This is a genomic window from Nesterenkonia alba DSM 19423 (genome assembly GCF_000421745.1).
GTDB classification, from domain to species: domain Bacteria; phylum Actinomycetota; class Actinomycetes; order Actinomycetales; family Micrococcaceae; genus Nesterenkonia; species Nesterenkonia alba.
The window spans coordinates 1-57,671 of record NZ_ATXP01000001.1 but is presented as its reverse complement, the minus strand read 5'-3'; the positions used below and the strand labels follow the sequence as shown (position 1 = coordinate 57,671).

Below are 57,671 nucleotides of genomic sequence, written 5' to 3'. Positions count from 1 at the left end.
CGATCTTGGCCACCTGCGCCTCGTAGTTCTCCATCATCGACTGTTTGTCGAAGTCGGAGGTGATGTCAGAGATCGCCACGGTGACCCCGGAACGAGTGGACCAGTAGAAGCCGGCGTCTTTGAGGTTGTCCAGAGTCTGGGCGACCTGGACGGTGGAGTACCGCTCGGAGAGGTCGTTGATAAGCACCCCGAGCTGCTTCTTATCAGCCTGCTTGTCCTGCCAGGGGTAGTCCTCGGGCAGCAGTTCGTTGAAGATGACCTTGCCCAGGGTGGTGTCGATGAGCGCAGGCTCACCCTCAGTCCACCCCTCGGGTGCGGGCACCTGCTCCGAGGGCACGAAACCGTCGACGGCGATCTTCACCGGGGCGTTGAGGTGCAGCTCCTTCAGGTCGAAGGCCATGTAGGCCTCCCCCACAGAGGAGAACACCCGCCCGGCACCCGACTCGTCCTCGCGGACCGTGGTGAGGTGGTGCAGCCCAATAATCATGTCCTGGGTGGGCAGTGCCACCGGGCGACCGTCGGAGGGCTTGAGGATGTTGTTCGAGGAGAGCATCAGGATGCGCGCCTCGGCCTGTGCCTCCGGCCCCAGGGGCAGGTGCACAGCCATCTGGTCACCGTCGAAGTCGGCGTTGAAGGCGGTGCAGACCAGCGGGTGCAGCTGCAAGGCCTTCCCTTCGACCAGCTGCGGTTCGAAGGCCTGGATACCCAGACGGTGCAGGGTGGGAGCACGGTTGAGCAGCACCGGGTGCTCGGTGATGACTTCCTCCAGCACGTCCCACACCTGGGAACGCTGACGCTCCACCATCCGCTTGGCGGACTTGATGTTCTGAGCGTGGTTGAGGTCCACCAGCCGCTTCATTACAAACGGCTTGAACAGCTCCAGGGCCATCTGTTTAGGCAGGCCACATTCGTGCAGCTTCAGCTGCGGACCCACCACGATGACCGAACGGCCCGAGTAGTCCACACGCTTACCCAGCAGGTTCTGGCGGAAGCGGCCCTGCTTACCCTTGAGCATGTCGGACAGCGACTTCAGCGGACGGTTACCCGGTCCGGTGACCGGCCGACCGCGGCGACCGTTGTCAAACAGGGAGTCCACCGACTCCTGCAGCATGCGCTTCTCGTTGTTGATGATGATCTCGGGCGCGCCGAGGTCCAGCAGCCGCTTGAGCCGGTTGTTCCGGTTGATGACGCGGCGGTAAAGGTCGTTGAGGTCGCTGGTGGCGAAACGGCCACCGTCGAGCTGCACCATAGGCCGGATCTCCGGGGGGATCACCGGCACAGCCTCCAGCACCATCCCGGTGGGCGAGTTGCCGTTGACCAGGAAGGCATTGAGGACCTTCAACCGTTTCAGGGCGCGGGTCTTGCGCTGCCCCTTACCGGTGGCAATGGTCTCGCGCAGAGAGGCGGCCTCAGACTCCATGTCGAAGGTAGCCAGACGACGACGGATCGCCTCAGCACCCATGTGGCCCTCGAAGTACTCACCGTACTTGGCCCGCATCTCACGGAACAGGGTCTCATCACCCTCGAGGTCGCCCACCTTGATGTTCTTGAAACGGTCCCAGACGTTCTGGATCTGCTCGATCTCAGCGTCGGCGCGCTTACGCACCTGGGCCATCTGCTTCTCTTTGGTCTCGCGGAACTTCTTCTTCTCCGCAGCCTTGGCACCTTCGGACTCGAGTTCAGCCAGGCCGTCCTCGAGCTCCTTGGAGATCGCGGCGATGTCGGCGTCCCGCTGGGAGGTCAGGTGGTTGACCTCCTGGGTGACCTCGGCTTCGAGGTTCGGCAGATCCTCGTGCCGGCGGTCCTCGTCCACCTCGGTAATCATGTAGGCGGCGAAGTAGATGACCTTCTCCAGGTCCTTCGGCGCCAGGTCCAGCAGGTACCCCAGACGGGAGGGAACACCCTTGAAGTACCAGATGTGGGTCACCGGGGCGGCCAGTTCGATGTGGCCCATCCGTTCACGGCGAACCTTGGAACGGGTGACCTCCACACCGCAGCGCTCACAGGTGATGCCCTTGAAGCGCACGCGCTTGTACTTACCGCAGTAGCACTCCCAGTCACGGGAGGGGCCGAAGATCTTCTCGCAGAAGAGCCCGTCCTTCTCTGGCTTCAGGGTGCGGTAGTTGATGGTCTCGGGCTTCTTCACCTCGCCGTGGGACCACTTCAGGATCTCGTCGGTGGTGGCCAGGCCGATGCGCATCGTGCCGAATGAGGATTCAGTGGACATAGTCCGTATCTCTCTTTTCTCTAGCAAAAGTTCGTCAACGCAAGTTCTGTGTCTGCTTCACCGAGGGCGACGTCGTCGGATGGATCACGACGACGCCGCAGCCTCAAGCGAGCGGGTCAGAGGGGCTTCAGACCTCTTCGACCGAGCTGGGCTCGGCGCGGGAGAGGTCGATGCCGAGCTCTTCGGCGGCGGTGAAGCCGGAGTCCTCACTGTCGGCGTCGCGCATCTCGAAGGCCTTGCCCTCGGAGTTGAGGACCTCGACGTTCAGGCACAGCGACTGCATTTCCTTGATGAGCACCTTGAATGACTCGGGAACGCCCGGCTCGGGGATGTCCTCGCCCTTGACGATGGCCTCATAGACCTTCACACGGCCGTGGATGTCATCGGACTTGATGGTCAGCAGCTCCTGCAGGGTGTAAGCGGAGCCGTAAGCCTCCAGGGCCCAGACCTCCATCTCACCGAAGCGCTGACCGCCGAACTGTGCCTTACCACCCAGCGGCTGCTGGGTAATCATCGAGTACGGGCCGGTGGAGCGGGCGTGGATCTTGTCGTCCACCAGGTGGTGGAGCTTCAAGATGTACATGTAGCCGACCGAGACCGGGTCCGGGAACGGCTCGCCGGAGCGGCCGTCGAACAGGGTGGCCTTGCCGTCGGTGCCCACCAGTCGCTCACCGTCGCGGGTGGGGTTGACCGAACCGAGCAGGCCGGTGATCTCGTAGGTCTCAGCACCGTCGAAGACCGGGGTGGCCACCTTGGTGGGGCCGGTCTCCTTGGGCAGATGCGGCAGATTCTGCAGCCACTCGGGGTTGCCCTCGATGGTCCAGCCGTTAGCAGCAGCCCAGCCTAAGTGCAGCTCCATGACCTGTCCGATGTTCATACGACCGGGCACACCCATGGGGTTGAGCACGACGTCGACAGGGGTTCCATCCGGCAGGAACGGCATGTCTTCCACCGGCAGGATGCGGGAAATCACGCCCTTGTTACCGTGCCGTCCGGCGAGCTTGTCACCGTCGGTGATCTTACGCTTCTGGGCGACGTAGACCCGCACCACCTGGTTCACACCCGGGGGCAGCTCGTGGCCTTCCTCAGTGTCGAGGATGCGCACGCCGATGACCGTTCCGGCCTCACCGTGGGGCACCTTCAGGGAGGTGTCGCGGACTTCGCGGGACTTCTCACCGAAGATGGCACGCAGCAGGCGCTCCTCGGGGGTCAGCTCTGTCTCACCCTTGGGCGTGACGCGACCAACGAGAATGTCACCGGACTCCACCTCGGCGCCAACGTGGATGATGCCGCGTTCGTCGAGCTGGGCAAGCATCTCCTCGGAGACGTTGGGAATATCCCGGGTGATTTCCTCGGCACCGAGCTTGGTGTCCCGGGCGTCGACCTCGTGCTCCTCGATGTGGATGGAGGTGAGCACATCGTCCTGCACCAGACGCTGGGAGAGGATGATGGCGTCCTCGAAGTTGTGACCCTCCCAGGACATGAAGGCCACCAGCAGGTTCTTCCCCAGCGCCAGCTCACCGTATTCGGTGGAGGGACCATCGGCGATGACCGACTGGGGCTCCACCCGGTCACCTTCGGAGACCCGGACGCGCTGGTTGTAGGCGTTGCCCTGGTTGGAGCGCTGGAACTTCATGATCGGGTAGTGGGTGTGGGTGCCGTCGTCGTTGAGGACGGTGACCAGGTCGGCGGCCACCTTGGTGACCACACCCGCCTTGGCGGCAACCACAGAGTCGCCGGCGTCAATCGCGGCGTACTTCTCCATCCCGGTCCCGACCAGCGGGGACTCGGCCTGCAGCAGCGGCACGGCCTGACGCTGCATGTTGGCACCCATGAGCGCACGGTTGGCGTCGTCGTGCTCCAGGAACGGGATGAGCGCAGTGGCTACCGAGACCATCTGCCGCGGGGAGACATCCATGTAGTCGATGTCCTCGGGGGAGACCAACAGCGGCTCACCCTGCTCACCACCGGAGGCGTCAGCACGACCACGGCAGAGCACAGCGTCCTCGGCGAAGGAGCCATCCTCATTCAGCGGTGCATTGGCCTGGGCGATCTGGGCGACCAGTTCGTCGTCAGCGGTGAGGTACTCGATTTCATCGGTGACCTTGCCATCGACCACCTTGCGGTACGGGGTCTCGATGAATCCGAAGTTGTTGATCCGCCCGTAGGTGGCCAGCGAACCGATCAGCCCGATGTTCGGACCTTCCGGAGTCTCAATGGGACACATCCGGCCGTAGTGGGAGGGGTGGACGTCGCGGACTTCCATACCGGCACGGTCACGGGAGAGGCCCCCGGGACCCAGAGCGGAGAGCCGCCGCTTGTGGGTCAGACCGGCCAGCGGGTTGTTCTGGTCCATGAACTGGGACAGCTGGGAGGTTCCGAAGAACTCCTTGATGCTGGCCACCACTGGGCGGATGTTGATGAGCGTCTGCGGGGTGATCGCCTCGACGTCCTGGGTGGTCATCCGTTCGCGGACCACGCGCTCCATACGGGACAGACCGGTGCGGACCTGGTTCTCGATGAGCTCGCCCACCGCACGGATGCGCCGGTTGCCGAAGTGGTCGATGTCATCCACGGCCACCGGGATCTCGGTCTCTTCACCGTCACGCACACCCTTGATGCTGGTGCGGCCTGCGTGCAGGGCACACAGGTAGTGGATCATCGCGGTGATGTCCTCTTCGGTGAGCACGCTGGCGTCCGCTGCGGAGAAGTCCTTGTCCACACCGAGCTTGCGGTTCAGCTTGTACCGGCCCACCTTGGCCAGGTCGTAGCGCTTCCGGGTGAAGTACAGCGACTCCAGCAGCGAGCGGCCGGCCTCGACGGTCGGCGGCTCGCCCGGACGCAGCTTGCGGTAGATGTCCAGCAGGGCCTCGTCCTGGGACTCGAAAGTGTCCTTCTCCAGGGTTGCGCGGATGGAATCGTACTCACCGAACTCTTCGAGGATCTTCGAGTCAGTCCAGCCAAGGGCTTTCAGCAGCGCGGTGACCGGCTGCTTGCGCTTGCGGTCCAGCCGCACCCCGACCTGGTCGCGCTTGTCGATCTCGAGTTCGAACCAGGCACCGCGGGAAGGGATCACCTTCGCGGTGAAGATGTCCTTGTCGCTGGTCTTGTCCTGGGTCTTCTCGAAGTAAGCACCCGGGGAGCGGACCAGCTGGGAGACCACAACACGCTCAGTGCCGTTAATGATGAAGGTACCCCGCTCGGTCATCAGCGGGAAGTCACCCATGAACACCGTCTGCTGCTTGATCTCACCGGTGTTGTGGTTCATGAACTCGGCCTTGACGTACAGCGGGGCCGAGTAGGTGGTGTCGTGGTCCTTGCACTCTTCCACCGACATCTTCGGGTCGGCGAACTCCGGGTCGGAGAAGGAGAGACTCATGGTCTCCTGGAAATCCTCGATAGGCGACATCTCCTCGAAGATGTCCGCCAGTCCGGAAGTCTCGGAGACGCCCTTGATGCCCTTCTGCCGGGCTTCCTCCACCCGGGCGGCCCAGCGCTCGTTGCCCACGAGCCGGTCAAAGGACTCGATCTGCAGGGCAAGCAACTCGGGGACATCGAGGGGCTCGTGGATCTTTGCGAATGAGAGCCGGCCGGCGTAGTCAGCAGTACGGGCCGATGCAGCGGTATTGATAGAGGTGCTCGAGGCGACCAAGAGGGATCCTTCCACAGACCTTCGTAGCTTCCGTGTACAGCGTCACAGAGATATGCCCACCGCTATTTGAAGGCACAGGAAATGGAGACGACGCGAACCTTAAGGGTACACAGAAGATGAGGCCGGGTGCAACCGCACGGCAAAAGACGCCGGATTTCCGCTCGGCTGGCACACAGGCTAGCACTTCCGCCCGGCTGCACAACAGCTCACGCCCCAGCGCGTGTTGTCACCGACGATGACCGCACGACGCCGGCAGCGCACCTTCAGCAGCCCGGCACCTCACTAAAGACCGGGTCCCCTCTGGGCGGTCCCCTTCTCCGGGAATCGGTACACCCCAGAGACCCCCGCCGCCCAGCGCGCGTAGGCCAGCGCGGCCAGCAGAATGAGCACCACTGCGGCGAAGAGAGCCACCACTCCCCCGGGTACAGTCATCCCGGCAGCTAGCCGGACAGCTGTCCAGACGAGGATCACCGCTGCCATCACGCCTGCAGCGCGGATGAGATACCTCCGCCACACCGTGGAGGGGACCACCGCGGGAAGAGGCAGCACTGCCGCTAAGGCCGCGCACACATGAATGGTGAGCACCAGGGTGGCCACCAGCAGACTCCACGCCGTGGCGACGTCGTCGTTGGCCAACCACCAGCACCCCAGTACGTAGCTCAACAGTGCCAGCGGCGCAGGACCCTGCGGCACGAGCGCAGCCGCCACGCCCAGCAACAGACTCAGCCCCCCGGTCCAGAAGTCGAGCACCCCTCGGCCACTGACCAGCCCGGCGAGCACCCCGAAGATCACCGCGGAGACCACAATCGCGGCACGCAGGCTCAACTGCCCCCACGAGGCGTTGCGCAGTTCGCGGATCATCGCATGGCCCCCGTTCCTCGGCGAGCCAGTAACTGCAGCACCATGTCCATACTTCCGGGCCCCCGCCAGGGGACCACCGCGACTCCGGCCTGCTGGACCCGTCGGATCTCTAGTGCCCGCTCGAGCTGACGGATTCGCCAGGCCAGTTCATCGAGGCTCTCCCCCTTGCTGGTGGGGTTGAAAGACTCCCCGAGCACATCAATGGCGACCACTGTCAGTCCGCTGCGGGCCAAGGAGGCCGCTCGAGTGAGGATCGCCGGGGAGATCAGCGGGGAGACCATGACCACCAGGGTGCCCGGTGGTAAGCCGAGCCGGATCCGGTCGAAGTCCACGCGGTGCTCCGCCGAGGGGGTCGCCTTGGAGAGGACATCCAGCACTCGACGCGCGTGGCGGCGGCCGGTACCGGCCGGAAGTCGCTGCGGCATATGCCCGGAGACCACCTGCAGGCTCACTCGGTCGCCCTGTCGGGTGAAGTGCTCGCTGATCGCCGCAGCCGCCCGCACTGAGGTGTCGAGAGTGGTGGGCCCCTCCCCACCGGCGGGGGTGAGGTCCAGCTGTGCGTCAACGAGCAATGCGAGGTGGGTGTCCTGGTCCGCGTAGGAGGAGGTCACGTGTAACTCGCCGGTGCGCGCCGAGTGGGTCCAGTTGATCCGCTTGAGCTTGTCACCCCATTGGAAAGGGCGGATCGTGTTGAACTCGCTGCCGTCGCCGGGCCGGGTGGAGCGGTGCTGCCCGACGAGTCCGCGTGGATGCGGCGCCGGGGCGGAGGTGTCGAAGACCTCTGGGGCCGGCAACACACGCCGGGTGCGTTCGGCGAAGGTCTCCGGTCCCCACATGTAGGCCCCCCAGGATCCGGCCGCTGCGGCCCGCACTGGCCCTACCGGGTGTAAGCCCCAGCGCTGCGGATCGATCCCGGTACTGACCTCCACCGCTTCACCGGGATCTGCTGTGCTCAGGTCTACCGCCCGGGCGCCGTGCCGTGGCCGGCGCTCGATGTAGGGGGTGGGTGCCACCGAGGTGGCGAGGATCTCGGCGTCCTCAGTTCCTTCCGCGGTGACGATGACAGCATTGGACTGGCCTTCGGTGACGACGTCTCGGGCTGTGCGGAAGCGCAATCGCACCTGCCCGCGGGGGCGTTCGGCGATCGTCCACACTGCAATGATCGCCAGCGGCGCGGCGGCTACCAGCAGGTCCGGGCGCCCGGCCATCAGGGCCAGCACCGCGGTGAGTACGGCGAGGATCACCGCACGCAGACCAGCGTGGGTGAACAACCACTGAGGAGCCCGACGACGACGGGAGGCAGAGGATGCGTTCACAGTGCGGCCTCAGACCGCCTCGCGGGCCGAGGGCACTGGCACGTCCCCCAGGACGGAGGCCACCACCCGCTGCGGGGTCACCTCGGACATCCACAGCTCGGGTTTGAGCACGACGCGGTGATCGAGCACCGCGTGGGCGACTGCTTTAACGTCTTCGGGAGTGATGTAGCTGCGGCCGTGGATGACCGCATAGGCCCGGGCGGTGAGGACCAGGGCCAGGGATCCGCGCGGGGAGGCCCCGACCTGCACGGCGTTGTTGGTGCGGGTGGCGGCGGCCAGCTGCACGCAGTAGCGGGAAATGTCCTCTTCCACCGGGACGGATTCCACCGCCTGCTGCATGGCGATGAGCCCGGCGGCGTCGGTCACCGGTTCGAGCACAACCTCCTCGGCCCGGCGGTCCAAGCGACGGCGGAGCACGTCTTGTTCTTCGTCCTGTTCGGGGTAGCCGAAGGACAGCCGCAAGAGGAAACGGTCCAGCTGGGCTTCCGGCAGCGGGTAGGTGCCCTCGTACTCCACGGGGTTGGCTGTGGCCAGCACGTGGAAGGGCCTCGGCAGCGGGTAGGTGCGACCTTCGACGGTGACTTGCTTCTCCGCCATGGCTTCTAAGAGAGCGGACTGGGTCTTCGGTGGGGTGCGGTTGATCTCATCGGCCAGTAGGAGCCCGGTGAACAGCGGGCCCTGCCGGAATTCAAACTCCCCGCGGGACTGGTCGTAGACATAGGCGCCGGTGAGGTCGGCTGGCAGCAGGTCGGGGGTGAACTGCGCCCGGGAGAAGTCCAGCCCGAGGGTCTGGGCGAAGGAGCGAGCGGCCAGGGTTTTGCCGAGCCCGGGGAGGTCTTCGAGCAGCACGTGCCCACCGGCGAGGATGGCCGCCAGGGTCAGAGTGAGCGGTTCGCGTTTGCCGACCACGGCCTGGCTGATCTGGTCGAGCACCTCCTCGGCGCGGGCGGTGACGGCCTCGGCTGTCATGGTCTGCTCGGGTGTGCTCACAGTTCCTCGATTCGTGTGACGGCGTGGGTCAGGGTGCTTTCGCTCACCGGCTGGCCCGGTTCGGGTTCGGTGGCGAGGTAGTCGCTGAGTTCTTCCCCTAAGGCGGCGCGGGCGGCCTCGGGGTCGGTCTCGGGGTCAATGCCGCGGGCCCGCAGTGCGGCGGTGGCGAGTCGGGTGATGACCTCGTGGGTTTCGACCACGCCGTTTTCCCCGGCGACGGCGTCGCGCAGCAGGTAGCGCAGCCGGGCGAGGCGCAGGTCGGCTTCGGCGCGGTGGCGGTCCGGTTCCCGGGGATCCCCGCTGAACCATTCGGGTTCCACCACGGCCCGGCGGTGCTCCAGGACGGTGAAGACCACGACGACGCCGACACCGGCGGCTACCACAGCGAAGGCCACTCCTGCGCTCCAGGGGCCGGGGGCGAGATCGTTGGCCCACAGCACGATGAACAGCACCAGCCCGCAGCCCAGCGCGAGCAGTCCTGGCAGCACTGTGCGTTTCACTGGGCTCCCTCCGTGTGCTGTGCGCTCAGCCGCTGGGTGTCGAGACGTTGGGCTTCGGCGCGTTCGCGTTCGGCGGTCACAGCGGCCTGTTTGGCGGCGATATCCCGCCGGGTGGCTTCGAGTGCTTCGATGGCTCGGCGGCGGTGGTCTTCTGTCATGGGCAGCCGGGAGAACCGGGCGGTGCGGTAAAGCTCAGCCAGTTCGGCGATCGTGGCCGAATCGACGTCCCAGTGGGCCAGTACCCGGCGGGTGAATTCTTCGGCGGTCTCCGAGGGCGCCCGGGTGAGCCCGGCCTGGGCAGCACCGTCTTCTAGGGCCACCCAGCAGGCGACCACCGCGTTGCGGGGTTGACCTTCGGCCACGGCGCGTTCCCGAGCACGGCCGGCGGCGGCTTCAGCGACGGCGAGGTCTTCGACGATCTGCCCGGGCCCGGCGTCGTCGGCGTTGCGCCCGGCCCACCAACGGCGCAGGCGGCGGGCCACGACCACCGCAGTGCGGGCAAGGATGATCGCAGCGGCGATGCCCAGCAGGATCAGACCCAGCTCGATGAGTTGCCGCAGCCAGTTGGAGTCATCGAGGTCGCCGTCGTCAGCCAGGGGCAGTTCGTCTTCGCAGGCGGGCGGAATCTCTGCCCCGTCGGCGATCTCCGCGGGGGTGGGGCAGTCTTGGATGTCTTGTTCGATCGGGTCATCACCCTCGGGCTCCGGGGGTTCCCAGTCGATATCGGGGGCGGGGAGGTCTCCAGTGAAGCGGGGCACCTCCGCGGTAGAACCCCAGACGAGCACCAGCAGCCCCAGCGTGGTCAGGACCACGGCCCAGGCTGCCCGTGTTGTTCGCATCACTCCAACGTAGCGCACTGGGTCGCTCACGCGCGGCTGCTGGGGGAAGGTCCCGACGTCGGACCCCCTGCTGGAACGATCCAGTGGATTGGTCGCAGGATTTCCCTGTTTGTCATCTTCGGGTTCACCGCGAGGTCACCCGGGGTTCCTACTGTCGCTGAAAGTGGAACGGTCCAGGCCTCACCCCTGAGGTGCGGAGAGGGCCGGTTGCCGCGCACCACACGCACCGCTTGAGAACTCCTGGGAGAGGCTTCACCATGCGATACGCCGCACACACGATGACGGGATTGACCGTCGCGGCCCTTGTACTCACCGCCTGCGGAAACGGCGGCGACGGGCAGGGCAGCACCGCAGAGACCAACGGCGGGGCCACCACCGCCGGCAGCGTCGACACCGGGATGGACACCGGCGCCCCGGCCCTGTCTGAGGAACGCACGGCACCGACCGGCCAGGCCCCCGAGCTAGAGGAACTTGTCGAATCCGGGGACTTACCGCCGCTTGATGAGCGCATGCCGGAAGAGGCGGTGACCATCATCGGCGCCGACGGCGTGGGGCAGTACGGCGGTGAGCTGCAGATGGCCATGAACGGCAACGATGACGACTCCACGATCCGCCGCTACGCCGCCTATGAACCCTTGGTGCGGTGGGACGCTGACTGGTCGGATGAGTTGACCCCGGGTGTGGCCCGCGACTGGGAGGTCTCCGAGGATGCGACCACATTCACCTTCCACTTAGAGGAGGGCATCCGCTGGTCCGACGGGGAACCGTTCACCACCGATGACATCGTCTTCGCCTATGAGGATGTGCTCTCCCATGAGGAGCTGACCCCCGGTGGTCCCACCGACTACCTCACCGACCCGGAGGGCAATTTCCCGGACCTTCATGTCATCGATGACTACACCATTGAGCTGCAGTTCGAGGTGCCTCACGGGTTGTTTCTGATGAACCTGGCCCGGGCGGAGGAGGACGGGAAGTTCCACCGGTTCCCACGGCACTACCTGGAACAGTTCCACATCGATTACAACGACGACGCCGAACAGCTCGCCGAAGAGGAAGGCTACGAGGACTGGGCGGACATGTTCACCTCGAAGGGCTGGGTAACCCTGGGAACCGGCTTCGACTCCCGCTGGATGAACCCGGATCTGCCCCAGCTGAACCCCTACATCATCGAGACCCCCGCCTATGAAGGCACCCGGGTGACCCTGACCCGCAACCCCTACTACTGGAAGGTGGATGAAGAGGGTAACCAGCTGCCCTACACCGACCGGTTAGTCTTCGACATCTTCGACTCCGCGGAGGTCATTGCCTTCCGGGCCGCCGGCGGGAACATCTCTTACCAAGACCGGCACTTCGACCACGATTTCCGTCCCCTGCTGGCCGAATCTCAGCAGGAGCACGGGTACTCCCTGGTGGATGTGGTCTCCACCGATATGAACACCATCGTCTTCGGGTTCAACCATCACCACGAGGACGAGGCCACCGCGGAAATCTTCAACGATGTGAACTTCAAGGCCGGACTGTCCCATGCGTTGAACCGTGAGGAGATCATCGAGCTGGTCTACTTCGGTCAGGGTGAGCCCTCCCAGGTCAGCCCCCGGGAAGAGTCGGCGTACTACCACGAGGAGCTGGCCACCCAGTACCTGGAGTACGACGTCGACCTCGCCGGTGAGTACCTCGATGAGGTGCTTCCGGAGACCGACTCAGAGGGTCGGCGTCTGGGTCCCGATGGCGAGCCGTTCACGTTCTCGGTGGATGTCGCCACCGACCGTTCGGTAGAGCATGTCGATGCGATGCAATTCGTCCAGCAGTACTGGGCGGAGGTCGGCATCACCGTGGAGATCAACTCCATGGACCGGGATCTGCGCAACGAGCGCCGCGACTCTGGTGACTTCGATGTCATCGTCCGTGACGGCTCCGCCGGGCTCCAGGACGCGATCCTCCGTCCCCGGTGGTACATGCCCGAGGGCACTTCCTCCACCTTCGCTCCCCTGTGGGGTGAGTTCTGGGAGGACGGCGAGGGCTTGGAGCCTCCGGCCGACCACCCGGTGTGGGAGCAGTGGGAGCTCTACGAGCAGATCCTCGTCGAGGCCGATCCGGACCGCCAGACCGAACTGTTCGAGCAGGTGCTGGACCTCTCCGCGGAAATCTTCTGGGCTATCGGTGTCTCCACCAGCCCCAACCGTGCCGGGGTAAAGGCCGAGGGGCTGATGAACGCCCCCGACACGCTCTATGAAGCCTCCGCTTTCCAGAACCCTGGCCCGGCCTACCCGGCGGTGTGGTGGTGGGAGAACCCCGACGACGCCGTCGCCGATGAACAGGACGACGCCCAGGAGTTCGTCGACGAGTACGAAGGAGAACCACTCCCCTCTGACGAGGGGTAAGGACACCCGCTCATGCTGCAGTACACGATCCGGAGACTGGGCTGGTCACTGCTGACGATCTGGCTGATCTCCATCGTCTGTTTCTTCATCATCCAGGCGCCCCCAGGGGATTTCGTCTCGGTGTTGATCGCCCAGGCGGAGGAAGACGGCCGGCGGCTCTCAGCCGCCCAGATTGACGTACTGCGCGAGCGCTACGCCCTGGACCAGCCGTGGTACGCCCAGTACTTCACCTGGATCTGGGGCATCCTCACCGAGTTCGACTTCGGGTACTCGTTCCGATGGAACCGCCCGGCCACCGACGTCATCATGGAGTACTTGCCCTTCACCATCCTGCTGGCCGGCGGGGCGATGATCCTCACCTGGTTCATCGCCTTCGCCATCGGGATCTACACCGCGGTGAAGCGCTACAGCGCCGGGGACTACTTCTTCACGTTCTTAGGGTTTATCGGGCTCTCCGTACCGAACTTCGTGCTGGCCCTGGTGTTCATGTACATCGCTTTCGCCTTCTTCGGCATGACCGTGGGAGGGCTGTTCTCCCCGGAATACGTCGAGGCTGACTGGTCGGTGGCCCGGGTGCTGGATCTGGTGCAGAACCTGGCCGTGCCGGCGCTTATCATCGCCACCGCCGGCACGGCCGGGTTGATCCGCATCACCCGGGCCAACCTCTCCGACGAACTGGTCCAGCCCTATGTTGTCGCCGCCCGGGCGCGCGGTCAGCGCGAGAATGTGCTGCTGCTGCGCTACCCGGTGCGGGCGGCGATGAACCCGTTCATCTCCACTGTGGGTTATGCGATCCCCTCAGTCATCTCCGGGGAGGTCATCGTCTCCTCGGTGCTCTCCCTGCCCACGACCGGGCCGGTGCTGCTGGGTGCGCTGCGTAACCAGGACATGTACTTAGCCGGCAGCTTCCTGCTCATCCTCGGAGTCCTGACCGTCATCGGCACGGTGATCTCCGATCTGCTGTTGGCCTGGGCGGACCCACGGGTGCGCCGCCAGCACTCCGGAGCCACCGAGTGACCAAGGAGAGCGTATGACCACCATCGAAGGTCCCATCCCCGAAGAAGACCGCGGCAAAGACACCGGCCAGAAGTCCTCAGCGTCTCTGACCTGGCGGCGGTTCAAGCGGCACAAGCTGGCGCTGGTCTCCCTGTGGATCATCGTCGGTGTCTACCTCATCGCGATCTTCGCCGATGTGATCGCACCCCGGCCCGCCGGTGACTACAACCCCGACTACCCACTCATCCCGCCGCAGTCGGTGACCATCACCGACCCCGGCGACGGCCGCGGCATGGGGTTCTATGTACACGGCTACACCCAAGAGATCGACGAGGTCTCCTGGAACCGGTACTACACCGAGGACCCTGATGAGCTGCACAAAGTGGAGTTCTTCGCTTCCAGCGGGCACGATTACCAGTTCCTCGGACTCTTCACCACGGACCGGAAGCTCTTCGCCCCGGAGGATGCCGATGCCCCCTTCTTCCTCTTAGGCAGTGACTCCAATGGCCGTGACATCTTCTCCCGGGTGATCTACGGGACCCAAGTGTCGATGTCGATCGGATTAATCGGCGTCGTGCTCTCCTTAGTCATCGGAATCGCCTTGGGGGCTGCCGCCGGGTTCTTCCGCGGGGTGGTCGACACCGTCATCCAACGGATCACTGAACTGTTCATGTCGCTGCCGTCGATTCCGCTGTGGATGGCACTGGCCGCAGCGATTCCACGCGAGTGGGGCCCCTTGACCATCTACTTTGCGATCACGGTGCTGCTATCGCTGATCGGCTGGACCTCCCTCGCCCGGGAGGTCCGCGGACGGGTACTGACCCTGCGCAGTGAGGACTACGTGGTCGCCGCCCGGCTCGACGGGGCCAGCCGCTTCCGGGTCATCCGCCGGCACATCCTTCCCGGGCTCACTAGCCACATCATCGCCTCAGTGACCCTGGCAGTGCCGGCGATGATCCTGGCCGAGACGTCGTTGAGCTTTTTAGGACTGGGCCTGCAACCGCCGGTGGTCTCCTGGGGTGTGCTGCTGCAAGAGGCGCAGAACATCCGCAGTGTCATCACCGCGCCCTGGCTGCTCATCGTCCCTTCGACGGCAGTCGTTATCGCCACCCTGTCCCTGAACTTCCTCGGCGACGGGCTGCGCGACGCCGCCGACCCCTACGGAGGTGCTGTCAAGTGAGTGAAGCTGTGCTGACTGAAACGGGGGCAGATGCCGCAGTGCCGGCGTCGTCGTCCCCGCTGCTGGATATCCGCGGACTGACCGTGGAATTCCCCACCGAAGAGAAGCTCGTCACCGCCGTGGACACCGCCGATATGGCCATCTACCCGCAGCAGGTGCACTGCCTGGTGGGCGAATCCGGTTCCGGGAAATCCCAGACCGCCCGGGCCGCGCTCGGGCTGCTCGACCCGCCCGGGCGCATCGCCTCCGGGCAACTACTGTTCCACCAGTCAGACGGTCAGGTGCTGGATCTGGCCACCCTGAAACCTCGTGGCCGGCGGATGCGGCACATCCGGGGCGGAGAGATCGGCATGATCTTCCAGGAGCCGGCGCGCAGCCTCTCCCCCATGCACACCGTGGGGTTCCAGATCGCCGAGGCGATGCGCTTACACCGGGGACTCAGCCGCGCTGAGGCCTATGAAGCAGCCGTGGACGCCCTGGCCGATGTCAAGATCCCCCGCCCGGAGCTACGCGCCAAGGCCTACCCCTTTGAACTGTCCGGGGGGATGCGGCAGCGCGCGATGATCGCCATCGCCCTGGCGGGACGCCCCCGGCTGCTCATTGCCGATGAGCCCACCACCGCATTGGATGTCACCACCCAGGCGCAGATCCTGCAGCTGTTGCGGGACATCCAATCCGAACGGGAGATGGCGATCCTGTTCATCACCCACGATCTGGGTGTCGTCGCCGATATGGCCGATGAGGTCTCGGTGATGCGCAGCGGGCAGATCGTTGAACGCCAAGAGGTCCACCGGCTCTTCGCCGCCCCAGAGCACGACTACACGCGGATGCTCTTAGCCGCCACCCCCAAGCTGCGCATCAAGCCCACTGAGCCCCTCGCTGATCGCGCCACCGCGCCATCCACACCTGGGGCGCAGAGCGCCGATGCCGAGGGTGTCGACAAGCTGGCAACTGAGCAGCAGGCACCGAAGCAGCGGATACCCGAGCAACTGGCACCCGAGCAGCTGACCGGTGAACCCCTGATCTCTGTGCGCGGGCTGACCCGCAGCTTCACCCTGAAGTCTGGGCTGCTTGGCCGTACGCGGCACGTATTACATGCCGTCGATGACGTCGACCTCGACATCCTGCCCGGTGAGACGCTGGGACTGGTGGGGGAGTCCGGATGCGGGAAGTCCACCCTGGCCAAGTGTCTGCTGCGAGTGGAGAAACCGAGCTCTGGCACGGTAACCCAGCGGCTGACCGACCGAACGCCCACTGAGGTGGCCGCAGCCCCGGAGGCCTCGTTGCGGGCCTACCGTCAGCAACTGCGCATGGTGTTCCAGGACCCGTTCGGTTCGCTGAACCCGCGGATGACGGTGCGGGACATCCTCGCCGAGCCGCTGCGGCACCAGCAGGTGGCTGTACGGACCTCGGGCACCGGAGCACGGCGGCCCGAGGCACAGGGCACTTCCAGGCCGATCACCGACGAACGGCTCGTGGAGCTGCTCGAGCTGGTGGGTCTTCAGGCTGGGCACTTAGACCGGTACCCGCATGCCTTCTCCGGCGGGCAGCGGCAACGCATCGGCATTGCCCGGGCCATCGCCACCGACCCGCAGGTGCTGGTGGCCGATGAGGCAGTCTCCGCACTGGATGTCTCAGTGCGCGCCCAGGTATTGGACCTCATGGGTCAGCTGCAGGACACCCGGGGCTTAAGCTACCTGTTCATCTCCCACGACATGTCCACTGTTGAGCACCTCTCCGACCGGGTGGCAGTGATGTATCTGGGCAAGCTGGTGGAGACTGCTCCGACCGCCGCGTTGTTCGCTGAGCCGAAACACCCGTACACAGAGACATTGCTTTCGGCGGTGCCGATTGCCGACCCCGTGCGCCAGCGCAGCCGGCAGCGGGTGGAGATCTCCGGAGAGTTACCTGACCCCACCAAGAAGCCCTCGGGCTGCCCCTTCCGCAGCCGGTGTCGCTTCGCCGAAGAGATCTGCGCGACCGATACCCCAGCCCTACGGGATGTGGGCCCCGGGCGGGAGGCGGCCTGCCACTTCGCCGAGGAGTTGGACCTCACCGGCGTCGCCCGCTAGACAGCACCTGCGGGCAGCCCCGCTGCGGAACAAGCGGCACCCCCGCCGCCCCGGTGTGCCCCAGCCGGCCCCGGTGTGCCCACCGCCCCCGGTGTGCCCCAGCCGGCCCGGTCTGCCCGGTCTGCCCGGTCTGCCCGGTCTGCTCGGTCTGCCCGGTCTGCCCGGTGCACACTCCGCTAACCTCCGCGGCTTTGTCGAAACACCGCGGCATATATCCCGCTGAGCTTCGACAATCCCGCGGAGGGTATGAAAGAAACGGGGCCACCTCGGGCACGGCAGGCCTCACACACAGCCCCCGCACCCGCAAGCCGGACGGACCCGCAGGCTTAACGTTCCGGGATGTAGAACCCCTGGTCGGCGAGCATCGCCGCGGTGACCTCGGCATCGACGTGTTTGCCCACGGTGACCCCGCCGGGCAACGGCGCCACCGAATGCATCACGGTGTGCTCATAGACATGAACCAAGTGGAGCGCCTGGGCAGCGTCGCGCCCGCGGGTACCGCGTCCGGGGGTGAACAGGTCCTGGGTATAGCAGGTCGCCGCCGCCACCGAGACCGGAATCCCCGCAAAGGTTGCAGAGGTGCTGTAATGCAGGTGCCCGGCGAGGATGGCGCGCACATCAGTCCCGGCCAGCACCGGTGCCAGCCGCGACTGGTCCCGCAGCTCCACGGTGACTGCGAGGTCCTGCACACAGGGCACCGGGGGGTGATGCATCGCCAGGATGCTGCCCTCCGGGGCCGGTTCCGCCAGCACCTCCCGCAACCAGGCCAGTTGGCGATCCTCCAGCTCACCGTGGGCGTGACCGGGGACCGTGGAGTCAAGCACGATGATCCGCAACCCACCGAGCATGATGACTCGGTCGTCGGGGTCCTCGGTGCCGACGACGCCGAGCAGCTGCTCCTTCATCGTCGCCCGATGGTCATGGTTACCCATCACCCAGATCAGCTCCGCCCCCAGGTGCTCAGCGGCTGGTTCCAGCACCCCGCGCAGGTCCCGATAAGCGGCTTCCTCACCGCGGTCAGCCAGGTCCCCGGTGATGACCAGCGCCTCCGGAGCCACTCCGGTGTCGGTGAGTGCGGCCAGCAGTGACTCCAGCCGGGCTCGCGGGTCTCCGGTACCGTGCAGCCGCTGCCCCGGCGGCACAAAGTGCGTGTCCGAGATATGCACCAGGAAGTGATCTGCGCGGGGGTACTCGGCGGCTCGCAGCCCGGTGGTCTGGGGGTGCGTGGACTGGGCGCTACTGGTCGCTGTGCCGGTGGTGCTGGTCTGTGCGGTCACGGGGTCCTCTCAGGATCGAATCAGGGGTCAGTGGGCACGGTCTGCCCGGGTTGCCTCGACCCGGGTGGTGCGACCGTGCGCCCGGGCAGCAGCTCCCCTCGGACAACCTCACGGATGGGTTCCGCGGGTTCCTCGGCGAGCAGAGTTTTCATGTGCGCGACGGTGCGCTGGGCTAGGGTCTCGACCCCAATCCGGTAGGTCGCCAGCCCGAGCAGGTCCACTCCGGGGGTGACGCCGTCGTATCCGGTGACCGAGTAGTCCTGAGGAGCGTGCAGCCCGGCCTCGGCGAAGACTCGAATGAGGGCCAGCTGACGCATGTCATTGGGACACATCACCGCAGTGGCCTCGGCGCTGCAAACCAGGTGCAGGGCCTCGGCGATGCCGTCGGTCTCCGGGGTCACTTCGACTTCGACGGGTTCGATCCCCCGCTCGGTCAGCGCGTCGATCATGGCGGTGCCCCGGACATACTCCGGGTAGGAGACCTCCGGGACAGTGCGCAGCACCGCGACACGGCGGTGCCCGGCCTCCGCAACGAGCCGACCCAACTGCTCCCCGGCGTGCTGCTCGTCGTAGGAGACCGCGTGAATGTACCCGGTGGCCTCCGGACGCCCCGCCCGCAGGATGGGGATGCGTTCATGGAAGGGTTGCAGCTGCTCACTGAACACCCCACCGGTGGCCACGATGAGCCCGGAAACTCGCATCCCCATCAGCCAGTCCAGGGCAGCTACCTGCTCCTGGGATCGGCCCCCCGGTCCGGAGCCGATCGTGGTGGAGACCACGCGCAGCCCCGCCGCAGTGGCCTCCTGGTGCAACAGAGTAAACAGCAGTCCATAGGCGGGATTAGAGGCATCACGCAGCAACAGTCCGATGGTTCCGCCACTGTGCTGTGCCAACTCGGAAGCCATCACATTGGGCACATAACCTAAGTCCGCAGCGGCGGCGAGCACCTTCTGCCGTGTGGTCGCCGAGACCCGGCTCTGCTTTAACAACGCCCGGGAAACAGTGGATTTTGAGACCCCGGCGGCGGAGGCGACGTCGTCGATGGTCGGTGTGCGGCTGATCTCTGCAGACATGTTCACATGCTTCCAGCTGAGACCAGTGAAGCGTGCTCAGTGCGGACTAAACGTGCCGGCTCAGCTGCTGGGCCGGCGTCGTCGGCTGTGTCCTTTTTTCGCGGACGACGACGCCGTGGCCCCCCTGTGGCACGTCCGTACACCAGCCACATCACAGCGGTGGAAATGACCATGATGAGCACCGTGTAAACGAAGGTATTCGCCCGGGCGTTGAGGTCGGTCGTCGACTGGGTGTTCTGGTGGATGACCGGCCCTAACGGTTGGTAGAGCGGGTGAGCGAGGAAGACGGTGGTGTCGTAGTCATCCACCAGGGAGATGAAGTTCAACCCGAAGACCGCCGCGGCAACGGGAAGGACCGCCGGCAGCAGAATGCGGCGGAAAATTGTCCACGTGCCGGCACCCATGAGCACCGCAGCCTCCTCCAGGGAGTGATTGATGGAGGCGAAGGCCGCTTTCATCAGCCGCAGAGTGAAGGGAATCTTGATGATGACATAGGCCACCAGCAGGATCAGCGGGGTGCCGCTGAGCGCGTTGTTGAACAGCAGGGGACTCGGGGCGTCGAAGCTGAGGATGAGGCCCAAGGCAATCATCGCTCCGGGCAGCAGCCACGGCACGTGCAGCAGGTATTCAAACGCACTGGTCATCCCGTTGCGGTACTTCACCAGGATGCGCACCACCACCAGCATGCCCACCCCGACGACCCCGGCGGCCAAGGCGCTGTAGGTGATCGAGACGACAAACGGCCGCAGCGCGTTGGGCTGGGTCAGAACCCGTTCGTAGTTGTCCCAGGACATGTTCTGCACCGCGAAGGCGTTGGTCTGGATGCTGTGCGCATCGACGAAGGAATACAGCACGATGAGCACCGGCGGAGCCAGATAGATGACGAAAAGGGTGTACGCAGCCACGTGCACGACGACGTTAGCCACCGGGTTCGCGATCTTCTGCTTGGCCAGTGGGGTCGCCACTTTGGACAGGGAGAAGTAGGTGCCACCGGCCTCCATGCGCGTGAGGAAGACCAGCATTGCGATAGTGGCCAGACCAAGCACCAGGGCCATGAGTGCGGCCAGATCCCTGGACTGCGGTGAGCCGGCGAAGGAGAGGATCATCGGGGCGATGGTCTGGAAATCTCGCCCACCGAGCACGATGGGAGCCGAAAGTGCCCCGAGCCCGGTGAGGAAGCTGAGGATGGTGATCGCGAAGATCATCGGCTTCACCGTGGGTAGCACCACTCGGCGCAGGATGGTCCAGTCCCCGGCGCCCATATTCTTGGCGGCCTCAATGGTCTGCTGGTCCACTTTGGCAATGGCCGAGGAGAGGAAGAGCAGGTGGTTGGTCGTCGTCGCGAAGGTCATCACCACCAGGACTGCGAAGAACCCTTCGAACCAGTTCGGATCCATGCCGGGGAAGACTTCCAGCAGCAGTTCGGTGATGATGCCGTCGTGGCCATAGATGAACCGGTAGGCCGCAGCCACGATGATGCCGCCGTAGACCAGAGTGGTGGCGTAGCCCAGCCAGAGGATCCGGCCACCGCGGATGCGGAAGTACTTGGTGACCAGCACGATGAAGATGCCCACCACGTTGGTGGAGATCGACAGCGCCACCGCCAGCAGCACGGAGTTCCACAGCGAGCGCATGGCCCGGTCGGAGGAGAGGATGCGCTCCACTGCGCGCCCGGAGAATTCGCCGTCAGGGAAGAACGTCTCGAACAGCAGGTTGATATTGGGCCAGATCAAGAGTGCGACGACGAACCAGCTGAGCATCAGCAGACTCACCACTACGAAGGGGGAGCGCAGCATGGATTTCATCGAGGAGCTCATGCCGGGCCCTCCGCGTAGCTAAGCACGTGGGAGGGATGGATGCCGACCTCAGCGGGTTCACCGACCTGCGGGCGAGCCCCACCGTCTTCACGCTGGAGGATCTTCAGCTCGGCGCCGAGGACATCCACGGTGTAGATGGTGTGGGTGCCGTGGTAGGACTCAGCCAGGACGGTGCCGGTGAACCGGGCGTATTCGGCCGGCAGGGGTGCCCCGGCGGTCTCCAGGAGGGCTTTTTCCAGGCGCAGGTAGCTTAAGTGGCTTGTGCTGATGCCGAGCCGTTCGGTCAGTGCTGCTGAGAGGTGGGTGGCCGCGCCGATGAAGGTGCACACAAACTCGGTGGCGGAGCTGTCGTAGATCTCCCGCGGGGTTCCGACCTGTTCGACCCGGCCCCGGTTGAACACCGCGATGCGGTCGGACATGGTCAACGCTTCGTCCTGGTCGTGGGTGACATACAGCGTGGTGATGCCGAACTCGGATTGCAGGGCTTTAAGTTGACCGCGCAGCTGGCCACGGAGTTTGGCGTCCAGATTGGACAGTGGTTCGTCCAGCAGCAGGATCTTAGGCTGTAGCACCAGTGCTCGGGCGATGGCGACCCGCTGCTGCTGGCCCCCGGAGAGTTCGGAAGGGTTCTTCTGCAATTGGTCTTCAGTGAGGTCGACCCGACGGGCGACGTCGGCAACGAGGTCTTGGCGTTGGCTGCGGCTGTGCCGGCGTAGCTTCAGTCCGAAGGCGATGTTCTCCCAGACGTTCATCGAAGGGAAGAGCGCGTAGTTCTGGAAGACCATCCCCACCTGTCGTTTGTCACTGGGCAGGTGGGTCACGCGCCGGTCATCGACGTAGACCTCACCACAGGTGGGCTGGGCGAAGCCGGCCAGGGTCCGCAAAGCGGTGGTTTTGCCGCACCCGGAGGGGCCGAGGAGGGTGAAGAATTCCCCCTCGGCCACCTCGAGGCTGAGGTCCGGGATCGCGGTGAAGTCACCGAACCGGACCTCGATGTTTTCGTAGCGAATCACTGCAGGTACTCGAGCTCGATCGTTTCGATCCAGGCGGGAAGGTTCTCGGCGACGAAGTCCCAGTCGATGTCCTGGATCTGGAGGTTTTCGTGGAGTTCGACGATCTCGTCGTCGGCCTCATCGATGGCTCCCTGCACCGCGGGCATGGAGCCGAAGTTCTCGCTCCAGGCTGCCTGGGTCTCAGCGCTGCCGAACCAGTCGATGAAGTCCTGGACCTCGTCCTGGTAGTCGGTGCCGTTGACCATGGCGACCTGTTCCACCGCGAAGGGGATGCCGACTTCCGGCTCCATCATGCCGACCTCGATGCCGTATTCCTCTTGGCGGTTGTAGATCGAAGAGGTGCCCGGCTGCTGGGCCATGTCGATGGTGCCATCGGCCATGCGTACCCAGGCGTCGGTTTCCGGTTCGGCGGGGTTGCCGTGCTCAAAGTACAGCTCAACCTGCTCCCAGCCCTCCTCGGAGATGCCGAGGTCGCCGTCGGAGTCTTGGTAGCGGGTCAGGATCCCGGAGAAGACCATCTGTGTGGTGGCGCCGCCGAGGTCCGTGACCGACTCGTAGCGGCCGTGGAACTGCTCATCCTGCCAGAGGTCCATCCAGTCGCTGGGGGCTTCGTCCTCGCTGATTGCCTCAAGGTTGTACACCAGGGGGATGCCCTGCTGGACGATGGGGTGGAAGTAGCCCTCACCGGAGGGGTCGCCCAGGGCGGGGTCGGCGACGTCGTCAGCCCATTCGGGGGTGTAGGGCACCACGACGTCTTCAGCCACTAACTGGGAGAAGAACACACGTGGTTGAGCCCGAAGACGACGTCGGCCACCGGGTTGCCTGCCTCGGCGATGAGCCGGTTGGTCAGGTCTCCGCCTCCGATGCCGACGACTTCGATGTCGAAGCCTTCCTCGGCGGCCTGCTCAGTCAGCCAGTCGGCCGACTGCTGGCCCTCGGCGTTGCTGTGGGCATCGGAGTTCGTGTAAACGACCAGGGTGCCGTCGCTGACCTCGACGGGCTCGTCGCCGGTGGTGTCGGCGGCTGCTGTGTCGTTGCCGGCGTCGTCATTGTCATCGGTGCTGCCGTTGCCGTTGCCACACGCGGTCAGGGCCAGCAGGGCGGCCAGACCGGCGGCCGTGGTGACTGCGCCGGTGCGGGGAAATGGGTAGGTCATCAGGGAGTCCTTCTCTTCAGGTGGGTGCAAGCGGAACGCGGAGGTGACGCACTGTGCGGGAGCGCTCCCGCACGCGTCCACACTGGGATCAGCAGATGACGCCGAAGGAAGAAACAGGTGAACTGAACATGAACTCTGAGCGAAGAGTCCGACGTCGTCTGTTGACTCTCTGCCCAACCCTCCGCGGGATTGTCGAAGCTCAGCGGGATATATGCCGCGGTGTTTCGACAAAGCCGCGGAGGTTAGAAGAATGCAGGCGCGTTTAACTCAGGAGGAGCGGAGGGGGACCGGTCCAGACACGGTGGCCAGGAAGGGTCGGACGCGCTCAGCTGAGCAGCGCGGGGATCTGACCGGGGTGATCGACGACGTCGGTTACCCACCCCGTCTTCAACCCCTGGGTGATCTCATCCTCCTCACCCGAACCACCCCGGGTGATGATCCGCCGAGCCACCCCGACACCCTGGGCGCCGTAGGCGTCGTTGTAAGGCTTATCCCCGACCATCACCGCATGCTCGGCAGCGACCCCGGCGGCACGCAGGGCATAGTCGAAGATGCTGCGGTGGGGCTTCTTCCACCCAAACTCATCAGAGCAGACCCAGGCGTGGATGTGTTCTTCCAAGCCGTAGCCACGGATGATACTGCGCACCCCGAGCCCGCAGATCGTGTTGGAGACGATGACGACCCGTCGGGAGGTCTGCGTGCAGTACTCCAGCAGCTGACGGATCCCCGGACGTTCGGTCTTGACCGACTTTGACCGGTACAGCGCCAGCTGTAGCCGCCCGGCTTCGGCGCGCAGCGCTTGACGCTGCTGTTCGGTGACCTCCGCGGCTGTGAACTCGCCCCAGTACTGTCCGGCGGTAATCTCCCCGAACAGCTCAAGCTCGTCTTGGCGCTTCTTGTGCACCTTGTACTGCTGGTGTGCGCCGCGGATGATGCGCAGGCCCGCACCAGGGGCGACCGGGCATCCGGCCCGAGCCAGCACCGCCTCAACGGCCTCTGCGGCCTCAGCGAAGGGCTGCTGCGGTGCGGTTGTCGCGGAGACCACCCCGCCGTGATCGAGCAGGATCGCCCGGTGGGTGTGTTGCAGCAGGGCTGGTGAGTCCAAGGTGCCCCCGGGGTGCCGGGTGAGCTGAGGACTTGCTGCTTCGGCGTCGTCGGTGGTCCCTGGTTCTGCTTCCACCGGGGCATGGTCCACGGCGTCGCGCAGGATGGTGAGCAATTGGGCCGGGGTTTCAACGACCGCTTCAGGGGCGGAGTCCACCAGGAAAGGGGGCTCGTCAGTGTGCTGGGAGCGGGTCAACACCACGGCCCCCACTCCGGCCCGGCGCCCGGCCACCAGATCCCGGTCCAGGGTGTCACCGACGTACCAGCACTCAGCCAGCTCCACACCGAGTGCGGTGGACGCCCGCTGCAACATCTGCGGGTGTGGTTTGCGAATGCCGGCCTCATCGGAGTAGATCTGCACCCCGAACGCCGCATCGAGCCCGAGCTCAGCGAGGATCCGGCGGTGAGCCCGCCCGGCGTGAGCATTGGAGACGATACCCAGGGCGATCCCGGCGGTGCGAGCGTAGTCGATGAGTTCGGCGGCCCCTTCGCGCAGCAGGTGGTCGGTTAAGGCGGTGGACATCTCATCGAGCAGTTCGGCGCCCCAGCCGGTGAGCACAGCCCGCGCCGGGTCCGGCAGATCACCGAAGTAGAAGTCACCGAGGATTTCGGTGACATCCAGTTCGCGGGGCTCGCGGCGGCGGGAAGCAGCATGCTTCCAGTGTTTTAGCGCCGTGGCGCCGGCTGTGAGGCAGGCTTCGATCCGCTCGGCGGAGACCTTCACTCCCGTGGCGGCTAGCCGCTGGCTGAGGTCTGCGGCGAACTCTGCCCGCCCCTGGGTGCGTCGAGCGGTGCGCACGATCACTCCCCCAAAGTCCAGCAGCAGCGCCCGGGGTGCTCGGTGCAAGGCTGCCGGGGTCTTCAGAGTCATCGTCACAGGTGCGTCCTTCGCGTCGGTGGGGGTGGGGGTCTTCGGTGAGTACTGGGCGAAAGTACGAACACCCGGTGACGTTTTGGGGCACGCGAGGTTAACAGCTCTGGAACGTTCCATGACACTTCACTGGAACGGTTGAGCCGGAGCGGTTTTACCGCCTGCGCGCCTCTACTGTGGGCAATGAATCCCCAGCTCACCGCCCCTTAGACCGGAAGAACCGCCGCCTGATATGTCTGCCTCGTCAACCTCCGGAGTCGCCCGACGTCGGCGCCGCAGCGATCGAAGTCCCACGATCCACGACGTCGCCAAGGCCGCTGGAGTCTCCAAGTCCGCAGTCTCTTTGGCCATCCGCAACCAGAAAGGCGTCTCCGAGGCCACCCGGGAACACATCCTGGCGGTGGCCCAGGAGCTGGGGTACCGGTCCAATGTGTGGGCCCGATCCCTGGTGCAGGGGCGCACCGGGTTGGTCGGGGTGTTGCTGCAGGACCTAGGGAACAGCTACCACCGGGATGTCACCGCCGGGGTGGAAGACGCCGCGGCTGAGCACGACCTGCGCCTGGTCATCGGGCACGGCCGTCGGGACCAGAAGCGTCTGCAGGCGGAGCTTGATTCCTTGCTGGCCCTCGGTGTGGAGGGGGTGGTCATCATCAGTGCCTGGGTGCCGCCGGCTTACTTGGATCAGGTGGCCCGCCGGGTTCCGCTGGTGGTTGTGGGTCGGCTGCCTCAGCATGTGCCGGGACTGGACTCGGTGGCTAACCAGGATGAGATCGGTGCTCGGGCCGCAGTAGAGCATCTGGTGGAACTGGGGCACACCCGGATCGCGCATCTGACCGGGTCTACGGGTCCTGCTGCGATGCAGCGACGCCGGGCGTTCCGGCAGATGATGCGCAGCCTGTGGCCGGAGGTCGAGCCGCAGGTGGAGGGACCGGACCAGCTGCAGGCGGCCATTAAGTACCTGGTCTTCCAAGTGCGGCAGGAGGTGGCAGCCCCCACGGCGGTGTTCACCCAGAATGATCGGATCGCCGCAGAGCTGGTGGGTGCCTGCATCGACGCTGGTGTCCGGCTGCCGGAGCAGCTGAGCATCGTCGGCTATGATAACTCCAGTGTGTGCCGGATGTTGCGCCCGCAGCTGACCAGTGTGGATCAGCCTAGGGTGAAGATGGGCCACATGGCGCTGAATATGCTCTTCGAGCGGCTCGGTGGGCGCACCGAGGACAAGCACCTCACCGTGGCGCCGTCGTTGGTGGTGCGGGGGTCCACGACCAGCCCGGCGCTGCAGCACACCTAGCCGGTGCTGAGTTCCCGCCCGGCTAGATCATCTAGATGATCCGGCGTTGTTCGGCCCACCGGGTCAGTTCGTGCCGGGAGGAGAGCTGCAGTTTCCGCAGCACCTTGGAGACGTGGGTCTCCACCGTTTTGATGGAAATGAACAACTCGGAGGCGATCTCCCGGTAGGTGTAACCGCGGGCGATGAGCCGCATGACTTCCACTTCCCGGGCGGAGAGGCGGTCGAGTTCTTCATCGCGGACATCCTCAGCCACCGCTGAGGTCCCGAAGGCGTCAAGGACGAACCCGGCCAACCGCGGGGAGAAAACCGCATCCCCGGAGGCGACGGCGTCGATGGCTTGCAGCAGCTCTTCGGAACTGATCGTTTTGGTGACATAGCCCCGGGCGCCGGCACGAATGACGGAGACGACGTCGGAGGCCTCGTCGGAGACGCTGATCGCCAGAAACGTCACCTCCTGAAGCAGGTCCCGGCACCCGGTGACGACCTCGGCCCCTCCTCCACCGGTCCCACCGGGTAGATGCACATCGAGCAGCACAACCTCGGGGTTGTGTTCACGCACCGCGGCAATGGCAGATTCGACGTCGTGGGCTTCGGCGAGAACGTCGACCCGGTCGGCGAGCTCGGCCCGCAACCCGGCACGGAAGATCGCGTGGTCGTCAACGATGACCACACGGCGTCGTGCCGGCACAGTGTGCGGGGTGGGGACTGTGGTCATGCGGCGCGTTCCTCCGGTACGTCGTGGTCCTGCTCCGATCCTCCGCCCCCCGGTTCCGTAGCTCCCGGTTCCGTAGCTCCCGGTTCGGCACCACCTGACTCTCCCGTTGCCGACGACGTCGGCTCCTCCACTGGGAGGAAGAGCTGGACTTCGGTGCCGCGGCCTGTCGAGCGGATGTGCGCCCGGCCTCCGGCGCGGTGCATCCGGCCGATGATCGATTCGCGGACGCCGAGCCGGTCCTCGTCGATGGCCTCGACGTCGAATCCCTCCCCTCGGTCACGGACGAACACGGCGTCTTCACGGTCGTTAGATTCGACGTAGACCGAGGCCGGACCGGCGTGCTTGATGGCATTGAGAATGGCCTCGCGGGCTGCAGCCACCAGAGGTGTGTGGTCGCTGCGCTGCGATTCACCGACGGTGACTACTTCCACCGGGACCGCGTGCATCTCCTCTAATTCCGCCGCCGTAGCGAGCAACTGGTCTTTCAACGTGCCGGTGGCTTGGGCGTTCTGCCGGTACAGCCAGGTCCGCAGCTGGCGTTCCTGACTGCGAGCCAGCCGTTCCACCGCGGAGGGGTCAGCGCGCTGCTTCTGAATCATCGCTAGGGTCTGGAGCACCGAATCGTGCAGGTGCGCGGCGATATCAGCTCGTTCAGCTTCCGCGGCGGCACGGGCACGCTCGATCTGCGAGGTGCGGTAGAGCTTGATGAGCCACGGAGCAACCACCAAGGCAAGTCCGGCCAGCAGCATCGCCGCCACGGTCAGGCCCACAGCCAGGTCCGGGGTGTCAACGAGTCCGGAGGCGATGATGAGCACCGCCAGTAGGACCAGCCCTGCCCCGGCGGCGACCTGCCATAGCGCAGCGGTAGGGCGGCCGTCTTCACCGCGGCCGATGCGCTCCGGGCCTGCCCGGTCCAGTTGCGACCACGCTAACAGCACCCCGATGAGGATCACCACTGGGGTCAGCACCAGCCGCCAGTCGATGCCGACGCCGATGATCTGGGCGACCATCAACGCACTCACGGCCAATAACAGCCAGCCCAGGAGCACCTCAGGGGAGCTGGTCAGCGCATCAAGGAGGCTCTTGGCCCGCCCGGTGCCGGCGTCGTCGTCGGTTCCGGTCGGCTTCGGCGGGCCCACCGGCCCAACGGCGGGGCCGCTCAGCCCGCGCACAGCAGCTTCCGGAGTGGGCTCACGCTCGCTAGGTACAAAGATCCACAACCACAGGTAGAGCAGGATGCCCACCCCGCCGGCGAGAGTCAGCAGGATCATGGTGACCCGCACCAACGGAACGGAGACCCCCAGGTGCCGGGAGAGCCCCAGACAGACCCCGGCCACCGGCGCCGGTTGGCCACGCCGCAGCGGGGGACGCTGCACTCCAGCAGGCCCGGGGTGACCGGTGGGGGTGGTCTCCATGGCTCCATCCTGCCACGCGGGGTAGACCCTGACCGGTGTCTCAGGCGTGAACCAGGGCCTGCAGGGGCAGGTTCAGGGTGCCTCTCAGGGAGGTCCCTGATGGCGCCGGTTCACTGGGTGGAGCATCCTGGAAGGCATGAGCCACACCGATCACCCGCCACAGACCCCGGGCCCCGGAGAGGACCCGCCGAAAGGCGCCGACCACGCCATTTTTTCCTGGATGCGTTCGACCGGCCTGCGCCGCCCCGCTGACGGCTGGCTGGGCGGTGTGCTCTCCGGAGTGGCCGAGAAGCTCGGGTGGGATCCGATCCTGGTACGCGGGATCGGCGTCGTGCTCTTCATCCTCTTCTTCTCCCCTGCCGCCCTGATCTACGGGCTGGCCTGGCTGTTCTTACCGGATGCTCAGGGCCGGATCCACGCCCAGCGCGCCATCGGTGGGGACTACTCCAGCGGGTTCATCGGCGGGGCGATCCTCGCCGGTATCGGGGCGCTGAATATCTTCACCCCGAATGTGGCCGGCTGGTTTGCGATCTTCGTCAATCTGGCGATTCTGGCAGTGGTCGCGTGGATCATATGGTTGCTGGTACGCACGACGCCGAACACTGGCGCAGGTGCCTCCGGCGCCCGGGGTGCCGGCTCGGCTTCCCGCAGACGGGACTCTGGGGGGCCGGATTCTCCGCCCTCGCCGCAGGATGGGAAGCCGCCCTGGTACCCGAAAGAAGGCTCCACCAGTGGTCATCCTCCCTACGGTGGCTACTCTTCGGGCAGTGGCTATCCTTCAGGCGGTGGCTATCCTTCGGGTGACCCCGCCCAGGCGTCCACTGGCACCACTGTGGTGGCACCTGCGGAAACCCCACAGGAACGGGCGGCGAAACGGCGTCGTCGGATGGTGACGTTCGGACTGATCTTGCTATCGATCCCCGTGCTGGTCGCCACAGTCATGATGCTCTCCGCCCTGGGGGTCTCACTCTCGGCGGCGGTGCTGCTGGCGCTGGCCGGTGTGGTGACGATCCTGGCGGTGAGCCACATCATCTCCGGGTTGCGTGGTCGCCGGGGCCGGGGGTTCCTGCTGGTGGCGTTGACCACGCTAATGTTGATTCTCTTCGCCGGGCATTCCGGGGGGATCGGTGGTCCGACGCACGCCTTCGGCACCTTCGAGACGACCTCCACCGAGGAGGACGTCAACACCGCATTCTCCAATACGACCGTGGACCTCACGGAACTGCCGCAACGCCTGGCCCACGCGGAGGGTGTTGACGCCGATGACCCTGACTTTCATTACACCGAGTCGGTGGAGGTCAACGCCGCCTTCGGTAACACCGTGGTGATTGTTCCCGACGACGCCGCCGTGCTCCTCTCCGTGGATCAGGCCATGGGCAATATCCGCATCCGCACCCAGGACATGGACCACGCGGAACGGGGCCTGAGTTCAGAGGGTTTTGACTTCGGTCCGGAGGATTTCCGCGGCACCATCGAGCTGGAGGTCAATGCGGCTTTCGGCAATGTGACTATTTACGACGAAACCACCTACCGGGAGACACGATGACTCAGCCAACACACCCTAGCGACGGTCCTGACGCCACGCAGCGGGCGGCGGGGTCTTCGGTTCCACCCACAGTGCCGGAGCCGGAGGATGTGGACGCGCTGCTGTCGGAGTCGCTGCGGGCTGAAACCGAGGATGCGTTCTCCTGGAAGGAACCGCAGCGCCGACCCCGGTGGTGGGAGCGGGCGGAGCAGACCGGGACCCTGCACACCGCACCGGCGCCGTCCCCGGCCGCTCAGCAGAGCCGCGGTGTCCGGTTGGGGCCGCTCATCGTGGGTGGGGCCTGCTTGCTGTTGGCCTGGTGGGTGCTGGTCACCGTGGCGTTCGGGATCACCATTGACCCGCTGTTCATCGCGTTGGCGGTGTGCACCCTGGCGGGGGTGACGCTGGTGGCGGCGGGGCTGCGACCCAAACCGGGAGCCAGACTCTGACGCTGTGCGTCCCCCTGCGGGTGACCTGTCCCATTTCTGAGAGAACACAGAGAAGAGCCCCGGAGGGGATTTCCTCCGGGGCTCTTCTCTGTCAGAGCGTGATCGGCTCTTACTTCAGGGTGACGGAAGCGCCAGCACCTTCGAGGGCCTCCTTGGCCTTCTCGGCAGCTTCCTTGTCGACGCCTTCGAGAACCGGCTTCGGTGCGCCGTCGACCAGCTCCTTGGCTTCCTTCAGTCCGAGGGAGGTCAGGCCGCGCACCTCCTTGATGACGCCGATCTTCTTGTCACCGGCGGACTCGAGAATGACGTCGAACTCGGTCTGCTCTTCAGCAGCCTCGCCGCCGCCGTCACCGCCGGCAGCGGGGGCTGCAGCTGCGGCAACCGGGGCTGCAGCGGTCACGTCGAAGGTCTCCTCGAAGAGCTTCACGAACTCGGAGAGCTCGATCAGCGACATCTCTTTGAACTGCTCCAGCAGCTCTTCGTTGCTCAGCTTGGCCATTGGGGTGGCTCCTTTTCCTGGGTCTTACGTAGCAGCGCTGAACGTCTCAGCGCCCGCGGATCATGGTGTGTCGCCTGAAGCTCAGGCAGCCTCTTCCTGCTTGGCCCGCAGTGCCTCAACCGTGCGGACGGTCTTGGACAGCGGTGCCTGGAAGACAGCGGCAGCCTTGGACTGGGCGCCGATGAAGGCACCTGCCAGCTTGCCGAGCAGAACCTCACGGGATTCGAGATCCGCGAGTTTCTTCACTCCGTCCTCATCGAGGGGCTGACCATCCATGTAGCCGCCCTTGACGATGAGCTCGGGGTTGTCCTTGGCGAAGTCACGCAGCGCCTTGGCCACGTCCACGGGGTCACCGTGGACGAAAGCAATCGCGGAGGGACCGGACATCTTGCCGTCGAAGGCGTCGATGCCGACTTCCTTGGCCGCGATCTCGGTCAGCGTGTTCTTCACCACGGCGTAGGTTGCGTTCTCACGCACGGAGCGACGCAGGGTCTGCAGCTCGTCCACGGTGAGGCCGCGGTACTCCGTGAGCACTGCCGCTGTTGAGTTGTTGAAGAGAGTCTTCAATTCCTCAACCGCAGCGGCCTTCTCAGGATTCGCCATGGCACTCCTTACATCTGTCAGGCCGGCCAGGCTCCCGGGTGCTTGGGGCATAGAAAAAGCCCCGTTGCGCAGGGCAGACAGGGCTTCACAAAAATGACGACGACGCCGGTTCACCGGCTTCGCATCACGTGCAGTTGGCTCTTATCTCACCTGCGCAGGTCGCCCGGGAGGGTCTTTACAGCTGAGCCGTACTCCGGGGCGGTGCCCCGGTGACCGCGCACTTCAGCGCCAACTGGAGTGCGCACGGCTTCAGCGACCGGCGGTCTTTGGTCAGCGTCTACCGTACACTGCACCCGGGGTGCGCACCAAATGCGCAGCCGGTATGGGGGTCAGCTATGCGCTGCCGAGTAGGTCACGGATACGTTCGACGCCCCGGACGAGGTCCTCGTCTCCCAATGCGTAGCTCAGCCGCAGGTATCCACTGGGACCGAAGGCTTCCCCGGGGACGACGGCGACTTTGGCTTCTTCGAGGATGATTTCGGCGAGTTCTGCCGACGTCGTCGGAGTGCGTCCGGCGATGTCCCGGCCGAGGGCTTGGCGAACGTCGGGGTAGGCGTAAAAGGCGCCTTTGGGGGTGGGGGTGGAGAACCCGGCGATCTCATTGAGTTTGCTCACGATGGTGGTGCGTCGACGATCGAACGCTTCACGCATGTTCTCAATGGGTTCACTGGGCCCGGTCAGTGCCGCAAGAGCCGCACGCTGGGAGACATTGGCCACATTGGACGTCAGGTGCGTCTGCAGCGTGGTGGCGGCCTTGACGATGTCGGCGGGGCCGACCATCCATCCCACACGCCAGCCGGTCATGGCGTAGGTTTTGGCAACCCCGGAGAGGATCACGACCTGCTCCGCCAGCTCCGGAATGGAGGCGATAGATGTGAAGGGGGTGCCGTCGTAGGTGAGTTTTTCGTAGATCTCGTCGGTGATGACCCAGAGGCCCTGCTCTGCAGCCCACCGACCGATGGCTGCGGTTTCCTCCGGGGAGTAGACCGAGCCGGTGGGGTTCGAAGGGGAGACGAAGAGCATGGCCGTGGTGCGCTCGGTGCGCGCTGCCTCGAGCTGGTCGATGGTGACTTTGTAGTCCTGCTCGGGTCCGGCGAACACGTCGCGGGGCACCCCACCGGCGAGTTTGATGGCCTCGGGGTAGGTGGTCCAGTAGGGAGCTGGTACGAGCACTTCGTCACCGGGGTTGACCAGTGCGGCGAGGGAGGCATAGACGGCCTGTTTTCCGCCATTGGTGACCAACACCTGGGATGCTTCAGCCTGGTACCCGGAATCGCGGGTGGTTTTCTCCGCGATGACTTCGCGCAGTTCAGGCAGCCCTGCAGCGGGGGTGTACCGGTGGTTCTTGGGGTCCCGCGTAGCTGCTGCGGCGGCTTCGACGATGTGCTCAGGCGTGGGGAAATCGGGCTCCCCGGCCCCGAAACCGATGACATCCTCACCGGCGGCCTTGAGCGCCTTGGCTTTCGCGTCCACCGCCATGGTGGCTGACTCGGCAATGGATCCGATGCGCTGAGAGACTCGTGAGGAGGGAGAAGTCATGCCCACCACCCTATCGCCTGCCCTCATCACTGGACCAGGGCCCAGACAGGCTGACCACGGCGCCTCAGCAAGGGATCCCCGGCTATCTTCTCCTGACCCGGCACTTCGAATGTGCGCTGGTCACCTTCGATCAGCGCCTGGCTCGCGCGGCAGATGCAGGCCAAGATGGTCGGCCAGGGTGGTGCCGGTGTAGTCAGAGCGGAATCTCCCCTCGGCCACCAGCTGGGGGATGACCTCGCGACAGAACAGCTCCACACTCCTCCACGATCCGCTGGGGAGTGCGACGACGCCGTCGATCGCCCCGGCGTCCTGCCACCGGCCGATCTCCGTAGCAGCTTGGGCAGGGGTGCCCACTACCTGCCAATGCGCTGATGGACTGCCGACCGGAGAGCGCAGCAGCTCACGAAGCGTGGGCTGTTCGGCGCGGATGAGCCGCAGCACCAACTGCTGATGGGTTCTGCTGCGGGGCGTCTGCGATATCTTCTGCAGAACGCTCTCCGGAATTCTCTGGGCCAACTCCAGGTCCGACAGGTCCGCCCCGATTACCCTGGAGAGGCGCGCAATGCGTGCTGAGTCAGAGATCGGCTCTTTTCCCGCCTCATGGATGTCCTGAGCCTGCTCAGCAGTCTCAGCCAGCACCAGGACAAGCCCTGGCAGCAGGCGCACTGCCTCAGGCGTTCGCCCAGCTCGCTCTGCTCGTGCTCGTAGTTCTGCGCGCAGCCCTGCTGCTTCCTGAAGCGTCGGAGCGGAGGCAAAGACCGCATCAGCATGGACCGCCGCAAACTCACGCCCTCGTTCAGAAGCCCCTGCTTGGAAGATCGGTGGTGAGCCGGCAGGGTGCTGTGGGACGGTGAGCGGACCGGCCACGTCGAACTCCCCCAGCGGTTCCGGCATACTGCGGATGAGGCCGGGATCTGCGTAGCGTCCGGCCTGCCGATCAACCGTCACGGCCTCAGCGGGATAGGTCTCCCACAACTGCCTCACCAGCTGCAGAAAGCTTTCGGCCCGATCGTAGCGCGCCTCGGCGGTCGGCATGGATTGTTGACTGAAGTTCTCTGCCCCGTCCAACGAGGTGACCAGATTCCAGCCGGCTCGGCCCTCGCTCATCCAGTGCAGCGACATCAGCTGGCGTGCCAGCAGATACGGATCATAGAAGGTTGACGACGCTGTAGTCACCAGGCCGATGCGTTCGGTCACCGCAGCCAAGGCGGCCAGCTGAACAGTCGGATCCGTGCTGCTGAAGCCCGGACTTGAGGCCAGTGCCTGTGGATTCAGGAACAGTGAGTCGGCACGGAAGAGGAAGTCCAAGTGGGCCTGCTCGGCCATCTCAGCAGCCCGGCGGACAAAGCTGAGGGTGTGCATCTGTTCCGCCTCGCTGTCGGTGCGGCGCCAGGAAGCGCCGCGAAGCCAGGTCGGCGAGATGGAAAGACCGATATGAAGGGGCTGTCTCATGGTGTGGTCTCCCTCGCCGCGGGGGTGATGGGATCGGTGATGAGGCTGCCGATGGGAATGATCATGGGGGTGCCGAAAACCGGGTCGGGCAGCACGCGGCAGCTGAGCCCGTAGACCTGCTCGATCAGCGGCTCGCTGATGATCGCTTTCGGTGCCCCGGCGGCGACCACCCTGCCCTCCGACATCACCACCAGGTGGTCGGCGAACCGACAGGCCTGGTTCAGCTCGTGCAGCACGAGGACGACGGTGCGCCCGCGCTCCCGATTGAGCCGGCGGCACAGCTGCAAAACGTCCAGCTGATGGGAGATGTCTAAGAACGTCGTCGGCTCATCGAGCAACAGCAGATCGGTGTCCTGAGCTAACACCAAGGCGATCCATACCCGCTGGCGCTGACCACCGGAGAGTTCGTCAACAGGACGGTCGGCAAGTTCCTGCAGGTGGGTGTCTCGCAGCGCCAGGGCGACCTTTTCCTCGTCTTCAATTGACCATTGCTGCAGTGCTCGCTGGTGGGGGAAGCGTCCTCGCGCCACGAGATCCCCTACGGTGATGCCGCCGGGAGCGAGTGACGACTGGGGCAACAGGCCTAGCTGTCGGGCCACTTCTTTCGTGCTGTATTCAGCAATATTCCTCCCGTTGAGCACCACCTGTCCGGAGTCCGGTTTCAGGAGCCGCGAAACTGTCCGCAGCAGAGTCGATTTCCCGCAGGCGTTGGGTCCGATGACTGCGGTGATCTTTCCTGCCGGGATGTCCAGATCCAGTTGGTCGATGATTCGTCGCTGCTCATATGAGGCGCTCAGCTGTTCCGCCCGCAGCGGAGAAGATACCTCGTCTACTCGTTGTGTCACTGTGTCTCCTGTGTGCCTTTAAACCTGACGGGAACGCGTCAATAGCCAGATGAGGTACAGCCCACCCAGGACTCCTGTCATCCGACCGATGGGCAGAATGAGTCCCAGCGGCAGCGCCTGGGAGATGAGGTCTGCGGTCACCAGCAGTGCGGCCCCCATCGCCGCAGAACTGATGACCGGCAGAGACTGTGACCGGGTCAGCCGCACTACCAGCTGTGGAGCAGCCAGGGCGACAAAAGCAATGGGACCGGTGGCAGCGGTTGCCAGCCCCACAAGCAGCACAGCCAGAAACGTCATCATCAGGCGAGTACGTTCGACGCCGACCCCCAGCTGCCGTGCCAGATCGTCCCCCATCTCGCTGAGGCTTAGCCGCTTAGCCCCGGCGCAGATCAGCGGGACAATAACGACGACGCCGATCATCACCGGTACCGCGTGCGTCCAGTTCCGCGCATTCAGGGATCCCGAAAGCCACAGGTTCGCAACGACGGCGTTGTCCAGATCTCCGCGCACCAACAGCAAACCGTTCAACGCGGAAAGCACCGAACCCACTCCGATGCCGGTGAGCACCAGCCGATACCCACCGGTCACCCCGGATCGCACGGAGAGCAGGTACACCAGCGCAGCTGTGAGGAGTCCACCCACCACCGCGGCTGCAGCCACCTGCCCCGGTGAACCGGCGAAGACCACAATCATCGTGATCGCTCCTGTCGCCGCACCGGTGGTAAAGCCGATGACATCTGGCGATCCCAGGGCATTGCGACTGACTGATTGGAACACCGCACCGGATACGCCAAGCGCAGCCCCGGCGCATACCGCGGTGACCACACGCGGCAACCGAATCTCCCGTACGATCGTTCCGCCCGGCCCCTGCATCTGCTCCCCCGCCAAGGCCGAGAGCACCTCTTGAGGGGATAGAGACATCGTCCCCTGACCCATGGCCAGTACACAGAAGCAGGCGGTGATGCCTAGCAGCACCGCGGTCACCATCACCACGCGCACTTCCACGACGGCGGAGAGCCCTGTAACGCGCAGTACCGTGCCCCTGCGAAACCTGCTCTGAGCCCTCATAGCTGCACCAGCTTCCGTCGGCGAACAAGCGCCACGAAGAAGGGTCCACCGATGAGGGCCACCATGATGCCGACTGAGACTTCTCCCGGTCGGGCCACTATGCGACCGAGCATATCGGCGGCAAGAACCAGCACTGCGGAGATCAGCATGGTGTAGGGGATAAGCAGTCGGTGAGCGTTCCCCACGAGCAGACGGGCGATATGCGGGCCGGTCAACCCCACGAAGGCCACCGGACCGGCTGCTGCAGTGGCTCCTCCAGCGAGCATCACTACCGCGGCCGAGGCCACCGCCAGTAGACGCACTGGGTTAAGTCCCAGCGCGACCCCGAGATCCTTTCCCAGTGCAGCGGCATCGAGAGCACGGGACAGACCCCAGGCCACCAGCAGACCGGCTCCTAACAGCACACTGACCGGCAGGAGCACCTCCCATCCGCGGCCTTGCAGAGAGCCAACCATCCAGTGCCGGTAACGGTCGAAGACCGCCTCGTCACTGTTGATGATGACAATCTGGGTTGCTGCCATGAGCACCACCGACAGTGCAGCCCCGGCCAGGACCAGACGAACCGGGTTTGTCCCGCGGCGGGCCCCGCCCAGTAAGTACACCCCGGCTGCGGCAAGCCCAGCCCCCAACATTCCGGCCCACATATACCCCAGCACCGAGGTCACTCCACCCCAGGCGATGAGACATGCGATACTCAGCGTCGCCCCTGCGTTGATCCCCAGGATCCCGGGGTCAGCCAGCGGGTTGCGGGTCACCGCCTGCATCACCGCTCCGGCTACCCCCAGCGCACAACCGACCAGCACAGCCAACAGCGTCCGCGGGACACGCAAGTGGTGGACAATCAAATGCGTGGTGTCCTCGGGATCAAATGACGTCATCGCCTCGTACACCTGCTCAGGTGAGACGAACTGATGCCCTATTGAACTACTGCCCAGCAGCAGACCCACCAACCCGACCACGAGCCCACCGAGGGCCAGGCGGTGTGTGTTCCTCACTGCCGGTTACTCACCGAAGATGTCAACGAGCCGGTCGATAATCGCCACCGCACTGTAGTAATCGATGCGGAAAGATCCCTCTCCCAACCCGTACACCTGGTCTGCCTGCACGGAGGGGACATTGGCCAGCACCGGGTCGTTGAGAAAGTCCTCGACGGCGTCGTCGCCCACATCAAGCAGGAATGTCGTCTCCGCCTCGAGGTCAGCTAAGCGCTCATGGGGTGCCCAGACGAAGTCTTCACGTTGCTGAGGTTGGGTGTGCCACTCGGGGTCTGGATCTTCCATCGTGAATCCCAGTTCAGTGAGCAACTCTGCGTGGGGGCCTGTGGCGCGGGCGATGGGGTTGTCTTCACCGGCACCGTTGTAGCTGATGATGTTGGCCTCCCCCTCAGGTGGGGTGATGGATTCGGCCGCCTCAGCCACGTCCTGCTCGTAGTCGGCCAGCAGTTCCTGAGTCTGGCTTTCCAGCCCCAAAGCCTCAGCGAGAATCTCGGCGAGTTCCTGCCATTCGACTGCCCCATAGTCCACCACAATGGTGGGGGCGATCTGCTGGAACTCTTCGAGCTGGTCCACAGCGGAGTCTGCCCCGGTGGTGGAGACCACAATGAGGTCCGGCTCCGCGGCATAGGCAGCCTCCAAGTCCACTTCCCCGGCGGGCCAGGCGTTCTCTACGCCGGCTGCCTCGGCTTCATCAGCCCACCACTGGAAGAACTCACCGTTACCAGCAGCCCCGCTGGCGACCACGGGGGCATCGATGGCTAGCAGCGTGCCGGTGGTGGAGACGGTCGTGGAGAGGACGGCTTCTGGTGGGGCCGGGATCTCTGTCGTGGTTCCGTCGGCGTTGTCGAAGGTCCTGGGCCACTGCCCCTGGCTGTCTTCCTCTGTCTCCTCAGCACTGTCGCCGTCAGCTGGGTCGTCTTCCTCCTCCTCGGTGACTTCTGCGGCGTCGGTATCCCCAGTGTCCTCGTCGGCGTCTGCCGGGTCGTCTGAAGCACAGGCGCTGAGCAACAATGCGCCGGCCGTCAGCAGGGTGGGCAAGGCGTAATTACGGGCCAAATGAGCCATAGGTATCCCTCATTCTTCAGCGGGAGGAGGATCCTTGGGCGCAGCGAGCGGTTCAATCCTCCGGATAGCATTAGGTGAACCTACGGTGAATAGTACACCTGAATGGTTTTCAATCAACTGTAAGGTCTGCCTCATGCCCCTACATCTGACAACGTCGACTGCCAACCCCGTAGCAGATCCCAGCTCCCCCGTTTTCCGGGACCGCGGGGAGGACTGGGAGGGTAAGTTCAGTATTCCCACTTCAGCCATACCCCCTGGAACAGCGGAGGTGATGCTCGACTGCAGTCTGACCGGCCGCACCAATCCGCGCGGTGGAATTCTCCAGCGCGAAGGCAGCCGCTACAGCATCACCTTGAATATCCCTCGCCAGTGGCGCGGCAGTTACACCTTCTACGCCAGCCCGGAACGGATCGAACACCCTCAGCAGGGAGCAGACCACCGCCAATGGTGGCTAGCAGTGATGTCCCGAGCCCTGCGCCCGGCCAATCAGTCAGGCCCGTGGTGGCCGCTGAACTCTCGGCGAAGCGTCTTTGAAACAGCCACACCGGATGCTCCTCCTCAACGCTGGGTTCCGGGAGTGCCCCCGCACCATCAGAGCGCAAACCTGGAAATCCAGAAACGACGCCTGGCAGGCAAGGAGCGAACCCTGTGGTGCCGCCGGATATCTCCAGACCCACATGCACCGGTAGTCGTGGTCTTCGATGGCGCGGAGTTCACTCAGATGGGACTCTTCGAACACCTCCACCACCTGCCGGAACCACCAGCGGCGGTACTGGCCATCGACGCTATGGATACCGAAACACGTACGAAGGACCTTCGCTTCGGAGCCCTGTTCCGCGATGAGGTGCTGAGGCTATGCGAGGAGTTCAGTTCCGGACCGGTCATTCCGATGGGCGCCTCCTACGGAGGACTTGCCGCAACATATTGGGCTCTGAGCCGTCCGGATCGAGTCCGCGAGGCAGTCGCCCTCTCAGCTTCCTTCTGGGCTGAGGATGACTCCAACCGCCGTGCGTGGGAGCTAGCGGCTGAATCAGCGGGACCGGGTCAACGCATCGTGCTTGACGTCGGCACTCTGGAGCCCATGCTCACCGAGGCTCATCACGAGGCCGCACCTCACCTCCAGGCACGAGGAATCCACGTGGTCCGGCGCAGCTTCGTGGGCGGGCATGACTGGATCGTGTGGCGGGATCGGCTCATTGAAGGGCTGGAATTGCTCCAACTCGCCAGAGCATCGTGAATCTGCCAAAATGGATACATGAGCGTTGCCTATCTCGATGAGCTGGATCTGGCCGGCTCAGCGCCCAGTCGCGGGACGCAATCCGTCACGCATCAGGTAGTTCGGGTCCCGGTACCCGAGCTGCCTCTGTATTGGCGCGCCCGGACCTGGCCGCTCATCGAACCGGATGAGGCCACCGGCACCGCCACTGTCACGTTCCTGCGGCAGGTCTCTGAGGTACACACTGTGCTGTTGCTCATCGAAGGCCTCACTGATGAGCACCAGCCCGAACGTTCCGAGATGGAATTCCTCGGTGACGGCATCTTCGCGCTCAGCTACCGGGTCCCCCTGGGCTGGCGGGCTGCTTACAGCTTCTACGAGTGTGTCGGCTTCTGCATGCCACCCTGGCGTGCTGCACAGGGAATCTGCCCGCTGCGGGATCTGATGCCCGCCACCCGGTTGGACCAGAAGAATCCCGAACGGATCCGCACAGCTGAGGGCACCCTGCAGTCTTTTGTCGAAGTGCCCGCCGCCTGAGCTGGGGATAGACCCAGCCCAGGCGACCTCATCAGAGCTTCTCAGGCGTCGTCGTCGGCCCAATCGAAGGACCGGGTCACCGCCTTCTTCCAACTACGCAGCAGCTTCTGCCGCTCAGCATCGTCAATCTGCGGGCTCCAGCGCTTGTCCTCAGTCCAGTTGGCCACGACATCCTCGGTGGACTCCCAGAACCCGACGGCCAGCCCGGCAGCGTAGGCAGCACCCAGCGCCGTAGTCTCAATGACCTTGGGACGGACCACATCCACTCCGAGCACATCGGCCTGGAACTGCATGAGCGTCTCATTGACGACCATCCCGCCATCGACCTTCAGCTCCACCAACGCCTCACCGGCATCGGCGGCCATGGCCTCCACCACCTCAGCGGACTGGTAGGCGGTTGATTCCAAGGCGGCCCGGCAGATGTGGTTCTGGTTCACATACCGGGTGAGCCCCACGATGACGCCGCGGGCATCGGACTTCCAGTACGGGGCGAACAGCCCGGAGAACGCCGGCACAATGTAGGTGCCGCCGTTATCGTCGACTTGCTTGGCCTTGGTCTCCACCTCGGGCGCCGAAGAGATAATCCCCAGGTTGTCCCGCAGCCACTGCACCAGCGAACCGGTCACCGCGATGGAGCCCTCCAGCGCATAGACGGGCTCACCGTCACCGAGCCGGTAGGCCACAGTGGTGAGCAGACCGTTCTCGGACCGGACGATCTCCTCCCCGGTGTTCATCAGCATGAAGTTACCGGTGCCGTAGGTGTTCTTCCCCTGACCGGGTGTGAAACAGGCCTGCCCGAACGTAGCAGCCTGCTGGTCACCGAGGATCCCACTGATCGGGGTGTCGATGAGCAGCGATTCCTTCCGGCCGTGGCCGTACACCTCGGAGGAAGACCGGATCTCCGGCAACATGGAGACCGGCACGCCCATCTCCGCGGCGATCTCCTCATTCCAGTCGAGAGTGTCGATATTCATCAACATGGTGCGGGAAGCATTCGTCACATCAGTGATGTGAATACCCCCATTCGGCCCGCCGGTGAGGTTCCAAATCAGCCAGGAATCGGTGGTGCCAAAGAGCAGGTCTCCGGCTTCAGCGCGCTCACGGGCTCCCTCGACATTGTCAAGGATCCAGCGGATCTTCGGCCCGGCGAAATAGGTCGCCAGTGGCAGCCCCACTCGCTCCTTGTACTTGTCCGGGCCTTCGTCCCCGGCCAGTTCGTCACAGATCTTCTGGGTGCGGGTGTCCTGCCAGACGATCGCGTTGTAGACGGGCTCACCGGTGTGCTTATCCCACACCACCGTGGTCTCACGCTGGTTGGTGATCCCCACAGCGGCCAGGCTGTGCCGGTTGACATCCGCATCAGCCAGGGCCAAGCCGATCACCTCCCGGGTGTTGCGCCAAATCTCGACGGCGTCGTGCTCCACCCAGCCGGCCTGCGGGAAGATCTGCTGGTGCTCCCGCTGACCGGAGGCCACCAGGTCACCAGCCCGGTCGAAAACCACTGCGCGGGTTGAGGTGGTGCCTTGGTCGATGGCCAGAACGTACTTGGTACCGGAGTCTGCTGTGTGCTGTGTCATCATCGACATCCTTTGCTCTAGGGGTTGTCCGGGTCAATAGGTGGTGAGGGAGTAGGTCACGTAATCGGCCGGCTCATGCGGTGGCTCCCAGCAGTGGCAGCGCGACCACGCTGACACCGGCTAGCAGACCACCGAGCACCGGCCCCAGGACCGGAACCCAGGAGTAGGACCAGTCACTGGAACCCTTATTGGGGATGGGCAGCAGGGCGTGGGCGATACGCGGACCCAAGTCACGCGCCGGGTTGATGGCGTAGCCGGTCGGACCACCCAAAGACATACCGATGACCACGACGACCAGCGCCACCGGCAGCGGCCCCAGTTCCGCCGGCGTCTCACCCTCCAGCAGGATGACGAGCACCAGCACGTAGGTGGCGATGAGCTCGGTCAGGGTGTTCCACCCGTAGTGCCGGCGCTCCGGGCCGGTGGAGAACACCGAGAGGATCGCGCCGGGATCGGTCTCCTCGTCGAAGTGTTTCTTATACGCCAGCCACGCCAGCGCGGCTCCGATGGCGGCACCGACGATCTGGGACACGATGTAGGTCACCGTGTGCGCGGCGGTGACCTCAATCCCCGGTGCATACTCTTCTGCACCGGAAGCTAGCAGCCCCAGGGTCACCGCGGGGTTGATGTGTGCCCCGGAACCGTAGGCGACATACACCGCGGAGAACACTGCGAACCCCCACCCGAAGGTGATGAGCACGATGCCGCCACCGTTGCCTTTAGTGCCGGAGAGCAGAGCATTCGCGACGACGCCGGCACCGAGCAGAATCAGGGTGGCCGTGCCGAAGACCTCAAAGAGAACAATCGTTTCCATACGACTCCTTTGTCGTGCCGTGAAAGGGGTTGATAGTCACGCGCCGAGTCCAGCGCGCAAAGTGCAGGGTCAGAGCGCCTTAGGAAACCGCTTCATCGGGCTCCTCCGTGGTGGCTAGCTCCTGGACAGCCGGTAGCGCGCGGGATAACGCCTCAGCAGCCTCAGCATCAGTGCGGGTCTGCTCGGCGGCCCGGTGGGCTTCCACATAGCTGGTGTAGGCACGCTTTTCATAGTCGACCCGCTCGGTGTCCCAGCCGAGATCCTCGGCTACCAGATCGACCACCTCATCCATGGCCCCGAGCCCCCGGTCGGCCACCTCGTGGAAAAGCCGGGTGCGTCGCTCGAGGAAGTCTTCGAGGTGATATGCGCCTTCGAACCGCGCAGCGTAGACGTATTCAGCCCGCAGGTATCCAGCCCCACCGCTGACCTCAGAACCCAAGGATGAGTCCTCGTCGATAAGAGCCAGCAGCTCTCCCAGCAGGGAACCATACCGACCCAACAGCCGGTCTACAGTGTCCTGACTCCACCCGTAATCGGCGGCAACCTGGCTGGAGCGTTCGACCCACTCACCAAATCCCTGGCCCCCAATAAGCGGCAGACTCTCGGTCAGTGAATCGCGATCCTTGAAGGATTCAGCAATCGCGAAGTCCACGGCGTCTTCGGCCATGGGCCGGTAGGTGGTGAGTTTCCCCCCGGCCACCGCAGAGAGACCCGGAGCCAGGCGCATGACGGTGTGTTCCCGGGAGACTTTAGAGCTGGAGGCGGCATCGGCGTCGACCGGCTGCAGCAGCGGACGCAGGCCAGCCCAGGTGCCGATGACGTCCTCAGTGGTGAGGTCAGATTCCAGCACGGCGTTGACGTGGTCCAGTACGTAGTCAATGTCTGCGGCGTTGGGAGCAGCGGCATCGACCGGCTCATGCCAGGCGGTGTCGGTGGTGCCGATGGACCAGTAGTGCCCCATGGGAATGATGAACAGCACGGACTTCTCGGTCTGGGTGATAACCCCCACATGGTCCTGGGCGGGGATCCGTTCACGCGGCACGGTGATGTGGATGCCTTTGGAGGCCAGTACCCGTAAGGCTGGGCCGTCCTCACCCGGCTGCTGCCCGTAGGCCAGCTGCTGCTGATGCCCGGTCCACACCCCGGCGGCCATAATGGTCTGCTGAGCGTGCACCTCAATCCGTTCACCGGTCTCCCGGTCCAGGACGACGACGCCACCTACCGGTGGCATCCCCTCCTCACCGGCGTCTTCGCTGGTGTGTAGATAATCGACCACTTCGGTGCGGGTCGCGATGTGGGCTCCTAAGCTGTGTGCCGAACGAGCCAGCGAGAGCACGAGCCTGGCGTCGTCGACCTGGGCATCGGAGTACTCCAGGGCCCCAAGGAACTTCTCCTTGTCCAGGGCGGGGAAGCGCTCTTGGAGTCCCTTGCGCGTCAGATGACGGTGGAAGGGAACCCGACCTGAGCTGGTGATGGCTGAGCGCAGCCCGGAGTGCAATGCCGAGGAGCCGAAAGAGAGGCTGTCATAAAGACTCACTCCGGAGCCGATGAACGCCCGGTCAAAGATCCGCTTCTCGAAGGGGAAGACGAAAGGCAACGGCCGCACCAGGTGCGGGGCGGTCTTCGTCAGCAGGAGGTTGCGTTCGCGCAGCGCCTCAGCCACCAGTTTGAAGTCAAGCATCTGCAGGTAACGCAGTCCCCCGTGGATCAGTTTCGAGGACCGGGAGGAGGTCCCTTGGGAGAGGTCCCGGGCTTCGACGAGCCCGACGCTCAGCCCGCGGGTGGCAGCATCGAAAGCTGCCGCGGCACCGACCACTCCGCCACCGATCACCAAGACATCGAGGGGTTTTTCCGCAGTGGTGGCCTGAAATGCGTCCAGGGCGGCTGCGCGGGTGGCGGGGTTCATCGGCTGAGGCTTCATAGTGACGCCCATCTCACCGGAGCGTGGACTTTTTCACAATCCCTCTGCACGAACGTGCACCACAGGGGCATACTGGCCTCATGACGAGCACTTTCCGGGAGAAGCTCGAGTTCACCGCTGCACAGATGTACTACGGGCAGCATCGCACGATGCAGTCGATCGCCCGAGAACTCGGCGTATCCCGTTCTACGGTCTCCCGCCTCCTGCAGGACGCCCGCGACCAGGGGATCGTCCGAATCAGCTTGCACCCACCCAGTGAGCACACCAGCGCCTTGGAGTACCGGCTGGGTGAGCACTACGGCATCCGCGCCTATGTGGCGGCATCCTCTGCGCACGAGGACGCCGGTGTGCGGGCTGAGGCTGTAGCGGTGTTGGCTGCCCAGGTGATCGATCAGCTCGTGGAGGAAGACGCCGTCGTCGGGCTCGCCTGGGGTCAGACGATGACCTCGGTGGCCCGCCGCTTACCCACCCGGGAAGTGCCGGGGCTGCAGGTGGTTCAACTCAACGGGTCAGTGAATTCCCAGCCGGGAGCCACCGACGACGCCGCCAGTGGAGTCAGTCTGCGCCTGGGGGTCGTTGAACAGTTCGCTGAGGCGTATCACGGCCGGGCATATCTCTTCCCCGTGCCGGCGTTCTTCGACTATGAGCAGACCAAGCAGGCCCTGTGGCGGGAGCGGTCCACCTCCCGGGTGCTGAACCTGCAGCGCCGCTCCACTCTGGCCGTCTTTGGGGTGGGCACCTTCCACGAGGGCAAACCCTCGCAGGTCTACGCCGACGGCTATCTCAGCCGGGAGGACCTGAATCGCCTCACCGAGCAGGACGCCGTCGGGGATGTGTGTACTGTCTTCCTCCGGGCCGATGGCAGTTGGCGGGACATCGAACTCAACTCCCGCAGTTCCGGAATGCGCCCGGACGAGCTGCGCCGAGTGCCTCGGCGGATCTGTGTGGTCAACGGCCCACATAAAGTACCTGCACTGCGTGGGGCTCTGGCGGCCGGGCTGGTCACCGATCTGGTCCTTGACCAGCTCACTGCCAACCGGTTGGCCCACGAGGAAGTTGGAGTCTGAGGCTGCAGCCGCGTAGACTGGAGCACTGGTGTCTTAGACGCCTCTGCTGAACGTGCCTTCGCGCAGGCTTCAGCGGCGGGCTGCTGGGGCTCCTAGGGCAGTGGCGCAATTGGTAGCGCAACGGTCTCCAAAACCGTAGGTTGCAGGTTCGAGTCCTGTCTGCCCTGCGCCTGAGGATCATCCGTGATCTGCGCAGGACACCACCACCGAACCGAGTCCGCACTTGTAGAAGATGGAGTCTTCGTGACCCAGACGCCTGAGACTGACGTCCGGGGCCACTCCGGCGACGGAGATGGCCCGCGGGGACCTTTCGGCAAGGTGTGGCTGTTCCTCCGCCAGGTCATTGATGAGCTGCGGAAAGTCATCGTTCCGACCCGGTCGGAACTGGTGAACTACACGCTGGTGGTCCTGGTCTTCGTGCTCATCGTGATCGGGATCGTCACCGGGCTGGACTGGGTGTTCAGCCGCTTGGCTGAACTCGTCTTCGGCGGCGTCGGACCCCAGGCGTAGCGCTGGTCGACTCGGGTAGACCGGCCACCGCACAAGAGGACGTGTGCGCACCGCATACAACACATACCAAGGAGAAACGTGTCTGAACAGGAACTTTCGCAGCAGGACGAGACGGCCGAGGCTGTCGAGACACCTGCTGAGGAGGAGAAGTCCTACGAGGAGCGCGCTGACGAGCTGAAGGCTCAGCTGCGCCGCGGCCTCGGCGACTGGTATGTGGTCCACACCTACGCCGGCTACGAGAAGCGCGTGAAGTCCAACCTGGAGACGCGTATCCAGACCCAGGACATGGAGGACTACATCTTTGAGATCGACGTCCCCATGGAAGAGGTCGTCGAGATCAAGAACACCCAGCGCAAGGTGGTCAACCGTGTGCGCATCCCCGGCTACGTGCTGGTGCGCATGGAACTGACCGATGAGTCCTGGGGCGTGGTGCGCCACACCCCCGGTGTGACCGGGTTCGTCGGCAATGCCCACGACCCCCAGCCGCTGAGCATTGACGAGGTCTTCGAGATGCTCAAAGAGCACCGCCTCGGTAAGCCCGGCGATGAGAAGAAGGTTGAAGTCGTCGAAGGCGAAGAGGCCACTGCTGCCGCTCCGGCTGCTCAGGACGTCAAGGTCGACTTCGAGGTCGGTGAGTCGGTCACCGTTACCGATGGGCCGTTTGCCACCCTGCCGGCGACGATCTCTGAGATCCACCCGGACTCCCGCCAGCTGGTGGTGCTGGTGTCCATCTTCGAGCGCGAAACCCCGGTGACACTGAACTTCAACCAGGTGGAAAAGATTTACTAAAGCTTCGGCGTCGTCCTCTTCATGCTTGGAGGTACGACGCCGACCCGAGCGGCCCGGCCAGGTCCGCTCACCCCTGCACCCTCGCTCCTGAGGCTGCAGGAAGCAACAACGCATGTAAGGACAGATTATGGCCCCGAAGAAAAAGGTCGCCGGTCTGATCAAGCTGCAGATCCAGGCAGGTGCCGCCAACCCGGCACCGCCGATTGGCCCTGCGCTCGGTCAGCACGGTGTCAACATCATGGAGTTCTGCAAGGCCTACAACGCCGCCACGGAGAACCAGCGCGGCAATGTGGTGCCTGTGGAGATCACGGTCTATGAGGACCGCTCCTTCACCTTCATCACCAAGACCCCGCCGGCTGCTGAGCTCATCAAGAAGGCTGCCGGTGTGGCCAAGGGTTCCGGCGTGCCGCACACCGAGAAGGTCGGCAAGCTCAGCAAAGCCCAGGTGGAAGAGATCGCCCAGACCAAGATGGAAGATCTCAACGCCAACGACCTTGAGGCCGCCTCGAAGATCGTGGCCGGCACCGCCCGTTCCATGGGCATCACCGTCGAGTAAGTAGTACTCGGCACCACAACATCGAAAAGGCCCGACGCCGTCGGGCCAGTGGGAAGGGTCCAGCGCGGCCCGCGTACCACAACTGCTAAGGAGAGAACGCAGATGGCACAGCGCAGCAAAGCATATCGGGCAGCCGCCGAGAAGATCGGCGAAGACACTGTCTACTCCCCGGCCGAGGCAGTCGCCCTGGCCAAGGAAACGAACCCCTCGAAGACTGACGCCACCGTGGAGGTCGCCATGCGGCTCTCGGTGGATCCCCGTAAGGCCGACCAGATGGTCCGCGGCACCGTGAACCTGCCCCACGGCACCGGTAAGACCGCCCGCGTGGTGGTCTTCACCCAGGGTGACAACGTGGCCAAGGCTGAAGAGGCCGGTGCTGACTTTGTCGGCGGGGACGAGCTCATCGCTAAGGTCGCTGAGGGCTGGACGGACTTCGACGCCGCCGTGGCCTCCCCGGACATGATGGGTAAGGTCGGTCGGCTGGGTAAGGTGCTGGGTCCCCGCAACCTGATGCCGAACCCCAAGACCGGCACCGTGACCCCGGATGTGGCCAAAGCGGTCAGTGAGATCAAGGGCGGGAAGATCGACTTCCGCGTGGATAAGCACTCCAACCTGCACTTCATCATCGGCAAGACCAGCTTCGATGAGAAGCAGCTGGCGGAGAACTACGCCGCGGCTCTGGATGAGATCCTCCGGCTGAAGCCGAGCGCTTCGAAGGGTCGGTACATCCAGAAGGCCACCGTCTCCACCACGTTCGGTCCGGGAATCCCGGTGGACCCGAACGCGACCAAGGTTTTCACCGAGAACTGATGCACTGCGGCATCCGCCGCACGCTCCATAAGGCCCGGTTCCCTGTTCAGGGGAGCTGGGCCTTATGCGTTGAAAGGGTGGCGTGCGGAGTGGTTGAACACCTCCGTGGAATGAGTCTGAGCGCACCCTGTATCAGACCTGAAAGTAGGCAGGGTGCTGTGTTACGAACCGATACGGCGTCGTGATCTGTGCGCAATTGTTTTCTTCAAATATGAAGTACCGCAGGTGACCTGGGGAAATGATGATCCCGGCACTTCGGCGAGCTGATGCGGCACAGCGGGTCCGTGATGGGTCTGTGACATAAAGTGCCGTTACCCCTAGTCAAACCTGTCTGAGGTTTCTATTCTGGCGGTGCGGCACCACGCTCTCTGAACGGGGAGGGCCGCGTGAACGGACATTCATCTCTCAAAGAGACGGGGAGCAACTGACCATGACCGAAGAGTTCAACCGCCGCGGCCGGATCGCCGCCGCACTGATCGCGGGTCCCGCTGTGACGGTGGGTTTGCTGGGTTCATCCATCATCCCGGCCTCGGCGCAGGACGAAGGCGCACCGGACAACGAGGACGTCAACACCGAAGACACCGGTGAAACCACCGAGGAGAACGGCGATCCTGAGGGTAGCTCAGAGGGCGATCCTGAAGACGAGGACGACGACGGAGACGACGACGCCCCTGAGGATGAGGACCCTGAGGACGAGTCGGACGACAGCGATGACGACAATGGTGACGACGACTCCGACGACGACGGAGAGGGTGACACCGATGAGGTGACCACCCAGCAGGAGGAGCTCGAAGAAGAGGACGAGGATGAAGATGAGGTAGAGAACGGGGAGCAGGAAGGCCCCACCTACAACATCGACTACTCCATCGTCTAGCACGGGCAGACCCTCGAGATCACAGCTGAGGGCTTCCCCGCCAACACCGAGGTGGAGTTCTTCCTCGACGATGAGTCCCTGGGCACTGTCACCACGGATGAAGACGGCGTCGGCGTCCACAGCGTAGAGATCGACGACTCCTACGAGGCCGGTTACTACACCCTCAACGCCGAGCATGAGGACTACGAGTTCACCGGTGGCATCAACCTGGAGATCCGCGAAGCTCCGCCAGCCAGCGAGGAAGACTACTGGTGGTACGACGCCCCCGACTCACACACCGAAGAAGGCGGTCTGGCCGACTGGGTCCAGGACTATATCGACCAGAGCATCCCACCGGAGGAAGCAGGTGTGTGGGAATATGACGGTGAGACCCAGGTTTACGCCGAGCCGAGCCTGGACTCCACAGTCCTCGGCCCGCTCAGCGACCCGGATCCAGAGTTCACCCCTGGCTACGCGACCAACGCTGACCGGGTGGGCTACCTCGAAGACCTCGACTGGTGGATCATCCGCGACCCCTACGCCGGAGTGGTGGGCTTCGTCCCCGGTGACGGCATCCTTGAAGACCCGCCGGAGCCCGGCGATGAGGACGAGATCGTCGTCGTCGAAGCCGATGAAGTCAACGTCTACACCGAAGCTGACGAGGACAGCGAAGTCATCCGCACCTTTGAGGCCGGTGACGAACTGATCGTTGTCAGCCGCGACGGTGACTGGGTTGAAGTCCTCCTCGACGACGACGGAACCACCGGGTGGGTCCGCGCCGACGCCCTCGTTGATGATGAGGACGATGACGAGGATGAAGATGACGACGAGGACGACAACGGCGACGAAGACGACGACAACGGGGACGACGAGGAGGAGCCGGAGGAGAATGACGAGGACGCTGACGGCGATGATGACGAGGACGCTGACCTCGAAATCATTGATCTGACCATCGAGCCGAACGAGGTCTACCCCGGCGAGTCCTTCACCATCAGCGCTGAAGGCTTCGAGCCCGGTGAGGAGATCGTCGTCGAGTACAACCCCATCGGTACCTGGCAGGCCGACGAGGACGGCAACCTCGAAGCTGAGCTCTGGGCCACCGAGGTCGCTGAGCCCGGTGTCTACGAGATCACCGCCACCGGCTCCAACGTTCAGGCCGTCGGCGAAGTCACCATCCTCGACCCGAGCACCGGCCCGGCCGGTGAGACCGACGGTGACGGCACCAAGGGGCCGTCCGAGGATGAGCTGGCACAGACCGGTGGCGGCGCCCAGGCGGGCCTGTTCTCCGGTGCGTTGCTGGCCCTCGGTGGTGCGCTGGCCGCCTTCGGCTACCGCAACCGCCTGGGCCGTAAGGACGCCGACGCCTAAGTCAGGCTCCTGACACGACCCACAATGAGATAGCACGCGGCCGGGGCCGCGGGGCGGATCCGCGAGGATTCACTCCGCGGCCCCGGTTGCTGTGTGTAGGGAACGCGCCCACCACCTCGCCCACCTTCCTGCAGAGACCCTCCGCCTCAGCTAAGCCGCAGGAACCAGCCAGGCTGAGGGACTACCCGGAGCGACCGACGACGCCGGAGGGCCAGTCGAATTCCTCCCACTCCACGACTTCCCGGTCACCTAAGGGCTCGTCAAGCTCGACCAGGATCGAAACGTAATGCGCGCTGTCGGGACACTCGGAAGGGGCGCCGTCGCGGGTGCCATGGATGAGTGCCACGGCGACGTCATCCTCGGTCTCCTCGACCACGTAGCGCAGTCCGTAGCATTCCGGGTCCCCCGTGATGAGGAAGAATTCGAGCTCGCTTTCGGAGACGACGTCGTAGTCTCCCCACTCGCGGTAGGTCTCCTCCGTCATATCCTCGGCAGGATCCTGACGTCCCTCGTAGAGCTCCTCATGCTGCTGACGGTTCCACTGCTCAGCCCAATCGATGTCATCCGCTGTGGGGCTGGGCTCCGGCTCAGGCGGCGGGGGCGGAGTACTCCGCGGGGTCCCCAGAAAAGAGGGACCCTGCGGTCCGGGGTAGTCGACGTCGTCGAGGTCGCCTGAGCCGGTAGAAGGCTCCTCACCGGCCCCGCAGCCCGAGGCGAGCACCGCCACCACACACAGCCCCGTGGTGACGGTGAGCCGTGTGCGGTGTCGCGGGGTGAGTGGCATACCAGCACTATAGAGGCAGGGGCAGCTTCCCCGCGGGGCACCCACGGCACATAGACTGAAGAGGAGAGCCGAAAGCCACCACGCAAAGGGGAGCTGAGAATGCGCATCGGACTGCTGACCTCCGGGGGCGACTGCCCCGGCCTCAACGCGGTGATTCGCTCCGCGGTGCTGCACGGCATCAAGTCCTACGGCGATGAATTCGTCGGCTTCAAAGGCGGCTGGAAGGGCCTCATCGAGGCCGACTACCTGGAACTGTCCCGTAATGATGTCCGTGGGCTCTCCCGCGACGGCGGCACGATCCTGGGGACCTCCCGCACCCACCCGTATAACCACCCGCAGGGTGGGCCGGAGAACATGGCCAACCAGTTGCGCCGGCACGATATCGACGCCGTCATCGCCATCGGCGGGGAGGGCACCCTGGCCGGGGCCAAGCGGCTCGCTGACGATGGCCTGCCGATCGTGGGAGTGCCGAAGACCATCGACAACGACCTCAAGGCCACGGACTACACCTTCGGCTTCGACACGGCGATCTCCATCGCCACCGACGCGATGGACCGGCTACGCACCACGGGGGAATCCCACCACCGGTGCATGGTGGCTGAAGTCATGGGCCGACACGTCGGCTGGATCGCCCTGCACTCCGGAATGGCTGCTGGGGCCCATGCCATCCTCATCCCCGAGCAGCGGGTCAGCATGGATCAGGTCTGCGAGTGGGTCGAGCAGGTCCACTCCCGTGGCCGGTCACCGCTGGTGGTGGTCGCTGAAGGGTTCATCCCCGAGGGCGCTGAAGAGGCCCTGGCGGGTAAAGGCCAGGAAGCCGACGGGCGGCCTCGCCTGGGTGGGATCGGCGAGTGGTTGACCAACCAGATCGAAGAGCGCACCGGAGTCGAGACCCGCAACACCACACTCGGGCACATCCAACGTGGCGGCAACCCCACCGGCTATGACCGAGTGCTGGCGACTCGGTTCGGCATCAAGGCGCTGGACCTGGTCCACGAGCAGGCCTGGGGCCATATGGCCGCACTGCGCGGCACAGAGATTGTGACAGTGGATCTCTCTGAGGCGCTCGACGGCCTGAAGGAAGTACCTCCCGAGCGTTACGAAGAGGCCCAAATCCTCTTTGGCCGCTGACCTGCACCTTCACTCTGACTGGTCGTGCGCATGTAACGAACGTGACAGTTCTGAGATGTTTTGCCCCGTTCCTTAACAGAACCGTTATAGACTCCGAGCGGACAGTTGACATACCTGTCTTGGCGAAACACCACTATCACGGGGGTAGATACATGCGCCGAAAGTTTTTGTCCGCCGGCGCCGCAGTAGGCCTTGTTGGCCTGCTCGGTGCCTCAACAGCAGTCCCGGCGCAAGCCCAGGATCCTGTTGACGAAATCGACGATTACCTCAACGAGCTCATCAACGACGCTCGTGAGGATGCGGGTCTGGACCCGCTGGAGCCCTGGGAGCCGCTGCGGGAGGCGGAGTCTGGTGCTCTTGACTGGTCGATCCTGACCATGAACGAATGGCACATCTGGCATGACAGTGCACACATCAGCGTGGGAACGGATAACGCCGGATGTGTCGCAGGTGCTGAGAACGTGGCCTACTTCACCGGAGAGCCGGGCACCTCAGCTCAGGAGATCGCTCAGCAGATCTTCCAGGGGTACCAGGACTCCCCCTCGCACTGGGCCAACATCATGGCCGAGGAGCACGAATTCTTTAACAACGGAACGGTGACCAGCACGGCCACCGGAACCATTGAGGAGACCGGCCAGGAGATCACCTTCCAGCGCTGGTACAACACTCAGCGCTTCGGCCAGGACTGTGCCCAGGAGAACATCCCCGGTGAGGAGACTCCGGCCCCGGACTCTGATCCGAGCCAGGGTGGCGGCGTGATGTACTCCGAGTACGAGGCCTGGGAAGAGTCCGGCATTATTCCGCCGGATGACGCCGTTCCGCCGGTGGACCGCACCGGTGAGGAACCCGACGAGGAAGTCATCCCCGGGGATGTGAACTTCGCCTCGGAGACCTTGGAGCGCGGTTACCTTAACCCCGGTGACGAGTTCACCGTGGTCTTCGGTGACTTCGAACCCGGCGATGTGGCCTACATTGACGGCGCGTTCGTCCAGGACGAAGGGGCCGGGTACGCCAATGTGCTTGATCCCAGCTCAGTGACCACCTCTGAGGTCGGTGACTCCGGCGACGTCGCCATGACGGTGCAGCTGCTGCCGGCAGACCACGAGGTCTGGGACAGCGTCGAGAACCCTGACGCCACCATCCAGGTGCCTTGGCACGTCCGGGAAAGCCTGCATGACACTGACCCCCGCCCCGGGCACGAAGGTGACCTGTTCATCGACCTGGGTGGACTGCCGGACTTCGAGATCACCGTGAACCCGGACGAGCTGGAGCCCGGTGACGAGTACACCATCAACGGTTCCGGTTTCGACGAAGCCATCGACATCGCCGGTGGTCTGGTGATGGTTCGCTTCGACGGTGAGTTTGCCGTGCTGACCGACACCGAGAACTCGCAGATGGCCGTGGACGGCATCAGCCCGGAGGGCACCTTCACCCTGGAGCAGGTTTTGCTGAGTGAAGAGGACTCCATCTGGGACAACTTCAAGGACGGCCAGGTTCACCAGGCTGCCGTGGAAGTCGCAGTCTTCGAGTCCTACGCCGACTTCGATGCCAACAACCCGCTGTTCATCCGCCACCAGAACATCACCATCCGCCTCGAAGACGCGATCGTGGTCTCCCCGGAGGCTCCGAACCGCGAGGACGGCACCAACACGGTGGAGATCCCCGAGGTTGAGGGTGTCAACTACAGCGTGGACGGCGACATCGTTGACGGTGAGCTGGAGATCCCCGAAGACGGTCTGACCGTTGAGGCCACTCCGGTTCTCGGCTACGAGTTCGAAGACGGTGCCACCACCGAGTGGGACTTCGACTTCGATCCGGACGCTGTCCTGGAGGTTGTGGAGCCTGAGGCTCCGCAGCGCAGCGATGATGACGAGAACGTCGTTATCGTGCCTGAGGTCGAGGGTGTCGAGTACTCCCACGGCCCCGGCGAGGTTGACGTCCCCGAGGATGGCCTGACCATCACCGCTGAGCCGGCCGATGGCTACGAGTTCGACGACGGTGCCACCACCGAGTGGGACTTCAACTACATCGAGGACGACTCCACGCCGTCTCCATCCCCGAGCCCAACCGACACCCCCACCGACGGGCCGACTGAGCCTGTCGAAGCGTCCGTGACGGTCAGCCCGACCGAGGTCGCTGCCGGTGAGGATGTCGTCGTCGAAGGCTCTGGTTTCGGGGAGGAGGAAGAGGTCGAGATCAGCCTCAACCCCATCCTCGGCACAGTAGAGACCGACGAGGACGGGGACTTCTCCACCTCGGTGACCATTCCTGAGGACACCGAGCCCGGCGAGTACACGCTCACCGTGGAGGGCCTGTCCTCCGGCATTGAGCTGGAAGTCACCATCACCGTGGTGGACCCGGAGACGGGTCCGGCCGGTGAGAAGGGTCCTGAGGACGAGGAAGAGCTTGCCACCACCGGTATGGACTCCGGTATGGCAGCTCTCGGCCTCGCCGCTCTGCTGAGCCTGGCCCTGGGCGGCACAGCGATCGGCGTCAGCCGTCGCCGCGCCCTCGCCTAAGAAGTACACCTGAGGTCCCGCACCTCATCCACACACCACTGAGGCCCGCTCCCACCCGGGGGCGGGCCTCAGTGGTGTGTGGGAAGAAACCGATGCATCTTCCAGTGGCGTAACATGCGCATTTCTCATCAAAACCCCTGGTCAGAGCATGATGACCAGAGGTGGAGTGAGCGTAACTTCAGAGAAACGGTTGAGATACCCATCGGAAATATTGCCTGTCCAGACTCGTCTATCAACCGCCGCAGAGGGTGTCGTTGAATCGTTCCACCTGGGACAGACGGCAGCGGCGGCTCGGCGAAGGACTGCTTCGTCGGTACCGCACGAGGCATCAGGCAACCGGAGGAAACCGTGGCCGCTGAAATAGTCGAAGAAGATCTCGGTACTGTCGCTACTGGGGTGGCAGGCAGCACACTGACGGTCAACAACGTCGGTAAGTCCTACAACATCGCGAAGACCCCCAAGTCTCCACCGGAACCCACACCTGTCCTCCAACCGGTGAGCATCACAGCTCCCCCTGGCGAGCTCGTCACGATCGTGGGTCCCTCCGGCTGCGGGAAGAGCACCTTGTTCGGGATCGTCGCCGGACTCGAGGAACCAACTCAGGGCACCGTGGAAATCGACGGTCAGGACGTCACAGGGACCACAGGTCACGTCGGCTACATGCTCCAGAAGGACATGCTGCTGCCCTGGCGCAGCATCCTCGACAACGTCATCATCGGACTGGAAGTGCGCGGAGTGAAACGCTCCGATGCGGTCGCCGCGGCACGACCTCTCCTGCAAGAGTACGGGCTTGGCGATTATGAACAGGCCCGTCCGGCACAGCTCTCCGGTGGGATGCGGCAACGCGCGGCACTGCTACGCACACTGCTCTTCAATCGACCCATCATGCTGCTCGACGAACCCTTCGGCGCACTTGATGCTCAGACGCGACTGCAGATGCAGCTGTGGCTACTAGAGGTCCAGGAGAGCTTTCAGAAGTCGATCGTTTTCGTCACCCACGACATCGACGAGGCCGTCTTGCTCTCCGACCGCATCTACGTGATGCGCGGCCGGCCAGGCTACGTCGCCCGGGAGATCCACGTCGATCTTCCCAAACCACGGGACACACAGATCACCACGACGCCGGAATTTACCGCTTATAAGGACGAAGTCCGGTCACTTCTCATGGACAAGGGGGAATGACAGTGACCGCTGTCACAACACAAAAGCCCGAAACAGCCGCTCAAGAGGTCGGGGCACACCGCACACCCACCCAAGTTCTCCAAGAGCTGGAAGCCAAAGCGCCCAAGGAATCCGCTAAATCACGCAAGGTGCTCTCCGAGGACCGGAAAGCCTCACCTGTTCTGGTGAACCTGCTGCGGATCGCCGTGGTGGTTGTGGTCTTCGGCGGATGGGAGCTGGGCACCCGCACTGGCCACATCAATGCGTTCTTCTGGAGCTCACCGAGCCGTATCTTCGCCAAAGCTCAGGAACAGTTCGCAGCGGGCACCTTTTGGGGCGATATTGCCTACACCATGACCAGCTCTGTGGTCGGCTTTATTCTGGGTACCCTGATCGGCACCGCCCTGGGGTTGTCCTTCTGGTGGTCCAAGACCTACGCCCAGACGGCTGAACCCTTCGTCATCATGTTCGAAGCTTTGCCCAAGATCGCCCTGGCCCCACTCATCGTGCTGGTACTTGGTGTCGGCATCGATTCCAAAATCGCCTTAGCGGCGGCCCTCGTGCTGGCCATCCAGGCACTCAATGCCTACTCCGGTGTCCGCACCGTTGATCGCGACATTATCCGCATGATGAACAGCTTGGGTGCTAGCCGGATGAAGATCTTCCGCAGTGTGGTCATCCCCAGCACGCTCCCGTGGATTATTAGCGGACTACGCGTCACCATCGGATTGGCTCTGGCAGGGGCCATCGTCGGAGAGTTCATCGGCTCCAGTCAGGGACTCGGCTACCGCATCATGTATGCCGGCAGTGTCTACGACATCGCACTGGTCTGGCTCGGCGTTTTCGTCCTGGCCATCCTCTCGGTGCTGCTCTACATCGTTGTCGCCTTCCTGGAAAAGCGGCTCGGCACCCAGCTGTCCGGCAAAAAGTAAACCCCACTCGCACCCATAGAAAGGCATACCTGTGACTGTCCCGCGTCAAGTAGTTGGCAGGATTTCCTTGGTTTTGAATGTCGGGGTGGTGGGGTCGGCCAGGCCCAGGTGCACCTCCTTGGGCCGGTTCCATGAGATGGCCTCGTGGGGCCGGAGCTCGTTGTACTCGATCCGGTAGTCCTCGGCCCGCTCGGCGAGCACGATCGCGTCGTCGATCTCGTCCAGGTAGAGCCGTTCGTACTTCAGCGTGCCGAAGCCGCGTTCACGGGACCCGTTCTGCCCCGGGGTCTTCACTCGGGTGCGCACGTGGTGTAGCTCGGGGTGGGCGGCGATGAAGGAC

At 64.4% G+C, this 57,671-nt stretch carries 50 protein-coding genes and 1 tRNA gene (1 of these 51 running past the window's edge); 21 read left to right on the top strand and 30 right to left on the bottom strand.

All coding sequences use genetic code 11. The features are described 5' to 3' along the window. The 7 genes from H578_RS0100250 to H578_RS15315 all read right to left on the bottom strand — a co-directional run. On the bottom strand, positions 1–2,227 hold the 5' portion of the coding sequence (locus H578_RS0100250; RefSeq protein WP_022871705.1) for a DNA-directed RNA polymerase subunit beta'. It extends 1,754 nt beyond the left edge of the window; 2,227 of the gene's 3,981 nt are visible here — the first part of the coding sequence; its start codon is at positions 2,225–2,227; its stop codon lies off the left edge, out of view. A 127-nt stretch (positions 2,228–2,354) separates the two neighbouring features. After that, a complete protein-coding gene (gene rpoB / locus H578_RS0100245) occupies positions 2,355–5,879 on the bottom strand; it encodes a DNA-directed RNA polymerase subunit beta (RefSeq protein WP_028463777.1) in 3,525 nt (1,174 codons plus the stop codon). A 282-nt stretch (positions 5,880–6,161) separates the two neighbouring features. Further along, on the bottom strand, positions 6,162–6,740 hold the full coding sequence (locus H578_RS0100240) for a hypothetical protein (RefSeq protein WP_022871703.1): 579 nt from the start codon (positions 6,738–6,740) through the stop codon (positions 6,162–6,164). Next, complete coding sequence (locus tag H578_RS12140) at positions 6,737–8,056, bottom strand: DUF58 domain-containing protein (protein ID WP_022871702.1); 1,320 nt, start codon at positions 8,054–8,056, stop codon at positions 6,737–6,739. The genes H578_RS0100240 and H578_RS12140 overlap by 4 nt, the downstream gene beginning before the upstream one ends. A gap of 9 nt (positions 8,057–8,065) precedes the next feature. Further along, entirely contained in the window at positions 8,066–9,025 is a 960-nt protein-coding gene (locus H578_RS0100230) for an AAA family ATPase (protein ID WP_028463776.1), read from the bottom strand. Positions 9,026–9,042: 17 nt separating this feature from the next. Continuing rightward, entirely contained in the window at positions 9,043–9,546 is a 504-nt protein-coding gene (locus tag H578_RS0100225) for a hypothetical protein (protein WP_022871700.1), read from the bottom strand. Beyond that, positions 9,543–10,385, bottom strand: a complete 843-nt coding sequence (locus H578_RS15315) for a DUF4129 domain-containing protein (RefSeq protein WP_156837146.1) — start codon at positions 10,383–10,385, stop codon at positions 9,543–9,545. The genes H578_RS0100225 and H578_RS15315 overlap by 4 nt, the downstream gene beginning before the upstream one ends. A gap of 257 nt (positions 10,386–10,642) precedes the next feature. Here H578_RS15315 and H578_RS12130 point away from each other — a divergent pair, with 257 nt between their 5' ends. From H578_RS12130 to H578_RS0100200, 4 genes are read left to right on the top strand one after another with little or no spacing between them, the layout of a single operon-like run. Then, positions 10,643–12,766, top strand: coding sequence for an ABC transporter substrate-binding protein (locus H578_RS12130; RefSeq protein WP_022871698.1), 2,124 nt, complete (start codon positions 10,643–10,645; stop codon positions 12,764–12,766). A gap of 12 nt (positions 12,767–12,778) precedes the next feature. Further along, positions 12,779–13,783, top strand: coding sequence for an ABC transporter permease (locus H578_RS0100210; protein WP_022871697.1), 1,005 nt, complete (start codon positions 12,779–12,781; stop codon positions 13,781–13,783). 13 nt (positions 13,784–13,796) lie between these two features. Next, positions 13,797–14,942: an ABC transporter permease gene (locus H578_RS12125; RefSeq protein ID WP_022871696.1), complete on the top strand. Its 1,146-nt coding sequence runs from the start codon at positions 13,797–13,799 to the stop codon at positions 14,940–14,942. Beyond that, complete coding sequence (locus tag H578_RS0100200) at positions 14,939–17,014, top strand: dipeptide ABC transporter ATP-binding protein (RefSeq protein ID WP_022871695.1); 2,076 nt, start codon at positions 14,939–14,941, stop codon at positions 17,012–17,014. The genes H578_RS12125 and H578_RS0100200 overlap by 4 nt, the downstream gene beginning before the upstream one ends. Here the strand turns inward: H578_RS0100200 and H578_RS15810 are convergent. The 8 genes from H578_RS15810 to H578_RS12110 all read right to left on the bottom strand — a co-directional run bounded on the left by H578_RS15810 (position 16,995) and on the right by H578_RS12110 (position 25,325). Next, positions 16,995–17,186, bottom strand: coding sequence for a hypothetical protein (locus tag H578_RS15810; RefSeq protein WP_022871694.1), 192 nt, complete (start codon positions 17,184–17,186; stop codon positions 16,995–16,997). The genes H578_RS0100200 and H578_RS15810 overlap by 20 nt on opposite strands. Positions 17,187–17,340: 154 nt before the next feature. After that, positions 17,341–18,291, bottom strand: a complete 951-nt coding sequence (locus H578_RS0100190; protein ID WP_022871693.1) for a phosphodiesterase — start codon at positions 18,289–18,291, stop codon at positions 17,341–17,343. 20 nt (positions 18,292–18,311) lie between these two features. Then, positions 18,312–19,364: a LacI family DNA-binding transcriptional regulator gene (locus tag H578_RS12120; protein WP_051130721.1), complete on the bottom strand. Its 1,053-nt coding sequence runs from the start codon at positions 19,362–19,364 to the stop codon at positions 18,312–18,314. Positions 19,365–19,366: 2 nt separating this feature from the next. Then, positions 19,367–21,181, bottom strand: coding sequence for an ABC transporter permease (locus H578_RS0100180; protein ID WP_028463773.1), 1,815 nt, complete (start codon positions 21,179–21,181; stop codon positions 19,367–19,369). Further along, positions 21,178–22,194: an ABC transporter ATP-binding protein gene (locus H578_RS0100175; protein ID WP_022871690.1), complete on the bottom strand. Its 1,017-nt coding sequence runs from the start codon at positions 22,192–22,194 to the stop codon at positions 21,178–21,180. The genes H578_RS0100180 and H578_RS0100175 overlap by 4 nt, the downstream gene beginning before the upstream one ends. Then, positions 22,191–22,958: an extracellular solute-binding protein gene (locus H578_RS15190; RefSeq protein ID WP_245554855.1), complete on the bottom strand. Its 768-nt coding sequence runs from the start codon at positions 22,956–22,958 to the stop codon at positions 22,191–22,193. Before H578_RS15190 ends, H578_RS0100175 begins: the two co-directional genes overlap by 4 nt. Further along, on the bottom strand, positions 22,958–23,350 hold the full coding sequence (locus H578_RS16515; RefSeq protein ID WP_245554853.1) for a type 2 periplasmic-binding domain-containing protein: 393 nt from the start codon (positions 23,348–23,350) through the stop codon (positions 22,958–22,960). Before H578_RS16515 ends, H578_RS15190 begins: the two co-directional genes overlap by 1 nt. Before the next feature lie 325 nt (positions 23,351–23,675). After that, positions 23,676–25,325, bottom strand: coding sequence for an HAD family hydrolase (locus H578_RS12110; protein WP_022871689.1), 1,650 nt, complete (start codon positions 25,323–25,325; stop codon positions 23,676–23,678). A gap of 232 nt (positions 25,326–25,557) precedes the next feature. Here H578_RS12110 and H578_RS0100160 point away from each other — a divergent pair, with 232 nt between their 5' ends. Beyond that, positions 25,558–26,616, top strand: a complete 1,059-nt coding sequence (locus H578_RS0100160) for a LacI family DNA-binding transcriptional regulator (RefSeq protein WP_051130720.1) — start codon at positions 25,558–25,560, stop codon at positions 26,614–26,616. A 31-nt stretch (positions 26,617–26,647) separates the two neighbouring features. On the opposite strand, the gene H578_RS0100155 is transcribed toward H578_RS0100160, so the two are convergent. Beyond that, on the bottom strand, positions 26,648–27,331 hold the full coding sequence (locus H578_RS0100155; protein WP_022871688.1) for a LuxR C-terminal-related transcriptional regulator: 684 nt from the start codon (positions 27,329–27,331) through the stop codon (positions 26,648–26,650). Beyond that, a complete protein-coding gene (locus H578_RS12105; RefSeq protein ID WP_022871687.1) occupies positions 27,328–28,746 on the bottom strand; it encodes an ATP-binding protein in 1,419 nt (472 codons plus the stop codon). The genes H578_RS0100155 and H578_RS12105 overlap by 4 nt, the downstream gene beginning before the upstream one ends. A gap of 136 nt (positions 28,747–28,882) precedes the next feature. Between H578_RS12105 and H578_RS0100145 the strand changes: the two genes are divergently transcribed. Together H578_RS0100145 and H578_RS0100140 are read left to right on the top strand one after the other, a co-directional pair. Next, on the top strand, positions 28,883–30,292 hold the full coding sequence (locus H578_RS0100145) for a PspC domain-containing protein (protein ID WP_022871686.1): 1,410 nt from the start codon (positions 28,883–28,885) through the stop codon (positions 30,290–30,292). Next, a complete protein-coding gene (locus H578_RS0100140) occupies positions 30,289–30,720 on the top strand; it encodes a hypothetical protein (protein ID WP_156837145.1) in 432 nt (143 codons plus the stop codon). The genes H578_RS0100145 and H578_RS0100140 overlap by 4 nt, the downstream gene beginning before the upstream one ends. A gap of 109 nt (positions 30,721–30,829) precedes the next feature. Here H578_RS0100140 and rplL read toward each other — a convergent pair whose 3' ends face one another. From rplL to fepB, 8 genes are all read right to left on the bottom strand, one after another. After that, positions 30,830–31,219 (bottom strand): 50S ribosomal protein L7/L12, encoded by a 390-nt coding sequence (gene rplL, locus H578_RS0100135; RefSeq protein ID WP_022871684.1) that lies wholly within the window; start codon positions 31,217–31,219, stop codon positions 30,830–30,832. Between the two features lie 81 nt (positions 31,220–31,300). Continuing rightward, positions 31,301–31,822: a 50S ribosomal protein L10 gene (gene rplJ / locus H578_RS0100130; RefSeq protein ID WP_022871683.1), complete on the bottom strand. Its 522-nt coding sequence runs from the start codon at positions 31,820–31,822 to the stop codon at positions 31,301–31,303. Between the two features lie 333 nt (positions 31,823–32,155). Then, a complete protein-coding gene (locus H578_RS0100125) occupies positions 32,156–33,361 on the bottom strand; it encodes a pyridoxal phosphate-dependent aminotransferase (RefSeq protein ID WP_022871682.1) in 1,206 nt (401 codons plus the stop codon). Between the two features lie 120 nt (positions 33,362–33,481). Further along, positions 33,482–34,813, bottom strand: a complete 1,332-nt coding sequence (locus tag H578_RS12100) for an NtaA/DmoA family FMN-dependent monooxygenase (RefSeq protein ID WP_022871681.1) — start codon at positions 34,811–34,813, stop codon at positions 33,482–33,484. Beyond that, complete coding sequence (locus H578_RS12095; protein WP_022871680.1) at positions 34,810–35,658, bottom strand: ABC transporter ATP-binding protein; 849 nt, start codon at positions 35,656–35,658, stop codon at positions 34,810–34,812. The genes H578_RS12100 and H578_RS12095 overlap by 4 nt, the downstream gene beginning before the upstream one ends. An 18-nt stretch (positions 35,659–35,676) precedes the next feature. After that, the gene (locus H578_RS0100110; RefSeq protein WP_245554851.1) at positions 35,677–36,663 is read right to left on the bottom strand and encodes a FecCD family ABC transporter permease; all 987 of its coding nucleotides are present in this window, start codon (positions 36,661–36,663) and stop codon (positions 35,677–35,679) included. A gap of 59 nt (positions 36,664–36,722) precedes the next feature. Beyond that, positions 36,723–37,721, bottom strand: a complete 999-nt coding sequence (locus H578_RS0100105) for a FecCD family ABC transporter permease (protein ID WP_028463769.1) — start codon at positions 37,719–37,721, stop codon at positions 36,723–36,725. Positions 37,722–37,727: 6 nt separating this feature from the next. Next, complete coding sequence (gene fepB, locus H578_RS0100100; RefSeq protein WP_022871677.1) at positions 37,728–38,786, bottom strand: Fe2+-enterobactin ABC transporter substrate-binding protein; 1,059 nt, start codon at positions 38,784–38,786, stop codon at positions 37,728–37,730. A 271-nt stretch (positions 38,787–39,057) separates the two neighbouring features. On the opposite strand from fepB, the gene H578_RS0100095 reads away from it, so the two are divergent. Next, entirely contained in the window at positions 39,058–40,023 is a 966-nt protein-coding gene (locus H578_RS0100095; RefSeq protein ID WP_022871676.1) for an alpha/beta fold hydrolase, read from the top strand. Positions 40,024–40,041: 18 nt separating this feature from the next. Further along, a complete protein-coding gene (locus tag H578_RS0100090) occupies positions 40,042–40,539 on the top strand; it encodes an enterochelin esterase domain-containing protein (protein ID WP_022871675.1) in 498 nt (165 codons plus the stop codon). A gap of 41 nt (positions 40,540–40,580) precedes the next feature. On the opposite strand, the gene glpK is transcribed toward H578_RS0100090, so the two are convergent. The 3 genes from glpK to H578_RS0100075 form a co-directional block, all read right to left on the bottom strand. After that, positions 40,581–42,116 (bottom strand): glycerol kinase GlpK, encoded by a 1,536-nt coding sequence (gene glpK, locus H578_RS0100085; protein ID WP_028463767.1) that lies wholly within the window; start codon positions 42,114–42,116, stop codon positions 40,581–40,583. Between the two features lie 73 nt (positions 42,117–42,189). Then, positions 42,190–42,930 carry an MIP/aquaporin family protein gene (locus tag H578_RS0100080; protein ID WP_022871673.1) on the bottom strand — a complete coding sequence of 247 codons (741 nt, stop codon included), beginning with the start codon at positions 42,928–42,930 and terminating at the stop codon, positions 42,190–42,192. 79 nt (positions 42,931–43,009) lie between these two features. Next, positions 43,010–44,836, bottom strand: coding sequence for a glycerol-3-phosphate dehydrogenase/oxidase (locus H578_RS0100075; protein WP_245554850.1), 1,827 nt, complete (start codon positions 44,834–44,836; stop codon positions 43,010–43,012). 95 nt (positions 44,837–44,931) lie between these two features. Here H578_RS0100075 and H578_RS0100070 point away from each other — a divergent pair, with 95 nt between their 5' ends. From H578_RS0100070 to H578_RS15310, 8 genes are all read left to right on the top strand, one after another. Then, positions 44,932–45,918: a sugar-binding transcriptional regulator gene (locus H578_RS0100070; protein WP_022871671.1), complete on the top strand. Its 987-nt coding sequence runs from the start codon at positions 44,932–44,934 to the stop codon at positions 45,916–45,918. Between the two features lie 94 nt (positions 45,919–46,012). Further along, positions 46,013–46,085 (top strand) — tRNA-Trp (locus H578_RS0100065). A 76-nt stretch (positions 46,086–46,161) separates the two neighbouring features. Beyond that, on the top strand, positions 46,162–46,428 hold the full coding sequence (gene secE / locus H578_RS0100060; RefSeq protein ID WP_022871670.1) for a preprotein translocase subunit SecE: 267 nt from the start codon (positions 46,162–46,164) through the stop codon (positions 46,426–46,428). Between the two features lie 78 nt (positions 46,429–46,506). Beyond that, positions 46,507–47,217, top strand: coding sequence for a transcription termination/antitermination protein NusG (nusG, locus tag H578_RS12090; RefSeq protein ID WP_022871669.1), 711 nt, complete (start codon positions 46,507–46,509; stop codon positions 47,215–47,217). Positions 47,218–47,344: 127 nt separating this feature from the next. Then, positions 47,345–47,773 carry a 50S ribosomal protein L11 gene (gene rplK, locus H578_RS0100050; protein ID WP_022871668.1) on the top strand — a complete coding sequence of 143 codons (429 nt, stop codon included), beginning with the start codon at positions 47,345–47,347 and terminating at the stop codon, positions 47,771–47,773. A 102-nt stretch (positions 47,774–47,875) separates the two neighbouring features. Beyond that, positions 47,876–48,583, top strand: coding sequence for a 50S ribosomal protein L1 (gene rplA / locus H578_RS0100045; protein WP_022871667.1), 708 nt, complete (start codon positions 47,876–47,878; stop codon positions 48,581–48,583). Positions 48,584–49,013: 430 nt separating this feature from the next. Beyond that, positions 49,014–49,457 (top strand): hypothetical protein, encoded by a 444-nt coding sequence (locus H578_RS12085; RefSeq protein WP_022871666.1) that lies wholly within the window; start codon positions 49,014–49,016, stop codon positions 49,455–49,457. Positions 49,458–49,508: 51 nt separating this feature from the next. Then, on the top strand, positions 49,509–50,804 hold the full coding sequence (locus H578_RS15310; RefSeq protein ID WP_022871665.1) for an SH3 domain-containing protein: 1,296 nt from the start codon (positions 49,509–49,511) through the stop codon (positions 50,802–50,804). A gap of 181 nt (positions 50,805–50,985) precedes the next feature. On the opposite strand, the gene H578_RS15305 is transcribed toward H578_RS15310, so the two are convergent. Then, positions 50,986–51,588: a hypothetical protein gene (locus H578_RS15305; RefSeq protein ID WP_022871664.1), complete on the bottom strand. Its 603-nt coding sequence runs from the start codon at positions 51,586–51,588 to the stop codon at positions 50,986–50,988. A 99-nt stretch (positions 51,589–51,687) separates the two neighbouring features. On the opposite strand from H578_RS15305, the gene H578_RS0100025 reads away from it, so the two are divergent. The 4 genes from H578_RS0100025 (at position 51,688) to H578_RS12065 (ending at position 57,331) form a co-directional block, all read left to right on the top strand. Beyond that, positions 51,688–52,719, top strand: coding sequence for a 6-phosphofructokinase (locus tag H578_RS0100025; protein ID WP_022871663.1), 1,032 nt, complete (start codon positions 51,688–51,690; stop codon positions 52,717–52,719). 152 nt (positions 52,720–52,871) lie between these two features. Next, positions 52,872–55,238, top strand: coding sequence for a CAP domain-containing protein (locus H578_RS0100020; protein ID WP_022871662.1), 2,367 nt, complete (start codon positions 52,872–52,874; stop codon positions 55,236–55,238). 348 nt (positions 55,239–55,586) lie between these two features. Beyond that, positions 55,587–56,420 (top strand): ABC transporter ATP-binding protein, encoded by an 834-nt coding sequence (locus H578_RS12070; RefSeq protein WP_022871661.1) that lies wholly within the window; start codon positions 55,587–55,589, stop codon positions 56,418–56,420. After that, a complete protein-coding gene (locus tag H578_RS12065) occupies positions 56,417–57,331 on the top strand; it encodes an ABC transporter permease (protein WP_022871660.1) in 915 nt (304 codons plus the stop codon). Before H578_RS12070 ends, H578_RS12065 begins: the two co-directional genes overlap by 4 nt. Positions 57,332–57,376: 45 nt before the next feature. Here the strand turns inward: H578_RS12065 and H578_RS15185 are convergent. Further along, positions 57,377–57,671, bottom strand: a 295-nt coding sequence (locus H578_RS15185) for an integrase core domain-containing protein (protein WP_156837143.1), incomplete at its 5' end; no start/stop codon positions are given.

Coding starts and splice junctions, on each gene's coding strand:
- rplL (WP_022871684.1), bottom strand. CDS start 31,219: ATGGCCAAGCTGAGCAACGAAGAGCTGCTGGAGCAGTTCAAAGAGATG.
- H578_RS0100070 (WP_022871671.1), top strand. CDS start 44,932: ATGACGAGCACTTTCCGGGAGAAGCTCGAGTTCACCGCTGCACAGATG.
- rplK (WP_022871668.1), top strand. CDS start 47,345: ATGGCCCCGAAGAAAAAGGTCGCCGGTCTGATCAAGCTGCAGATCCAG.
- H578_RS0100140 (WP_156837145.1), top strand. CDS start 30,289: ATGACTCAGCCAACACACCCTAGCGACGGTCCTGACGCCACGCAGCGG.
- H578_RS0100230 (WP_028463776.1), bottom strand. CDS start 9,025: ATGACAGCCGAGGCCGTCACCGCCCGCGCCGAGGAGGTGCTCGACCAG.
- H578_RS0100095 (WP_022871676.1), top strand. CDS start 39,058: ATGCTCGACTGCAGTCTGACCGGCCGCACCAATCCGCGCGGTGGAATT.
- H578_RS15315 (WP_156837146.1), bottom strand. CDS start 10,385: ATGCGAACAACACGGGCAGCCTGGGCCGTGGTCCTGACCACGCTGGGG.
- glpK (WP_028463767.1), bottom strand. CDS start 42,116: ATGACACAGCACACAGCAGACTCCGGTACCAAGTACGTTCTGGCCATC.
- H578_RS0100075 (WP_245554850.1), bottom strand. CDS start 44,836: ATGAACCCCGCCACCCGCGCAGCCGCCCTGGACGCATTTCAGGCCACC.
- H578_RS12085 (WP_022871666.1), top strand. CDS start 49,014: ATGACCGAAGAGTTCAACCGCCGCGGCCGGATCGCCGCCGCACTGATC.
- H578_RS12130 (WP_022871698.1), top strand. CDS start 10,643: ATGCGATACGCCGCACACACGATGACGGGATTGACCGTCGCGGCCCTT.
- H578_RS12125 (WP_022871696.1), top strand. CDS start 13,797: ATGACCACCATCGAAGGTCCCATCCCCGAAGAAGACCGCGGCAAAGAC.
- H578_RS0100090 (WP_022871675.1), top strand. CDS start 40,042: ATGAGCGTTGCCTATCTCGATGAGCTGGATCTGGCCGGCTCAGCGCCC.
- fepB (WP_022871677.1), bottom strand. CDS start 38,786: ATGGCTCATTTGGCCCGTAATTACGCCTTGCCCACCCTGCTGACGGCC.
- H578_RS0100155 (WP_022871688.1), bottom strand. CDS start 27,331: ATGACCACAGTCCCCACCCCGCACACTGTGCCGGCACGACGCCGTGTG.
- H578_RS0100080 (WP_022871673.1), bottom strand. CDS start 42,930: ATGGAAACGATTGTTCTCTTTGAGGTCTTCGGCACGGCCACCCTGATT.
- H578_RS0100125 (WP_022871682.1), bottom strand. CDS start 33,361: ATGACTTCTCCCTCCTCACGAGTCTCTCAGCGCATCGGATCCATTGCC.
- H578_RS12100 (WP_022871681.1), bottom strand. CDS start 34,813: ATGAGACAGCCCCTTCATATCGGTCTTTCCATCTCGCCGACCTGGCTT.
- H578_RS12120 (WP_051130721.1), bottom strand. CDS start 19,364: ATGTCTGCAGAGATCAGCCGCACACCGACCATCGACGACGTCGCCTCC.
- rplA (WP_022871667.1), top strand. CDS start 47,876: ATGGCACAGCGCAGCAAAGCATATCGGGCAGCCGCCGAGAAGATCGGC.
- H578_RS0100160 (WP_051130720.1), top strand. CDS start 25,558: ATGTCTGCCTCGTCAACCTCCGGAGTCGCCCGACGTCGGCGCCGCAGC.
- H578_RS15305 (WP_022871664.1), bottom strand. CDS start 51,588: ATGCCACTCACCCCGCGACACCGCACACGGCTCACCGTCACCACGGGG.
- H578_RS0100025 (WP_022871663.1), top strand. CDS start 51,688: ATGCGCATCGGACTGCTGACCTCCGGGGGCGACTGCCCCGGCCTCAAC.
- H578_RS0100180 (WP_028463773.1), bottom strand. CDS start 21,181: ATGAGCTCCTCGATGAAATCCATGCTGCGCTCCCCCTTCGTAGTGGTG.
- H578_RS0100145 (WP_022871686.1), top strand. CDS start 28,883: ATGAGCCACACCGATCACCCGCCACAGACCCCGGGCCCCGGAGAGGAC.
- rplJ (WP_022871683.1), bottom strand. CDS start 31,822: ATGGCGAATCCTGAGAAGGCCGCTGCGGTTGAGGAATTGAAGACTCTC.
- H578_RS0100210 (WP_022871697.1), top strand. CDS start 12,779: ATGCTGCAGTACACGATCCGGAGACTGGGCTGGTCACTGCTGACGATC.
- H578_RS16515 (WP_245554853.1), bottom strand. CDS start 23,350: ATGACCTACCCATTTCCCCGCACCGGCGCAGTCACCACGGCCGCCGGT.
- H578_RS0100240 (WP_022871703.1), bottom strand. CDS start 6,740: ATGATCCGCGAACTGCGCAACGCCTCGTGGGGGCAGTTGAGCCTGCGT.
- H578_RS12110 (WP_022871689.1), bottom strand. CDS start 25,325: ATGACTCTGAAGACCCCGGCAGCCTTGCACCGAGCACCCCGGGCGCTG.
- H578_RS12065 (WP_022871660.1), top strand. CDS start 56,417: ATGACAGTGACCGCTGTCACAACACAAAAGCCCGAAACAGCCGCTCAA.
- H578_RS0100020 (WP_022871662.1), top strand. CDS start 52,872: ATGCGCCGAAAGTTTTTGTCCGCCGGCGCCGCAGTAGGCCTTGTTGGC.
- H578_RS12105 (WP_022871687.1), bottom strand. CDS start 28,746: ATGGAGACCACCCCCACCGGTCACCCCGGGCCTGCTGGAGTGCAGCGT.